Annotated in this window: 34 protein-coding genes, 1 tRNA gene and 1 pseudogene (1 of these 36 cut by a window edge); 23 read left to right on the forward strand and 13 right to left on the reverse strand. The window is 64.9% G+C overall.

The window, feature by feature from the left end; genetic code table 11:
* From ccoP to HGR_RS01445, 4 genes and pseudogenes are all read left to right on the forward strand, one after another.
* Positions 1-635: the 3' portion of a cytochrome-c oxidase, cbb3-type subunit III gene (gene ccoP, locus HGR_RS01430; RefSeq protein WP_006296264.1), read on the forward strand. The gene continues 289 nt to the left of window position 1, outside the view; 635 of the gene's 924 nt are visible here — the last part of the coding sequence; its start codon lies off the left edge, out of view; the stop codon is at positions 633-635.
* A complete protein-coding gene (gene ccoG / locus HGR_RS01435) occupies positions 613-2,106 on the forward strand; it encodes a cytochrome c oxidase accessory protein CcoG (protein ID WP_006296265.1) in 1,494 nt (497 codons plus the stop codon). Before ccoP ends, ccoG begins: the two co-directional genes overlap by 23 nt.
* A gap of 31 nt (positions 2,107-2,137) precedes the next feature.
* Positions 2,138-2,398, forward strand: coding sequence for a nitrogen fixation protein FixH (locus HGR_RS01440; RefSeq protein ID WP_319946209.1), 261 nt, complete (start codon positions 2,138-2,140; stop codon positions 2,396-2,398).
* A 65-nt stretch (positions 2,399-2,463) separates the two neighbouring features.
* Positions 2,464-2,673: pseudogene (locus HGR_RS01445) on the forward strand (hypothetical protein); the annotation flags it as partial.
* Between the two features lie 184 nt (positions 2,674-2,857).
* Here HGR_RS01445 and fnr read toward each other — a convergent pair.
* Positions 2,858-3,583 carry a fumarate/nitrate reduction transcriptional regulator Fnr gene (gene fnr, locus HGR_RS01450; RefSeq protein ID WP_039851983.1) on the reverse strand — a complete coding sequence of 242 codons (726 nt, stop codon included), beginning with the start codon at positions 3,581-3,583 and terminating at the stop codon, positions 2,858-2,860.
* Between the two features lie 186 nt (positions 3,584-3,769).
* Here fnr and hemN point away from each other — a divergent pair, with 186 nt between their 5' ends.
* Entirely contained in the window at positions 3,770-5,218 is a 1,449-nt protein-coding gene (hemN, locus tag HGR_RS01455) for an oxygen-independent coproporphyrinogen III oxidase (RefSeq protein WP_006296270.1), read from the forward strand.
* Between the two features lie 14 nt (positions 5,219-5,232).
* Positions 5,233-6,066 (forward strand): sulfite exporter TauE/SafE family protein, encoded by an 834-nt coding sequence (locus HGR_RS01460; RefSeq protein ID WP_006296271.1) that lies wholly within the window; start codon positions 5,233-5,235, stop codon positions 6,064-6,066.
* 28 nt (positions 6,067-6,094) lie between these two features.
* Here HGR_RS01460 and HGR_RS16675 read toward each other — a convergent pair whose 3' ends face one another.
* On the reverse strand, positions 6,095-6,778 hold the full coding sequence (locus HGR_RS16675) for a DUF3261 domain-containing protein (RefSeq protein WP_237701348.1): 684 nt from the start codon (positions 6,776-6,778) through the stop codon (positions 6,095-6,097).
* 172 nt (positions 6,779-6,950) lie between these two features.
* Between HGR_RS16675 and dusA the strand changes: the two genes are divergently transcribed.
* On the forward strand, positions 6,951-7,985 hold the full coding sequence (dusA, locus tag HGR_RS01470; protein WP_237701349.1) for a tRNA dihydrouridine(20/20a) synthase DusA: 1,035 nt from the start codon (positions 6,951-6,953) through the stop codon (positions 7,983-7,985).
* A 72-nt stretch (positions 7,986-8,057) separates the two neighbouring features.
* Here dusA and dnaE read toward each other — a convergent pair whose 3' ends face one another.
* The 4 genes from dnaE to HGR_RS01490 form a co-directional block, all read right to left on the reverse strand.
* The gene (gene dnaE, locus HGR_RS01475; protein ID WP_006296274.1) at positions 8,058-11,594 is read right to left on the reverse strand and encodes a DNA polymerase III subunit alpha; all 3,537 of its coding nucleotides are present in this window, start codon (positions 11,592-11,594) and stop codon (positions 8,058-8,060) included.
* A 487-nt stretch (positions 11,595-12,081) separates the two neighbouring features.
* Positions 12,082-14,436 (reverse strand): RNA polymerase sigma factor RpoD, encoded by a 2,355-nt coding sequence (gene rpoD, locus HGR_RS01480; protein ID WP_006296275.1) that lies wholly within the window; start codon positions 14,434-14,436, stop codon positions 12,082-12,084.
* A 405-nt stretch (positions 14,437-14,841) separates the two neighbouring features.
* On the reverse strand, positions 14,842-16,821 hold the full coding sequence (gene dnaG, locus HGR_RS01485) for a DNA primase (RefSeq protein WP_006296276.1): 1,980 nt from the start codon (positions 16,819-16,821) through the stop codon (positions 14,842-14,844).
* 46 nt (positions 16,822-16,867) lie between these two features.
* A complete protein-coding gene (locus HGR_RS01490; RefSeq protein ID WP_006296277.1) occupies positions 16,868-18,823 on the reverse strand; it encodes a gamma-glutamyltransferase family protein in 1,956 nt (651 codons plus the stop codon).
* 254 nt (positions 18,824-19,077) lie between these two features.
* Here HGR_RS01490 and HGR_RS01495 point away from each other — a divergent pair.
* From HGR_RS01495 to rimO, 5 genes are all read left to right on the forward strand, one after another.
* Positions 19,078-19,154 (forward strand) — tRNA-Val (locus HGR_RS01495).
* A 410-nt stretch (positions 19,155-19,564) separates the two neighbouring features.
* On the forward strand, positions 19,565-20,143 hold the full coding sequence (gene phaR / locus HGR_RS01500; protein ID WP_006296279.1) for a polyhydroxyalkanoate synthesis repressor PhaR: 579 nt from the start codon (positions 19,565-19,567) through the stop codon (positions 20,141-20,143).
* 86 nt (positions 20,144-20,229) lie between these two features.
* A complete protein-coding gene (locus HGR_RS01505; RefSeq protein WP_006296280.1) occupies positions 20,230-21,876 on the forward strand; it encodes a methyl-accepting chemotaxis protein in 1,647 nt (548 codons plus the stop codon).
* Between the two features lie 281 nt (positions 21,877-22,157).
* Positions 22,158-23,381 (forward strand): cation:proton antiporter domain-containing protein, encoded by a 1,224-nt coding sequence (locus HGR_RS01510; protein ID WP_006296281.1) that lies wholly within the window; start codon positions 22,158-22,160, stop codon positions 23,379-23,381.
* The gene (rimO, locus tag HGR_RS01515) at positions 23,378-24,838 is read left to right on the forward strand and encodes a 30S ribosomal protein S12 methylthiotransferase RimO (protein ID WP_006296282.1); all 1,461 of its coding nucleotides are present in this window, start codon (positions 23,378-23,380) and stop codon (positions 24,836-24,838) included. The genes HGR_RS01510 and rimO overlap by 4 nt, the downstream gene beginning before the upstream one ends.
* A 146-nt stretch (positions 24,839-24,984) precedes the next feature.
* Here rimO and HGR_RS01520 read toward each other — a convergent pair whose 3' ends face one another.
* A complete protein-coding gene (locus tag HGR_RS01520; RefSeq protein ID WP_006296283.1) occupies positions 24,985-26,040 on the reverse strand; it encodes a Fe(3+) ABC transporter substrate-binding protein in 1,056 nt (351 codons plus the stop codon).
* 333 nt (positions 26,041-26,373) lie between these two features.
* Positions 26,374-26,934, reverse strand: coding sequence for a phasin family protein (locus tag HGR_RS01525; RefSeq protein WP_006296284.1), 561 nt, complete (start codon positions 26,932-26,934; stop codon positions 26,374-26,376).
* 191 nt (positions 26,935-27,125) lie between these two features.
* On the opposite strand from HGR_RS01525, the gene HGR_RS01530 reads away from it, so the two are divergent.
* From HGR_RS01530 to HGR_RS01540, 3 genes are all read left to right on the forward strand, one after another.
* The gene (locus HGR_RS01530; protein ID WP_050797354.1) at positions 27,126-27,623 is read left to right on the forward strand and encodes an acyl-CoA thioesterase; all 498 of its coding nucleotides are present in this window, start codon (positions 27,126-27,128) and stop codon (positions 27,621-27,623) included.
* Positions 27,624-27,697: 74 nt separating this feature from the next.
* Positions 27,698-29,098: a sodium:proton antiporter gene (locus tag HGR_RS01535; RefSeq protein WP_006296286.1), complete on the forward strand. Its 1,401-nt coding sequence runs from the start codon at positions 27,698-27,700 to the stop codon at positions 29,096-29,098.
* 13 nt (positions 29,099-29,111) lie between these two features.
* A complete protein-coding gene (locus HGR_RS01540) occupies positions 29,112-30,089 on the forward strand; it encodes a 2-hydroxyacid dehydrogenase (RefSeq protein ID WP_006296287.1) in 978 nt (325 codons plus the stop codon).
* Positions 30,090-30,138: 49 nt separating this feature from the next.
* Here HGR_RS01540 and pal read toward each other — a convergent pair whose 3' ends face one another.
* The 3 genes from pal to HGR_RS01555 form a co-directional block, all read right to left on the reverse strand.
* Complete coding sequence (gene pal / locus HGR_RS01545) at positions 30,139-30,708, reverse strand: peptidoglycan-associated lipoprotein Pal (RefSeq protein ID WP_006296288.1); 570 nt, start codon at positions 30,706-30,708, stop codon at positions 30,139-30,141.
* Positions 30,709-30,925: 217 nt separating this feature from the next.
* On the reverse strand, positions 30,926-32,071 hold the full coding sequence (locus HGR_RS01550) for a YbdK family carboxylate-amine ligase (RefSeq protein ID WP_006296289.1): 1,146 nt from the start codon (positions 32,069-32,071) through the stop codon (positions 30,926-30,928).
* Complete coding sequence (locus HGR_RS01555; protein WP_006296290.1) at positions 32,061-33,416, reverse strand: cation:proton antiporter domain-containing protein; 1,356 nt, start codon at positions 33,414-33,416, stop codon at positions 32,061-32,063. Before HGR_RS01555 ends, HGR_RS01550 begins: the two co-directional genes overlap by 11 nt.
* Positions 33,417-33,879: 463 nt before the next feature.
* Between HGR_RS01555 and HGR_RS01560 the strand changes: the two genes are divergently transcribed.
* A complete protein-coding gene (locus HGR_RS01560) occupies positions 33,880-36,879 on the forward strand; it encodes an adenylate/guanylate cyclase domain-containing protein (RefSeq protein ID WP_006296291.1) in 3,000 nt (999 codons plus the stop codon).
* 90 nt (positions 36,880-36,969) lie between these two features.
* On the opposite strand, the gene HGR_RS01565 is transcribed toward HGR_RS01560, so the two are convergent.
* Together HGR_RS01565 and HGR_RS01570 are read right to left on the reverse strand one after the other, a co-directional pair.
* Positions 36,970-38,886, reverse strand: a complete 1,917-nt coding sequence (locus tag HGR_RS01565) for an AMP-dependent synthetase/ligase (protein WP_006296292.1) — start codon at positions 38,884-38,886, stop codon at positions 36,970-36,972.
* 220 nt (positions 38,887-39,106) lie between these two features.
* Positions 39,107-40,930 carry a putative bifunctional diguanylate cyclase/phosphodiesterase gene (locus HGR_RS01570; protein WP_006296293.1) on the reverse strand — a complete coding sequence of 608 codons (1,824 nt, stop codon included), beginning with the start codon at positions 40,928-40,930 and terminating at the stop codon, positions 39,107-39,109.
* 248 nt (positions 40,931-41,178) lie between these two features.
* Between HGR_RS01570 and scpA the strand changes: the two genes are divergently transcribed.
* The 7 genes from scpA to HGR_RS01605 all read left to right on the forward strand — a co-directional run.
* Positions 41,179-43,368 carry a methylmalonyl-CoA mutase gene (scpA, locus tag HGR_RS01575; protein WP_006296295.1) on the forward strand — a complete coding sequence of 730 codons (2,190 nt, stop codon included), beginning with the start codon at positions 41,179-41,181 and terminating at the stop codon, positions 43,366-43,368.
* 57 nt (positions 43,369-43,425) lie between these two features.
* On the forward strand, positions 43,426-44,580 hold the full coding sequence (gene meaB / locus HGR_RS17705) for a methylmalonyl Co-A mutase-associated GTPase MeaB (protein WP_006296296.1): 1,155 nt from the start codon (positions 43,426-43,428) through the stop codon (positions 44,578-44,580).
* Positions 44,581-44,651: 71 nt separating this feature from the next.
* Positions 44,652-46,184, forward strand: coding sequence for an acyl-CoA carboxylase subunit beta (locus tag HGR_RS01585; RefSeq protein ID WP_006296297.1), 1,533 nt, complete (start codon positions 44,652-44,654; stop codon positions 46,182-46,184).
* Between the two features lie 22 nt (positions 46,185-46,206).
* Positions 46,207-46,497, forward strand: a complete 291-nt coding sequence (locus HGR_RS01590) for a helix-hairpin-helix domain-containing protein (protein WP_006296298.1) — start codon at positions 46,207-46,209, stop codon at positions 46,495-46,497.
* 135 nt (positions 46,498-46,632) lie between these two features.
* Complete coding sequence (locus tag HGR_RS01595; protein ID WP_006296299.1) at positions 46,633-48,681, forward strand: acetyl-CoA carboxylase biotin carboxylase subunit; 2,049 nt, start codon at positions 46,633-46,635, stop codon at positions 48,679-48,681.
* Positions 48,682-48,742: 61 nt separating this feature from the next.
* A complete protein-coding gene (locus HGR_RS01600) occupies positions 48,743-49,207 on the forward strand; it encodes a VOC family protein (protein WP_006296300.1) in 465 nt (154 codons plus the stop codon).
* A 247-nt stretch (positions 49,208-49,454) separates the two neighbouring features.
* The coding region (locus HGR_RS01605; protein ID WP_237701350.1) for a methyl-accepting chemotaxis protein at positions 49,455-50,121 on the forward strand (667 nt) is incomplete at its 3' end.

Below are 50,121 nucleotides of genomic sequence, written 5' to 3' on the forward strand. Positions count from 1 at the left end.
AGGGTGAATACGAGGCGGAGATGGCCAAGGGCGCGCAGCAGGTGGCGCCGCTGTACGCCAAGTTCTCCGGCATGAGCGTGCCCGATGCCGCCAAGGAGCCGCAGGCGATCACCGTGGGCGAAAAGCTCTTCTTGAACAACTGCGCCCAATGCCATGGCAGCGACGCGCGGGGCAGCAAGGGGTTCCCCAACCTGACGGACAGCGACTGGCTCTGGGGCGGCACGCCTGACGCCATCAAGACCACCATCACCCAGGGCCGCACGGGCGCGATGCCTCCCATGGCCGCGGCCCTCGGTGGCGCGGACGATGTGAAGAACGTGGCGCAGTACGTGCTCAGCCTCTCCGGCAGCCCGCACGACAGTCTGCGCGCTCAACTGGGCAAGGCCAAGTTCGGTGTCTGCGCGGCTTGCCACGGGCAGGACGGCAAAGGCAACCCGCTGCTGGGCGCGCCCAATCTGACCGACGATGTCTGGCTGCATGGCTGGGGTGAGAACGCCATCATGGCCATGATCAACAATGGCAAGACCAACCAGATGCCCGCGCAAGGCGCGGGACACGGCGGCAAGCTCACGGCCGAGCAGATTCACTTGCTGACGGCCTACGTCTGGAGTCGTGGCGGTGGCCAAGGCCAGTAGCACGGCCGACCAGGTCGGCAAGGTCATCCCGATCGCCGCCGTTGAAGCCGATGGCGGCGAGACCGTGGTCTCGCTCTACGAGGCCAGCAAGAAGATCTATCCTCGCAGCGTCAGCGGCTACTACGCGCGCTGGCGCTGGGTGCTGGTCTGGTTCACGCAGATCATTTTTTATGGTCTGCCCTGGCTGCAATGGGGCGAGCGTCAGGCCGTGCTCTTCGATCTGGGGGCACGGCGTTTTTATCTTTTCGGGTTGGTGCTCTACCCGCAGGACTTCATCTACCTGACCGGCCTGCTCGTCATCTCGGCGCTGTCGCTCTTTCTGTTCACCGCCGTGGCTGGGCGGCAGTGGTGCGGTTATGCGTGTCCGCAAACCGTCTACACCGAGATCTTTCTCTGGATCGAACGCAAGATCGAGGGCGATCGCAGCGCGCGTTTGCGTCTCGACGCGGGCGCCTGGAACTTGAACAAGGTGCTGCGCAAGGGCGGCAAGCACCTGGTCTGGCTGGCCTTGGCGTTGTGGACGGGGTTCACCTTCGTCGGCTACTTCACCCCCGTGCGTGAGCTCTGGGCGGAGTCCTTCACCTTCGGCTTCGGGCCCTGGGAATGGTTCTGGGTGAATTTCTACGCGCTGGCGACCTATGGCAACGCGGGTTTCATGCGCGAGCAGGTCTGCAAGTACATGTGCCCTTACGCCCGTTTCCAGAGCGCCATGTTCGACAAGGACACGCTGATCGTCAGCTACGACGAGAAGCGCGGCGAATCGCGTGGCGCGCGTTCACGTCAGGCCGATGCGCGGGCGCTCAAGGCGCAGGGTCTGGGGGACTGCATCGATTGCACGATGTGCGTGCAGGTCTGCCCGACCGGCATCGACATCCGCAAGGGCTTGCAGTACGAATGCATCAGCTGCGGAGCCTGCGTGGACGTGTGCGACAACGTGATGGACAAGATGGGCTACGCACGCGGCTTGATCCGCTACACCACGCAGAATGCCCTGCAAGGCGGCTGGAGCCGTCTGCAGACCTGGAAGCGCGTGTTCCGCCCGCGCGTGCTGGTCTACACCGCCATCCTCTGGGCCATCATCTTCGGCTTGCTCGCGAGCCTGGCCCTGCGGTCCTCCTTCAAGGTGGACGTGGTGCGCGACCGTGGCGTGCTCGCGCGCATCGTTGTCGGTCCCGATGGACGCGGTTTGATCGAGAATGTCTACCGCCTGCAGATCATGAACGCCTCCGAAAACACGCAGCGCTTCCGGATCGCTGTCACCGGCTTGCAAGGCTTGGCGGTCGTCAGCGACGGCGCGGAGGGAGGCGAGGTGACCGTGGGGCCAGCGCAAGCCCGCTGGTTGGCGGTGCGCGCGCAGCTGCCTTACGAAGAAGGCGAGCGCATGGGCACGGGCAGCCACCCCATGCGCTTTGAGATCAGCGCGGATGGCCAGGTGGTGAGGGAGAAATCCGTCTTCCTGGTTCCCCGCTGAGCAGACGGTTCGAAAGATCATGGAGCAAGACATGCGAGACGCTAAACCTTGGTGGACTTTTGGCTATGTGTGGTTCGTGCTGGCGGGGCCCATCATCGTGGTGGTCGCCAGCCTGCACACCTTCTGGTTGGCCGCGAGCACGCCGGACCCGGTGCTGGACACCAGCGTGGTGAGCCAGAGCCAGGCGCCCGCGCAGCAGGCGCGCAACCATGCGCAGACCGGCGCGCCCGTCGCGGGGCAGATGGACCTGCCAGCCCAAGGGCAGGCCGCGCGAGCCCCGTCGGCGCCCTAGCGCCCCACGACCCAGGTTCCGAGCGTCCGATCAAGAAGAAAACAGCCGCCTAGAGGAGTACAACCATGAAGTGGCGCAAACTCATGTGGATCGCGTGGCCGGCATTTTTGGTCGCCGGACTGATCGAAATGGTGGTCTTCGCCTTCGTGGATCCGCACGACCTGTATTGGTTTGGCCAGCCGCTGGAGCTGGCACGCGCCGGCGTCTACACGCTGGCCTTCTTCGTGTTCTGGGCCATGGCGGGCTTGGCCAGCGCGTTGACTCTGCTGCTGGCCAGCGAGCAAGACTGAACGGTGTGCTCAGACGCCATGGTCAGCGGGCCAATTGGTTTGGCTTGGACTGGCCTGGCACTGGCAACATGCGCTCTCACCCAGGCACAGAGCCAGGGTGCCTTCGTGGGTTGGAGGTCTGGCGCAGGCTTGGAGCCAGCGTGGGAGCCGGGAACCCCTGGGCCCGCCTTCAATGGCAGGCGGGTTGGACGGCGTTGACGAGGCGGGTCAGTGCGTCGGTGTCGAGGATGCGCACGTAGCGCTGCTTGACCTCGACGATGCCGTCTTCCGCGAAGCGCGAGAAAGTACGGCTCACGGTCTCGAGCTTGAGACCCAGGTAGCTGCCGATTTCCTCGCGGGTCATGCGCAGGATCAGCTCGGATTGGGAGAAGCCGCGCGCGTGCAGGCGCTGCACCAGGTTCAGCAGGAAGGCGGCCAGCCGTTCCTCGGCCCGCATGCTGCCCAGCAGCAGCATCACACCCTGGTCGCGCACGATTTCGCGGCTCATGATGCGGTGCACGTGGCGCTGCAGGCCGTTGATCTCACGCGAAAGGTCTTCGATGCGGTCGTAGGGCATGACGCAGACTTCCGCGTCTTCCAGCGCGACGGCGTCGCAGCTGTGCAGGTCGTTGACGATGCCGTCCAGCCCGATGATCTCGCCCGCCATTTGGAAACCGGTGACCTGATCACGTCCATCCTCGGTGGTGACGCAGGTCTTGAAGAAGCCGGTGCGGATGGCGTAAAGCGATTCGAATTTCTCGCCCGCGTGGAACAGCGCTTCGCCGCGCTTGACCTTGCGCCGCGTGGCGACCACGTCGTCCAGGCGCTCCATCTCCTCGCCGCTCAGGCCCACGGGCATGCAGAGCTCGCGCAGGTTGCAGTTGGAGCAGGCAACCTTGATCGTGTGCAGATCCATCGAGCGCACGTTGATGGCGGGGCGGTTCGACATGGCGGCTATTGTGACATGGTTGCGCGCGCTGACGGAAGCCCATCGGCCGTGGCTCAAGGGCGAGGGCGGCGATTCCGTCACCTTTTGATGCAAATCAACATGGGCTCAGCGCCCTCGGTGCACAGTCGGGTACCAACCCGCCGGCATAAGTCCATGCGCAAAGAAACTGACTCCGCCCTTGCCCCCGACGCGCCGTTCGCGCTCACGCCCGAGCTGCTGCGTCGCCACGACGTGAGCGGTCCGCGCTACACCTCCTACCCGACGGCGGACCGTTTCGTCGAGGCTTTCGGGCCGACGGACTACGCCCAGGCCCTGGGGCAGCGGGGCGGAGCGGGGGCCGGTGCCTTGCCGCTGTCGCTCTACGTGCACGTGCCGTTCTGCGAGTCGCTGTGCTACTACTGCGCCTGCAACAAGATCATCACCAAGCACCATGAGCGTGCGACGGAATACCTGCGCTACCTGGCCCGGGAGGTGGACTTGCATCTGGAGGCCTTGGGGGCGACGGCCGCGTCGGGCCACGCCCCCGCGATCAGCCAGTTGCATCTTGGCGGCGGCACGCCGACCTTCCTGAATGACGAAGAATTGCGCTCGCTCATGCGCATGCTGCAGCGTGCCTTTCACTTCACGCCCGGCGGCGAATACTCCATCGAGGTCGATCCGCGCACCATCGATCCCGCGCGTCTGGACGTTCTGGCCGAACTGGGCTTCAACCGCCTGAGCTTTGGCGTGCAAGATTTCGACCCCGCCGTGCAGAAGGCCGTGCACCGTGTTCAGCCCGCGCGCCAGGTCTTTGATTTGGTGGCGGCGGCGCGCGAACGCGGCTTTGAATCCATCAACATCGATCTCATCTACGGCCTGCCGCTGCAGACGCCGGAGTCCTTCGCGCGCACCCTGGACCAGGTGGGCGAATTGCGGCCGGACCGCATCGCGCTCTACGCCTACGCCCATTTGCCCGAGCGTTTCAAGCCGCAGCGGCGCATCGATGGCGCCCAATTGCCCGGCGCTGCGGCCAAGCTTGCCATGCTGTCGGACGCCTTGGCGCGCCTGCAAGGCTTGGGCTATGTCTACGTCGGCATGGATCACTTTGCCTTGCCGGGCGACGCCCTCGCAGTTGCGCAGCGCCAGGGCCGCCTGCACCGCAACTTCCAGGGTTACAGCACGCAGCCCGATTGCGACCTGATCGGGTTGGGCGTGTCCGCCATCGGGCGCATCGGCGCGACTTACAGCCAGAACGCCAAGACGCTGGAGGAGTATTACGACGCGCTGGACCGCGGCAGCTTCCCCGTGCAGCGGGGCTTGGCGCTCTCGCGCGATGACCTGGTACGGCGTTCCGTGATCATGGCCTTGATGTGCCAGGGTGAGCTGATGTTCGAGTCCATCAACCTGGCCTGGCTGATCGACTTCAAAACGTACTTCGCCGCCGAGTTGGCCATCCTGCGCGGCCTGGCCGAACAAGGGCTGGTCACGCTGGACCTCGACGAACGGCGCGGCGGCATTCAGGTCACGCCCTTGGGCTGGTACTTCGTGCGCGCCATCGCCATGGTGTTTGACCGCTACCTGCAAGCCGACCGCAACCGCGCGCGTTTCTCGAAGATCCTTTGAGCCAGAATGCCGGCATGTCATCCACCCTGGCCTTGACGGCACTGTTGATGGGGCTGGCCGGTGGGCCGCATTGCGTGGCCATGTGCGGCGCCGCCTGCGCGGGATTGGCGCGTGCGGCGCGTGGTGCTGGTGCTGGTGCTGGTGCTGTTCAGACGGCGCAACAGCCGGTCCATTTCCAAGGCCGCACTTCGGGATCGCTGTCCGTCGTGGGTTCGTCAAGCACCGTCTTCTCCGATCTGCCCCTTGTGCTGTGGTTCCAACTGGGCCGGGTGCTGGGGTATGCGGCTCTGGGCGGACTCGCCGCAGCGTCGATGCAGGGCTTGGGCTGGTTGACGGTGCACTCCGCGGCCCTGCGCCCCGTGTGGTCGCTGCTGCATGTGGCGGCCATCGCCCTGGGGGTGGTCTTGTTCTGGCGCGCTGCTCAGCCGGTCTGGCTGGAGCAGGGCGCGCAGGCCTTGTGGCGGCGCGTTCAACGCCTGGTGCACCGCCGTTCATCCGACCCCGCTGCTCGGGGCGGTGGGGGAGCGGGTGTTGGTCTCCTCCTGATCGGCAGCCTGTGGGCCTTGCTGCCCTGTGGCCTGCTGTACTCCGCTTTGCTGGTGGCCACCCTCACGGGCCAAGCTTGGCAGGGCGCGGCCGTGATGGCCTTGTTTGCGCTGGGGACGGCGGTGTCGATGAGCTTGGGGCCGTGGTTGTGGCTGCGCCTGGGGCAGGGCGCCGATGGGCGCAGCCCGTTCTGGCAGAACCTGGGCGTGCGCCTTGCCGGGCTGACCCTGGCCCTCAGCTCGGCCTGGGCGCTCTGGATGGGGCTGGCGCACGACACGGCGCCTTGGTGTTTGACTGTCTAGGGCCTTGCCTTAATGCGCAGCGCCGTCTTCAAGGGTCCAGCGCGCGCGATCGGATCGTCAGCCGATAGCCATCGCGCAGGTTCAGCAGCTCGGTGTAGGCCGGCACCGCCGGAGCGCCGGAGCCCGAGCTGCCCGGTGAGTCGCTTTGGTACTGGATCCGCACCACGGTCTCTTGCGCGTTCCCCCAAGTCGCTTGCAGGAGCCGGACTTGGGCCTCCTCCTTGAGCGTCCAGCCGGCGGGCAAGGCCGCGCGGATGGACTCCGCGGGCCACAGAGCCAGCTGCAGCTCGGAGAGCACACGTTCGCTGCTCAGGCCGGAGGGCCACCAGATGGAGCGTTTCTCGCGTAACTGCGTGCCATCCCAATCCAGCACCGCCGCGGTCTGGCCCATGTAGAGCACGACCACGTGCAATGTGCTCGCATCGGCTTCGAGCACGACTTCGATCTGCCGCTTCACCAGCTTCTGATTCTCGTCTCGGGCCTCGATGACGATGCGTTGTTCCAGCGCCAGGGTGCGTTGAAGTTCCGAAGGGGGCAAGCGCAGCAAGGGCATGACCGCCGACGCGTCTGCCCCCTGGAAGGCGGGGGGCAAGGAAGCCGCGGCTGTTGGGGCGTTGCCGGGCTCCGGTCGCGCGTCGGCCGGCACCGTCACCGGTTGCAGCGTGCCGCAGCCGCCGAGTACAACCACAAGGAGCAGGAGTAGGGGCAGCACCGGGAGGCGCCATGCGGAATGACGTGGGTGAATCGCGAGCATGTTATGGCGCATGATTCTAAAGACCCGGGTTCCAGTCCCGGGATCGATTGCTCGGGATAATCCGCACATGTCGCAGACCTTATTGAGTGAAACCGAGCCTCTATTTCAGGGGGGCGCATCCCCTTGGCGCATGTCCGTCGCCCCCATGATCGACTGGACCGACCGGCATTGCCGCTATTTCCACCGCCTGCTGAGCCGGCGCGCGCGCCTGTACACGGAGATGATCACCACCGGCGCCTTGCTGCATGGCGATGTGGCGCGCCATCTGCGTTTCGATGACGCTGAGCACCCGGTGGCCCTTCAGCTGGGTGGCAGTGAGCCGGCGGACCTCGCCGCCTGCGCTCGGCTGGGCGAGCAATGGGGCTATGACGAAATCAACCTCAACTGCGGCTGCCCCAGCGAGCGCGTGCAGCGCGGTGCGTTTGGTGCCTGTCTGATGGCCGAACCCCAGCTCGTGGCCGATTGCGTCAAGGCCATGCGAGATGCCCTTCAGAATCCAGAGCGCGTGCCCGTCACCGTGAAGCACCGCGTCGGCATCGACCGCGTCGAGCGTTACGACTTCGTGCGCGACTTCGTGGGCACCGTCGCCGAGGCGGGCTGCACCACCTTCATCGTCCACGCCCGCAACGCCTGGCTCCAAGGCCTGAGTCCGAAGGAAAACCGTGAGATTCCGCCGCTGCGCTACGAATTCGTGCACCGGCTCAAGCGCGACTTTCCTTCGCTCAAAGTCGTGATCAACGGGGGCCTCACGAGCGACGCGCAGGTGCTGGAACAGTTGCAGGGTGCCGACTCGCCGCAGGCTGCGGCAGACCAGGCGGGTGGTGGGCCTGTTCCTTTGGACGGCGCGATGATCGGTCGCGAGGCGTACCACAACCCCTGGTGGCTGGCGTCCTGGGATCGCCTCTATTTCGGCGAGCCTGGATCTGCCGCCACGCGCGAGGACATCGAGGAGCGCATGGTGGATTACATGCTGCGCATGCAGGCCGAGGAAGGCCTGGGCTGGTACGGCATCGCGCGGCACATGTTGGGTCTGCGCCATGGTTTGCCCGGCGCGCGACGCTGGCGGCAGGTGTGGAGCGACCATCGCCTCAAGGGCGAGGACCCGCGCCAAGTCATGGCCTTGGCGCACCAGGGCGTGGAGAGGGCCGAGCACGCAGGGGCGTGACGGCGACGGCGACGGCGACAGCGAAGGCAGCTGGCAGGGCAGGGCAGGGGTCCGCCCTGCATCTCAGGCGGACTACTCGTAGACCACCACCGCCTTGCCCTGATCGGCCTGCGCCATCCAGCCCGCGAGCGCCGCGTCGCTGGGGTAGAACTTGGTCTTCTCGTCTTCCGTCTTCAGCGCGGTCTGAAAGGTGCCGATGTTCGCGCTGCCCACTTTCAGCGTGAAACGCACGGGCAGGCCGCGCAGCAGCTCGCCTTGCTCGGTCATCTCGCGTTGCGGCGGGTGATCGGCCAGCAGTCGGCGCACATCGGGGTAGCGCCCCGAATTCAGGTTCACGGCCACGCTCAGGTACTTGCCGAACCGGCAGCGTGCCGCTTCCAGGCTCCAGAGTTGGGTGACGTTGAGCTGCAGACCACCGGAGAAGCGGTCGGGCATGACCTTGGCCGTGACGACGATGAGTTCATCGTCCTTCAGTAGGTTCTTGTTCGCGTTCAGCAGGGCCTCGTCCACCCGGGCGTCCAGCACCGCGCTTTTGTCATCCAGCTTGAACAGGGCCAAGCGTCCGCGCTGCCCATTGATCACGCGCAAGTCGCTGACGATGCCGGCCAGCAGCTGGGGTTCGCGCGTGTCGATCAGTTCGGCGAGTTCGCGCTTGGCGAAGCGCCGCACCTCGTGCGCGACTTCGTCGAACAGATGGCCCGAGAAATAGAAGCCCACGGCGGTCTTCTCGTGGCTCAGACGTTCCTTGACGCCCCAGGGCAGGGCCTCCACGAGTTCGGGCTCCTGCGTGCTCGATCCATGCGAGTCGCCGCCGTCGTCGGCCATGAGGTCGAACAGTCCGCCCTGGTTGGCGTTGGCGGCGGTGGCCGCGGCGAAGTCAAAGGCCCGGTCGGTGGAGGCCAGCAGCTCGGCGCGGTTGAGGTGCAGGCTGTCGAAGGCACCCGCTTTGATCAGGGCTTCGACCGTGCGCTTGTTGATGCGGGCGCGGTCGACACGCTTGCAGAAGTCGTACAGGCTCTTGAAGGGGCCGCACTCGGAACCTGCGGGACCTTCCCCACGTCCCTCGCGCGCCGCGACGATGGCCTCGATGGCCTGCTGGCCGGTGCCCTTGACGGCGCCCAGGCCGTAGCGGATCACCGTGTCGGACACTGGCTCGAAGCGGTAGTGGCCGCGGTTCACGTCGGGCGGCTCGAAGTGCATGCCCATCTTCTGCGCGTCCTCGAACAACACCTTGAGCTTGTCGGTGTCGTCCATTTCCACGGTCATGTTGGCGCAGAAGAACTCGGCCGTGTAGTGCACCTTGAGCCAGGCCGTGTGGTAGGCCAGCAGCGAGTAGGCGGCGGCGTGCGACTTGTTGAAGCCGTAGCCCGCGAACTTCTCCATCAGGTCGAAGATCTCGTCGGCCTTGTCCTGGGCGATGCCGTTCTGCGCAGCGCCCTTGCGAAAGATTTCGCGATGCTGCGCCATCTCCTCGGCCTTCTTCTTGCCCATGGCACGGCGCAGCAAGTCGGCGCCACCCAGCGAGTAGCCGCCCAGGATCTGCGCGGTCTGCATCACCTGTTCCTGGTAGACCATGATGCCGTAGGTCTCGGACAGCATGTCGGCCACCAGCGGGTGGGGGTACTCGATCTCCTCGCGCCCGTGCTTGCGGGCCACGAAGCTGGGGATCAGGTCCATGGGGCCGGGCCGGTAGAGCGCGTTCAGGGCGATCAGGTCTTCCAGCCGCGTGGGTTTGGCGTCGCGCAGCATGCCCTGCATGCCGCGGCTTTCAAACTGGAACACGGCCTCGGTCTTGCCGTCCTGGAACAGCTGGTAGGTGGCCTTGTCGTCCAGCGGGATGGCCTCGAAGCTGAAGTGTTCCTGGCCCGGGTGCCGCTTCATGATGAACTCGCGCGCGATTTCCAGGATGGTCAGCGTGGCCAGACCCAGAAAGTCGAACTTCACCAGGCCCACGGCCTCCACGTCGTCCTTGTCGTACTGGCTCACGGCGGCGTCGCTGCCGGGCTGCTGGTAGAGCGGACAGAAGTCGGTCAGCTTGCCGGGCGCGATCAGCACGCCGCCCGCGTGCATGCCCACGTTGCGCGTCATGCCCTCGAGCTTTTGCGCCAGTTCGAGCAGGTTCTTGACCTCGTCTTCCTTGGCCTGGCGCTCGGCCAGCTCCGGCACCTCCTTGATCGCGCCGTCGATGGTGATGTGCTGGCCCGGTTTGTTGGGGATGAGCTTGCTGATGCCGTCGCAGAAGGTGTAGCTCATGTCCATCACGCGGCCCACGTCGCGGATGGCGGCGCGCGCGGCCATCGTGCCGAAGGTGGCGATCTGGCTCACGGCCTCGCGGCCGTAGCGTTCCTTCACGTACTCGATCACGCGGTCGCGGTTGGCCTGGCAGAAGTCGATGTCGAAGTCGGGCATCGAGACGCGCTCAGGGTTCAGGAAACGCTCGAACAGCAACTTGTACGCCAGTGGGTCGAGGTCGGTGATCTTGAGCGCGTAGGCCACGAGAGAACCGGCACCCGAGCCGCGGCCCGGCCCGACGGGGCAACCGTTGGCCTTGGCCCACTGGATGAAGTCCCCCACGATCAGGAAGTAGCCCGGGAAACCCATCTTGAGGATGGTGTTGATCTCGAACTCCAGCCGTTCGAGGTAGCGTGGACGTTCGGCGTCGCGCTTGGCCGGCTCGGGGTAGAGGTGGCTCAGGCGCTCTTCCAGGCCCTCGAGCGAGACCTTGCGGAAGTAGTCTTCCATCGACAGGCCGCCGGGGATGGGGAAGTTCGGCAGTTGCGGCTTGCCCAGCACCAGGGTGAGGTTGCAGCGTTTGCCGATTTCCAGCGTGTTGGCCAGGGCCGAGGGCAGGTCGGCGAACAGGGCCTGCATTTGCGCGGCGCTCTTGAAGTACTGTTCCTTGGTGAACTTGCGCACGCGGCGTGGGTTGCCCAGGATCTCGCCCTCGGCGATGCAGACCCGGGCCTCGTGCGCCTCGTAGTCCTCCTCGGTCAGGAATTGCACGGGATGCGTGGCGACCACGGGCAGCTTCAGCCGGGCGGCCAACTGCACGGCGGCGTTCACGTGCACCTCGTCATCCGCGCGGCCCGCGCGTTGCAGTTCCAGGTAGAAGCGGTGTGGGAAGAGCGTGGCGAACTGCAGCGCCAGGTCATGCGCGCGGGCCGTGTCGCCTTGCACCAGCGCCTGGCCCACGGCGCCTGTCTGCGCGCCGGACAGCACGATCAAGCCTTCGTGCAATTCCTTCAGCCAGGCCAGCTTGACGATGGCCTGGGCCTTGTGGACGTTGCCGGTCCAGGCGCGGGCCAAGAGTTCGCTGAGGTTGAGGTAACCCTGCTTGTTCTGCACCAGCAGCAGCAGGCGGCTGGTCGCCAGGGGATCGGTGCCCAAGCCTTCGAGCACGATGTCGGCCCCGATCACGGGCTTGACGCCCTTGCCGCGCGCGGCCTTGTAGAACTTGATGGCCCCGAACAGGTTGTTCAGGTCGGTGATGGCCAGCGCGGGTTGCCCGTCCTTGGCCGCGGTGGCCACCACATCGTCCACGCGGGTGGCGCCATCGACGACGGAGAACTCGGTGTGGAGGCGGAGGTGGGCGAAGCTGGGCGTGGACATACGGTTGATTTTAGTCAAGCCACCTGGTCGGGATCGCGTTTCGTCAGGCCCCTGGGTTGGCGAAGCGCGAGCCGCGCGCTGCGGCCAGAGCGCTCCTGCGGGGGTGGTCTGCTTCGCAGACTCCGCATCGCCAGGACCCTGCACGCCTTGTCCGGCATAACTCACTGCGCGCTTTCAGCGCTCCGTTCAAACACGATGCCGGAAATCAGATGCACGATGCGCCGCACTTGCGGCGCACAAGGTGTGCAGGGTCCTGACGATGCCACCCCCGAAATCGCGCCCTGACCGCAGCGCGCGGCTCGCGCAGGACAGGCGGGTACCGTTCTGATGGCGCGAAGTCGGCGCAGCTGACCGGCCCCGCATGAGCGCCCTGGCGCGGGGCATGGCTCGCGCAACCGCCAAGCAAGCGGCCAAGAAAAAGCCCGCATCAACGATGCGGGCCTTCGGCGCAGAGCGCTGAGACAGGCTCAGCGCTGGCGGCGTTTGATCACAGGTTGTCCGTGAAACTGCGCAGCTTGTCCGAGCGGCTGGGGTGCTTGAGCTTGCGCAGGGCCTTGGCTTCGATCTGGCGGATGCGTTCGCGGGTCACGTCGAACTGCTTGCCGACTTCTTCCAGGGTGTGGTCGCTGGTCATCTCGATGCCGAAGCGCATGCGCAGCACCTTGGCTTCGCGCGGCGTCAGGCCGTCGAGGATTTCCTTGACCACCTCGCGCAGACCGGCTTGCATGGCCGCTTCCACCGGGGCGGTGTTGGCCGTGTCCTCGATGAAATCACCCAAGTGGCTGTCGTCGTCGTCGCCGATGGGGGTTTCCATCGAGATCGGCTCCTTGGCGATCTTCATGATCTTGCGGATCTTGTCCTCGGGGATCTCCATCTTCTGCGCCAGCAGGCTGGCGTCCGGCTCGAAGCCGAACTCCTGCAAGTGTTGGCGGCTGATGCGGTTCATCTTGTTGATCGTCTCGATCATGTGCACCGGGATGCGGATGGTGCGGGCCTGGTCGGCGATGGAGCGCGTGATGGCCTGGCGGATCCACCAGGTCGCGTAGGTCGAGAACTTGTAGCCGCGACGGTACTCGAACTTGTCCACGGCCTTCATCAGGCCGATGTTGCCTTCCTGGATCAGGTCGAGGAACTGCAGGCCGCGGTTGGTGTACTTCTTGGCGATGGAGATCACCAGGCGCAGGTTGGCCTCGATCATCTCCTTCTTGGCCGCGCGCGAGGCTGCTTCGCCCTGGTTCATGCGCTTGTTGATGTCCTTCAGCTGCTCCAGCGGCACCACGACACGGGCTTGCAGGTCGATCAACTTTTGCTGGATGTCCTGAATCGGCGGAACGTTGCGGCTGATGATGCCGCTCCAGGGTTTGCCGGCGTTGGCCTGCTTTTCCACCCACTTCAGATCCAGCAGGTGCGATTTCGACGGGTTGCCGTTTTTGTCGCGGCCGCCGAATTCCAGCACGAATTGATCTTGCGGGTAGCCGCAGCGGTCCACGATGATGCGGCGCAGCTCGCGTTCCTTGTGGCGCACGTCGGCCACCTGCCCGCGCACCAGGTCGCACAGCTTCTCGATGGTCTTGGCGGTGAAGCGGATGGTCATCAGCTCGTCGGACAGTGCCTTCTGCGCCTTGACGTAGGCGGGCGTGCCGTAGCCCTCCTTGTCGTAGGCCTTGTGCACCTTCTCGAACATCGAGCGGATGCGGTCGAAGCGCTCCAACGCCTGGTTCTTCAACTCTTCCAGCTTCTTGGTCAGGGCCTTGGAGCCACCCTTGCCGTCGTCATCGTCGGCCTCGTCGTACTCGTCGAAGTCTTCCTCGGCCACGTAGTCGTCGCTCTCCTCGGCATTGACGAAGCCGTCCACCACGGTGGAGATCACGACCTTGCCTTCGCGGATTTCCTCGGCCATGGCCAGCAGCGCGGCGATGGTGGTGGGCGAGGCGGAGATCGCCTCCATCATGTCCATCAGGCCGCCTTCGATGCGCTTGGCGATCTCGATTTCACCCTCGCGCGTCAGCAGTTCCACCGTGCCCATCTCGCGCATGTACATGCGCACCGGGTCGGTGGTGCGACCGAATTCGCTGTCCACGGTGGACACCGCGGCTTCGGCTTCTTCCTCGGCTTCTTCCTCCGAGGCCGCGGTGGGCGCGGTGTTGTTGATCAGCAGGGTCTCGGCGTCGGGCGTCTGCTCGAACACGGTCACGCCCATGTCGCTCAGCATGGCGACCACGACTTCCAGCGTTTCGGCATCGGCCAGCTTGTCGGGCAAGTGGTCCGAGATTTCGCCGTGCGTCAGGTAGCCGCGCGTCTTGCCCAGCTTGATCAGCAGCTTCAGGCGTTCGCGGCGCTTGGCCAAGTCTTCCTCGGACAGGACGGTTTCGTCCAGGCCGAATTCCTTCATCAGGGCGCGTTCCTTGGCCTTGCTGACCTTGATGCGCAGCGGCTTGGCCTTCTCGGTCGTGCCGCTGTCCTCGGCCGCGGGTTCCTCGGCGAACTCGGCCTCGATGTCGGACAGGTCGTCCTCCTCGGACGCCTCGCCCGCCTTGGGCTTGCGGCCAGGCTTGCCGGCGGTTTTCTTGGGGGGCGTGCTGACTTCCGCGGCGGCGGCCTTGGCCGGGCGACCGGCTTTTTTCGTCAGGTCGGCGTCTTTGTCAGCTTTGGCTTTGGCGGATTTGGCGGGCGTTTTGGCGGCGGACACGGTGGGTGCTTTCGAGGAGGCTTTGACGGCAGTTTTGGCCGGAGCCTTGGTGACAGGCTGGGCGGCGGCTTTGGTGGAGGGTTTCACGACTGCTGCGGCAGCGGTCTTGGTGGCAGGCTTCTTGGCCTTTTGTGCGGAATTTTGAGCGGGCATGGGTCTACCTCTGGACAACAACCTGGGGACACAAACTTCAAAAACACGGACAAACGAGAAAGAAAACGCAAAAACACGACCGAAGACAGCAGCGCTGATCGCGCAACCGGTGCGGCAAGGGACAAAGGAAGTTATCGGCAGCCCGCCTGGGCGCGTTAAGTGCCAGGCGCGGACTTGAATACCTTCCTCAGGCGGCAAGATGGGAGGGCGAACATTTGGTGTGCAGTCCTTGCGGTGAGCCCCGTTGACGGGGATGGCCCACTTGCTGTGTTGACTGTGCGCGTGTTGGCTACAGTCGGCCTGGACCGGAGGTGCTGCTGTCGCTCTTGCCGGAGAGTCTGTGCCGTGGATTATACCCGCGTCGACCCGAAAACCCAGCATTGATGCGGATTTGCGGGGGATAGCTCAAGCCGGGGCGGCATTGCTGGACAGGTTTTTGATGCGTTCCTGGATCTCGCGGTAGCGTTCCGGGTGGTGCGCGGCCAGGTCGGGCGTCTGTTCGGCCTTGAGCTGCTCAATCAGCATGGGTTTGAGCAGGCTGCGCAATTCCTGCCCCGCCTCGGCGGCGTCGTCGGTGGGCATGAGGTCGGAGTTCATCAGCCGCTGCGCCACGGTCGACAAGGGCAAGTCCGTTTCGGGTTCGAAGCTGTCCGCAGTCGCTTCGGCGTGCGCTTGCAGGGCCTGCCGCAGCACGGCCCAGGGTTGGGGACCCTGTTCGTGCAGCCAGGCCTCGAGCCAGCTCAGCAGCGCGCCATGCTGGCCGGGCAGGCCGCAGAGCAGGGCATGCTCTTCGCTGGAGAGGTGCTCCCAGAGACCGCTGTGCGCCAGCAAAAGCCGAACGGCATGGTCGGCGCGCTGAGGCAGCTGACGCGCGCCGCGTCGTGCGTTGCCGGTACCGGGCTGGGATCGATACCCGCGTCCCGCCGCCGCATAGCCCTCGGATGATCGCGGCGATCGAGGGGATCGGGACGCTGATGCCGTCCCGCCGTCGCGCGCGGCCGAATCTCCGGCGTCCCTCGGGCCGGGGCCAGCGCCATGGCGTTGTGATCTCGCACGCGCATCCGCCCAGAGGCTGCCCAGTTCCTGCGCGTCGAGTTGGACCAGGGAGGCGATCTCCCCCAGCAACTGGCGCTTGAGCGCGCCATCGGGCAAGGCTTCCCACAAGGGCTGCGCATGCACGCCCAGGCGTGCACGGCCTTCTGCGCTGCTCAGGTCGCAGCCTTCGCGGGCTGAATCAATCAGGAAGCGCGACAGCGGCGTGGCCTCGCTCACGCAATGAGCGAAGGCTTCACGGCCGTGTTCCCGGATGTAGCTGTCCGGGTCATGCTTCTTGGGCTGGGTCGGCAGGAACAGGAACCGCACCGTGCGCGTGTCGCTCGCGTAGGGAAGGGCGGCCTCCAGCGCGCGGCGCGAGGCACGGCGCCCCGCCTCGTCGCCATCGAAGCTGAAGACCACGCTGTCGGTGAATCTGAACAGCTTTTGCAAGTGATCCGGCGTGCAGGCCGTGCCCAGCGTCGCGACGGCGTTCGGAAAGCCCAGCTGCGCCAAGGCCACCACGTCCATGTAGCCTTCGGTGACCAGCACGTAGCCCGCATCGCGGATCGCGTTGCGGGCCTCGTAAAGACCGTAGAGTTCCAGTCCCTTGCTGAAGACGGGCGTTTCGGGCGAGTTCAGGTACTTGGGTTTTTCGTCGCCCAGCACGCGCCCCCCGAACCCGATGCATTCGCCCTTGACGTTGCGGATGGGGAACATGATGCGGTCGCGGAAGCGGTCGTAGCGCTTGGCTTCGCCTTTCGCCGTCGCGCCGCCTTCTCCCTCGCTGCTGATGACCAGCCCACTTTCGACCAGCAGGGGGTCGTCATAGCTGGGGAACACGCTGGCCAAGGAGCGCCAGCCCTCGGGCGCGTAACCCAGGCCGAAGCGCAGGGCGATCTCACCCGACAGGCCACGGCCCTTCAGGTAACCGATCGCGCGGGGCGAGCCCTTCAGGTGCTTGCGGTAGGCCGCACCGGCTTTTTCCAAGGTCTCCGACAGCGTGGCCTGCTTTTGGCGTTGGGCGGCGGCCCGCTCGCGCTGTTGCGGCGTGCTGTCGTCCTCGGGGACTTGCAGGCCGTACTGCTGGGCCAGGTCTTGCACGGCTTCAACGAAGCTCGCGCCGGTGTGCTCCATCAGGAAACCGATGGCGTCGCCATGCTTGCCACAGCCGAAACAGTGAAAGAACTGTTTGGTCGGGCTGACCGTGAAGGACGGGGATTTTTCGGCGTGGAAGGGACACAGGCCCATGAAATTCGCGCCGCCCTTCTTGAGCTGCACGTAGCGCCCCACGATGTCCACCACATCGGCGCGTGCAAGCAGCTCCTGGATGAAGGTGGAAGGGATGGCCATCCCCGCATTCTAGGAAAACGGGCTGTCACGACCTCCAAGCGCCGAATTACTCCCCACGCACCGTGCCCTCGCGCCGGGGATCGGCGCCACCTTGCAATCCCTGGCCCAGCAATTCAATCGCTTGAAGCCCGCTGTTCAAGGCTTGTTCCCGCACCGGGTGACCACGCTGCCGCAGCGCCTGGACCGTGGACGGCGGAAAGCGCCCTTGTTCCAGCAGCACGGGCCCATCTTCATTGGCGGACAGCACCGCGAAGTTGGGCAGGTTGATGGCCTGTTGCACGTCCAGGCCCCAGTGCAGGACGCCATACAGCATCTTGCCGGTGTAGTGAATGATGGACGCGCCGCCCGGGCTGCCGCCCGAGAACAGCAGTTCCCCGCGCGGGCGGCTGAAGATCAGCAGGGGCGTCATGGACGAACGGGGGCGTTTGCGCGGCTCCACGCGGTTGGCGATCACCACGTCCGTGCCGGCGCTGCCGCGGGGGACAAAGCTGAAGTCCGTGAGCTGGTTGTTCAGCAGGAATCCGCCGACGAGGCCCTGGCCCCGGTTGACCATGACTTGCGCGCCCCAGACCGCCTCGACGCTGCTGGTCATCGCCAAGGCGTGGCCCTGCCCGTCGACGATGCTGATGTGGCTGGTGCCGTACTCTGGCTGCGTCGGCATGGGGGCCAGCGTCATGGGAGGGCGGCTGTGGTGGCCCAAGCCGGCGTAGGGCGCGTCACCCTGGTCCCCGCTGTTGCGCTCAACGCTCATGGGAATGCCTGCGGGGACTTCCTTCATGCGCGGCGTGCCAGGGCTGACGTTCACCAGCTTGGCGCGTTCCGCGAGGTAGTCCGGCTCCAGCAGCGCCATCCAGCTGGGGCCGGGCGGTGGCACGTAGTCGGGGTCCGCCACGTACAGGGCCCGATCGGCCATCGCCAGGCGGGCCGCCTCGGCATACAGATGAAGCCATTGCGCCGAAGGCAGCGGCCCCGCAAGGGGGCGGGGAGGCTTGCGCTGCATCGGCATCGAAGCCGCTGGCGTGCGCGCCAGGATGCCGAAGATCTGGCCCAGGGCCAGGGTGCCTGAGCTCGGGGGCGGCATGCCGCAGATCTGCACGTCGCGCGTGGCGCTGATGCCCTTGCGTGGCTTGCTGTCTGGGCTGGAGCGTGCCTGGTACACGAAACACAGCGGCGCGCGCACCAGCGCTTCGTAGTCGGCCAGATCGGCCAGGGAAAGGTGGCCGGGGTTGCGTGCATGCTCCCGCACTTTGCGCACGATCGCCGGCGCGATGTCGTCCGCTTTTTCGCCGAGATAAAAGGCATTGGCACCGGCGTTGGCGACGCGGCGCAGCACGGCGGCCAGTTCCGGATTGCGCAGCTTGTGGCCGACGGGCCAGGGCTGGCCGGCGCTGTCGAAGAAATAAGCCGCGGCCACCGGGTCCTGCCGCAGTGAATTGGGCTCAGCCAACTGCATGTGCAGGCGTGGGCTCACCGGAAAACCTTGCTCGGCCAGCGTGATGGCGGGCTCGAACAATTGTTTCCAGGGCAGCCGGCCATGCTGACCATGGGCCAATTCGAGCATGCGCAGCAGTCCGGGCGTGCCCACGGCTCGTCCGCCAACTGACGCCTCGGCGAAGCCCATTGGCTTGCGCTGCGCATCCAGAAAAAGGTCTTCGTCCACGTCCGAGGGCGCGGTTTCCCGCCCGTCGTAGCTCTCCGTGATCTTTCCGTCGTGATGCAGCAGAAACGCACCGCCGCCGATGCCACTGGCTTGGGGCTCGACCAAGGTCAGCACCATCTGTGCCGCGATCGCCGCGTCCATCGCGCTACCGCCCGCGCGCAACATGGCGTAGGCGGCGTCGGTGGCCAGCGGGTGCGCCGTGGCCACCGCGTAGTACTTGCCGCTCCAGGGCTTGTCGTCCCCCTGGGGCTGCCCCCAAGCCGCCGGATGCAAGGTCAGCGCAATCAGCAAGGGGTACAGGAACGGGCCGCTGACGCGGAGAGGGCGGCGAAATGGACGCATGGAGCTGTTGTGGGCGGAAGTGGGCTGATGTAGGGTGAAGGCGAAGTGAGCGTATCTTGCGTTTTCAAAACCGGAGCGGCCCTGTGAAGCCCCAACCCATTCCAACGGTCCAGGCGGGTCGAGCGAAGTGATTATGGAGAGGTGCCCTCCGCGACATTTGCCCGGGTGGCGCAGTGCGCCGCAGGGGGAATGGTGAAAGTGGGGTGCTGGATTCCTGCTATACTCGCGGTCTCTCTGCAAAACAGGGAGAAAACAGGCGCGTAGCTCAGCTGGTTAGAGCACCACCTTGACATGGTGGGGGTCGTTGGTTCGAGTCCAATCGCGCCTACCAGATCAAAAAGGCCCCGGTTCATCACCGGGGCCTTTGTTTTTTGCTGCCTTTGCCCCGTGTCGCGGGTTCGGGCGCCTTGTTGCACGGGGCGTGCGCTCTTGACCTGTTTGACTTGTGATCGGCTTGGGCCGGCTCAGCTGGTGCATGCGCATGTCAGCCTTTTTGAGCCTAGAAGCACGGGACGGGCTGGTGGGGTAGAGCGTCAGGTGCCGGCGCTGCTGACCATGATGTCGCCTCTGCGCACGGCTTCGTTCAGCCCTCAACGCCAATCGTGTGGACACCTCTGCCGCGGACCTGGCTCAGCGAGGCTGGCATCGGCTCCATGGACGTCGATCTGGTGAGCGTGGTGCAGTCCTGGGGCACGGGCCGTGCCTGGGAATATGCCGCCCTGCCCAGGGTAAACTTTGACGATGAAAAAAGGCTCCGCCAGCGCTGACGCCCAGCCCGATCCCGGCCCCAGGACGGGCGCTGCCGCTGATTCCGCCGATGCTTCAGCGGCTGGACCTGAGCGTGTCATCAAGAAGTACCCCAACCGGCGCCTCTACGACACGCAGACCTCCAGCTACATCACCCTGGTGGAAGTCAAGCAGCTGGTGATGTCTCAGCAGCCTTTCGTGGTGCGCGACGCCAAGAGCGGGGATGACCTGACGCGCAGCATCCTGCTGCAGATCATCCTGGAGGAGGAGGCGGGTGGGGCGCCGTTGTTCTCCACACAGGTGCTGGGCCAGATCATTCGCTTCTATGGCCACGCCATGCAGGGCTGGATGGGCGGCTACCTCGAGAAGAACATCCAGGCCTTGCATGAAATACAGACCCGCATGACGGCCTTGGGGCTGTCCCAGAACATGGCCAAGAGCGTCGAAGACTCGACCCAGCGCTACCTGCAGGCCCAGGAACAGATGCAGCGCCAGGTTCAGGACCAATTGCAGAAGCAGACCGAGCAGATGCTGGGCCTGTTCGCGGCCATGCGCCGCAACTCCGGGCGCTGATCACGCCAACGTAACGCTTCTGTCAAATGGCGCGGGCACACTGCCGCCGGCCATGCATTCCGCATGGCGGCCCGAGAGCGTTGTCCATGCGCATGTTTTTCAAGGTAAGCACGGCCCTGACGGCGACGCTGACCCTGTTCGTCCTCTGTTTCGCGCTGTCCGCCGGCGCGGCCATGTGGATCTTCCAGCGCGATCGCCAAGCCATTGAACAACTGGGGCGCGACAACATCGAACGCGCCAGCGAGATCAGCGATCTGAGCAGCCGCCTGTTCCAGGCGCGCTCCGATCTGGGGCAAGCCAAGATCCAAATGGAAAGCGGCATGGAGGAAGGCCGCGACGACATGCTGCGCCGCGCTGGCGCCTTGTTGGCGGGCGCGCGTGCGAGCCTAGAGCGCTTGGAAGCCAAGCAGGATGCTTCCGAGATCGGCCGCCCCTTGTTCGAGGCTCTGCTGAGCGCGGCCCGGCAGCTCGAGGCAGGTTCCCTCACACCGCTGCACAAAGCCGTCCAGGGGTGGAACGGCATTGAGGCCAACAAGCTGGCGGGACCGGCGCTGACGCAATCGGCCCAGCGTTACGTGGAAGCCGTGGGTGCGTTTCAGGCCTATGCCCTGGCCCAGGGCCGCGAGGCAGTGGCCGAGGCCGCGCGCATGCAAGCGCGCGCCATGGTGGGCGCCGTGGTGGTGCTGGTGGCCGTGGTGGTACTCGCATTGATGTTGCGCCTGATGTTCGGCCGCATCATCCTCGCGCCGCTGCGCGAGGCTGGCCTGCACTTCGATCGCATGGCCGATGGTGACCTCACCGGCGTCATCCGCGACCGCGGGCACAACGAGATTGGTGGTCTCTATCGCGCCATGGCCCGCATGCAGTCGGGCCTGGGCGGTGCAGTGACCCAGGTGCTGCAGGGGGTGGAGCAGATCACGATCGGCACCAGCCGCATCGCGCAGGCCAGCCAGGGCATGTCCGCGCGCAGCACCCAACAGGCGGACGCCCTGCACCAGGTGTCCGTCAACCTGGCGAGCTTGTCCGAGACGGTCACCCGCAATGCCCGCCATGCAGGCGCCGCCAGCGAGCAGGCCCGCGAAGTGGCCCGCTTGGCCAGCGCCGGCGGCGCCGAAGTGAACACGGTGGTGACCAGCATGCAGGGCATTGCCGCGGTCTCGCAGCGCATCGGCGAGATCGTTGGCGTGGTCGACGGCATTGCTTTTCAGACCAATCTGCTGGCGTTGAACGCGGCGGTGGAAGCCGCGCGAGCCGGAGAACTCGGCAAGGGCTTTGCCGTGGTGGCTTCCGAGGTGCGCCAGCTTGCCCAGCGCAGCGCGGAGGCGGCGCGGGAAATCAAGGTCCTGATCGACACGGCCAATGAGCGCGTGACTCAGAGTGTGCAGCAGGTCGGGCAAGCGGGTACCACGATCGCGCGGGTGGTGCGCTCGGTGGACCAAGTGACTGAAATCGTGGCCGACATCTCCTCGGACAGTGCCCGTCAGGCGGACGGCGTGACCGCACTGAGCGGCACCTTGAGCGAGCTGGAGGCGCAGAGTCGCGATACCGCAGCCGGGGTGTCGCAAGCCGCCGATGCCGCCCATGCGTTGGCGGAGCAGGCGCGAGGCCTGCGGACCGCCGTCGCGGTGTTTCGACTGGGTGCGGCGTCCTCGCCCAGCCTGCAGGCCGCCGTGCCACCAACGGGACTGCCGCAGCCCGAACCCATGGCGCGCCAGTCGCTGTCCACCGTGTAAGTCGAGAAGACGCCGCATGTCCTGCGGGGCATGGGGCGCAAAGCCTTGAAGCTCAGCGTTAAAACGGCTGCGCAGACCGTGATTCACGGGAGGCCCCGGGCACAGTGGGTCTGGATGTGCGGTCGTGCGTGAGGGGCGTGCGTAAAGGGCGTGCGTGGAGCGATTGAGCCTCCCTAGGCTCGGGGCCGGCGGAACCTCGCCCGATACAATGATCGCCCTCCCGCGGACTGCGATGCTTCTTCCCGTCGCTGGCTGCGGGTCCCGAGTCGCCCCAAGTTTTGATGGCCTATTCAGCGATCCTGATCGTCTCCGTTTTTCTGCTGCTGGCCTTCGCGGTCGAGCGCGTCAGCGCCCGCTTGCGCCTGCCCTCGGTGATCGTGCTGGTGGGCTTGGGATTCATCGCCAAACCTTTGCTCGGTCTGCTCGGACGCCAACTGGACGGCGTGGACGTGCTGGTGCCGGTGCTGGGCGCCGTGGGCCTGATCCTGATCGTGCTCGAGGGCGCCTTCGATATCGAGCTGCGGCGAGATCGCTTGCCTCTGGCGACGCGTGCCCTTGGCACGGCCGGGATCGGCCTGCTGTTCTACATGGCCGTGTTCGCGGCCTTGGCGATGCTGGTGCTGGACTGGGCATTCTTTCCCGCCTTGTTGCTGTCGGTCCCTTTCGCCATCATCAGCAGCGCGGTGGCCATTCCAAGCAGTCAGTCACAGCCGGCTCCGGTGCGTGAGTTCGTGGTCTACGAGAGTTCGATCTCCGACATCCTGGGCGTGCTGGTGTTCTTCGCTCTGATGCACTCCGGTGGCACGGTCGCAGGGCTGCTCAGCGGCTTGATCGGTGGCGGCGTGTTGTCCCTGTTGCTGTCGCTCGTGTGCTCGGTTGGCCTGGTGCTGGTGTTGATGCGCGTGGACGGCCATATCCGCTTCGTGCCCCTGCTGGCGGGCTTGTTCGGTCTGTATGCCGTGGGGGAATTGCTGCATCTCTCACCCCTCATCATGGTGCTGCTGTTCGGCCTGGCCCTCAACAACCCGGCACTGATCACCCGCATTCCCGGTTTGCGTGGCTGGATGGACGACCGTTACGACGCCACGCTCGACCAATTCAAAGTGCTGGTGCAGGAATTGACTTTCGCGGTCCGGGGCGTCTTTTTCATCCTGCTCGGTTACTGGACGGAGCTGGCCGATCTGGTCGCCTGGCAGGCCTGGGCGACCGCGTTGCTCGCGCTGGCCGTCATCTACGGAGGGCGGCGTCTGCTGCTGGCCTTTGCACGGCAAGCGGCGGCCGACGCGCTGCTGTGGTTCGCGCCGCGCGGACTGATCACGGTGCTGCTGTTCCTGAACGTGCAGGCGCTCAGCCAATCCGAATCCCATCCCCCGGGCGCGATGAGCGTGCCACCTCTGCCGGCCTATTTCACGGGCGCCGTGCTCATCGTCGTGCTGGTGTCCACCGCCTTGGTGGCCTTGGCACGGCGTAAGCCCCAAACTTCAAACATCGATTCTTCTCCATGAACACCCCCATTTCCACGAATGCTCGCGCGCTGGCGCCGAACGTCTCTGCGACGCCTGCCGTGGCCTCGTCTTCCGCACCCAAGGTCGGTTTTGTGAGCCTGGGCTGCCCCAAGGCCCTGACTGACTCCGAGCTGATCCTCACGCAACTCAGTGCTGAGGGCTACCAGACTTCCAAGACCTTCGCCGGCGCGGACTTGGTCATCGTGAACACCTGCGGTTTCATTGACGATGCCGTCAAGGAAAGCCTGGACACGATCGGCGAGGCGTTGGCCGAGAACGGCAAGGTCATCGTCACGGGTTGCTTGGGCGCGCGCACCGTGGGCGATGGCGACGACGGGCAGGTTGGCGCCAATCTCGTGCGGCAGATGCACCCCAGCGTGCTGGCCGTGACAGGGCCGCACGCGACCCAGGAGGTGATGGACGCCGTGCACCTGCACTTGCCCAAGCCGCACGATCCCTTCCTGGACTTGGTGCCGGGCGGTTTCGGCGAGGCGGGTCTGAAGCTCACGCCGCGCCACTACGCTTACCTGAAGATCAGCGAAGGCTGCAACCACCGTTGCACCTTTTGCATCATCCCGTCCATGCGCGGTGACTTGGTCAGCCGTCCGGTCGGTGACGTGCTGAAGGAGGCCAAGGCGCTATTCGAAGGCGGCGTGAAGGAGTTGCTGGTGGTGAGCCAAGACACCTCTGCCTATGGCGTCGATGTGAAGTACCGCACTGGTTTCTGGGATGGCAAGCCGGTGAAGACGCGCATGCTGGATTTGGTTCAAGCGCTGGGTGAACTGGCGGCTGAGCATGGCGCTTGGGTGCGCCTGCACTACGTTTATCCCTATCCGCACGTGGACGACATCCTCCCTCTCATGGCCCAAGGCCTGGTGCTACCTTACTTGGACGTGCCTTTCCAGCACAGCCACCCGGAAGTGTTGCGGCGCATGAAGCGCCCGGCCAGCGGCGAGAAGAACCTGGAGCGCATTCAGCGCTGGCGCGAGATCTGCCCCGAACTGGTGGTGCGCAGCACCTTCATCGCGGGTTTCCCGGGCGAGACCGAGGAAGAGTTTGCGCACCTGCTGGATTTCGTGCGCGAGGCCCAGATCGACCGAGCGGGCTGTTTTGCCTACAGTCCCGTGCGCGGCGCGGCCGCCAATGAGTTGCCGGGCGCCTTGCCGGACGCACTGCGGGAGGAGCGGCGCCAGCGTTTCATGGCCGTGGCGGAGGAGGTTTCCACCACGCGTTTGCAACGCCGTGTCGGCGCGACCATGCAGGTGCTGGTCGACTCCGCGCCAGGCCTGGGCAAGAAGGGCGGCGTGGGCCGCAGCTACGCCGACGCGCCGGAGATCGACGGCACCGTGCGTCTGCTGCCCCCCGAGAAGATCAGCAAGACCCTGAAAGCAGGGGAGTTCACCAAGGCGCGCATCGTCGCGACCGATGGGCACGACCTCGTGGCCTTGCCGATCTGATCGGCGGACCGCTTCCGTGCCGGGCTAGCCCCCGAGGCACCGCGATCGAGTGACTCTCGTGCGCTGACCCGTCAGCCCACAAAAAACGGCCATGGCGATGAAACCATGGCCGTTGGCCTTGCGGCCTTCAGGGTGCGCGAGTTCGCTTACTTGAATCCGACGCGGTCCAGCATCTGCTGAACTTTGATCGTGTTGCGGCCCACCGCGCTGATCGGGATGGTTTCGCTCTTGAACCCCTGGCCGACCATGCGTTGCAGCGCCGGGTTGTTCGGCTTCATTCCGCGCGCGGCGGGCCATTCGTTGTTGGCGTTGGAGAAGACATCCTGGGCCTCGGGGCTCGCCAGGTATTCCAGGAAAAGAATCGCGTTGGCGCGATTGGGTGCGTGCCGGGCCACCGCGGCGCCCGCGATGTTGATGTGCGTGCCCCAGCTGTTCTGATTGGGGAACACCACTTCCACCTTGTCCGCCACTGCGCGATCTTCAGGCGCGCTGGCGTTCATCAGGCGTGCCAGGTAGTAGGTGTTGGTCACGGCGATCGCGCATTCGCCCGAGGCCACGGCGCGGATCTGGTCCGTATCACCACCCTTGGGTTCCCGCGCCATGTTCGCGACCATGCCCTTGAGCCAAGCTTCTGTCTTGGCCTCGCCCGTGTGCTCAAGCACCGCGCCGAACAGAGAGAGGTTGTAGGGGTGCGAGCCAGAGCGGATGCACAGCTTGCCCTTGTTCTTCGGGTCGCCCAGCTCCTCGTAGGTGTCGACATCTTCCCGCTTCACCTTGCGCGGGTCGAACACCACCACACGTGCGCGCGTGGAGAAACCGTACCAGTTGGCCGCGCCGTCGGCATTGACCGTTCCATGCAGGTTCAGGGGAATGGCGGCCTCCAGCACGGCGGACTTCACGGGCTGGTACAGGCCCATGATTTCTCCACGGTAGAGACGCGCGGCGTCGACCATCAGGATCACGTCCGCCGGGGATGCCGTGCCTTCCGCGCGCAGGCGGGCGATGATGCCCGCATCATCCGAGTCCACCCGCTGAATTTGGATACCGGTTTTCTTGGTGAAGCCAGCGTAGAGGATGTCATCGCTCGGGTAGTGGCGGGCGGAATAGACATTCAACACCTGTTGCGCATGCGTGGCACCGCCCGCCAGCAACAACAACGCGCCCAGCAGGCGACCCAAGGAAAGATCGGCGAAAAGCTTCATGGATATCATTCTCAGAAACGTTGGTGGTCGCATCTTAAATGCGATGAGAATTGTTCTCAGAAAACATCGATGAAGCAAAGGGATTAAGGCGCGTCGCTCCAAGCGGGCAAAAAAAAGCCCCATCCGAAGATGGGGCCTTGAAGGGATCCCTGAAGCCTGAGCTTACGAAAGGACCCGAGGAGACAAAAGGTGGAAACTGATCAAAAAGACTTTATGACATTTAATTCATAAAGCGAAATCAATTTCCGATGAGTGAATTATGTCAGGGTTTCCACCGGTCTGTAAAGTCGGCGACTGTAAATCCTTGTAAAAAGCAGGGGCGGTGTAGCCCGCTCAAGCACGCTTCTTGGCCTTGCCCGTTTCGGCCGCGCCGGTCGCGGCATCCATGGCGCTGGTGGTCGCCGCCTTGATGTTCGACTCCGCCAGCGCTGCGGCTTGCTTGGCCGACTTTTGCGCCGTTTCGAGAACGTTGTTGGCGGCGGCCACGGCGCTTTTGAACAGGGCCACGGCAGTTTCCGAGCCGGCCGGAGCATTCTGAGCGGTGCTGTCCACGAGATCCTGGAACTTGCGCTGCACCTCGGCGAACTGGGCTTCAAACGCCTTGGTGAATTCGGCGCTGGTGGCGGTGGAGATTTCGTACACCTCGCGGCCATAGCTCGCGGCTTTTTCGCCGAGCGGCTGCAAGAGGCTGGAGGGCAAGGTCATCAGTTCCTGGGGGTCCTTCACGCTCAGCACGGTCTGCGTTTGGCTGGCTGTATCGGCCAACAGGGCCTTGCTGGCGGCGAGATGCAACTCCACCAGTTTTTCGATGCCTTCAAACGCCTTGCTGGTCAGGCCGAAGAGAGATTCGATGTTGGCCTTGTTGGTGGCCAGGACTTGTTCAGCGGTCAGCATACGGTACTCCTTGAGGAAATGGTTTCAGAACGATTTCGACACCACGGGGCTCACGCGATATGTTGCACTGCAACATGACGCCCATTGTAGGGAGACGCTGCGCGCTGGCAAGGCTTTCAGATTTTGTTTCGATGCTTTAGGGGCCAAGCCCTAATTGGGACGATCCGATCAGGCTGGCAGAATGCCGCCCCATGACGGAAAAGGCGGGCAAGGTCCCCGAACAGACAACTTCACAAGCCGGGAGACACCGTCCCGGGCCTGAGCGGCGCGAGGCGTACCGGGTGTTCCGCAGGCTCGGAACGCGGTGGATGGACAACGATGCCTATGGACATGCCAACAACGCGGCCTATTTCAGCTGGTTCGACACGGCGGTCAATGCCTGGCTGATCGAACAGGGTCTGCTGGATGTTGAAGCGGGCCAAACCATCGGTCTGGTGGTCGAAAACCATTGCAACTACTTCGCTTCCGTGGGCTTTCCCCAGGACATCGACGTTGGTCTGCGGGTGGGCCATGTGGGCAGCAGCAGCGTGCACTATGAAATCGGCATCTTCGCTCTGCTGGCGCAAACGGCCGCGGCCCAAGGTCACCTGGTCCATGTGTACGTGGACCGCGATACCCGCCGCCCAGTCTCCCTGCCACCAGCACTGCGAGCCGCCACGCTGGCACTGCACGCCCCGGCATCGGCCTGAAACACGGCCTCATTGAGTGACAAGGAACAGAGTCGATGGACGCGAAAGGAATGAATGTGAAGCAATGGCGAGGGATGTGGGTGGCCGTGGTGCTTGCGGGGTTGCTCTGGCCTGGGGTGGCCTCGGCAGCTGAACTGGACGGCAGCCAGCTCTCTGCCTGGTGGGGCGTGCCCTTCGCCGGAATCCTGTTGTCGATCGCGCTGCTGCCCTTGCTCACACCGCACTTCTGGCACCACCATTTCGGCAAGATCACCGCGGCCTGGGCCTTGGCCTTTTTGCTGCCATTCGCGGCGGTTTTCGGTCCCGGGCTCGCGGCACACAGCTTCGTCCATGCCTTGCTGGCTGAGTACATCCCCTTCATCCTCCTGCTGACGGCCCTGTTCACCGTCTCGGGCGGGATCTACATCAAGGGCAACCTGCATGGCAGTCCGGGTTTGAACACCGCCATCCTTGCCATCGGTGCGGTGCTGGCCAGCTTCATGGGGACCACGGGTGCATCGATGTTGCTGATCCGCCCGCTGATCCGCGCCAATGACAACCGGCGGCACAAGGCGCACGTCATCGTTTTCTTCATCTTCATCGTCTCGAATGCCGGTGGTTCCTTGACGCCCTTGGGTGACCCGCCGCTGTTCCTTGGTTTTCTCAAAGGTGTGGATTTCTTCTGGACCTTGCAGCACATCTGGCCCGATACGCTGTTCCTGGTGGGCAGTCTGCTCGCGCTGTTCTATGCCTTGGACAGCTGGTACTACCGCCGTCGCGAGGAGATCAAGCCCGTGGACCCGACGCCTGACACGACGCGGCTGGGCTTCGACGGCGGCGTGAACTTCGTGCTGCTGGCCGTGGTGGTGATCCTGGTGTTGATGAGCGGCATTTGGGAACCCGGCGTGGTGTTCAATGTGTTCGGCACGGAAGTCGGATTGGCCGGATTGGCCAGGGACGCTGGCCTGATCGCCGTGACGCTGATGTCCCTGAAGCTCACCCCGGGCGATGTGCACGACAACAATCAGTTCTCGTGGGGCCCGATGCAGGAGGTGGCCAAGCTGTTCGCTGGCATCTTCCTGACCATCGTTCCGGTGATCGCCATGCTGAAGGCGGGCGTGAACGGGCCTTTTGGCGGCGTCGTTGCGGCCGTCACCAACGCCGATGGCACGCCGAACCCCGCCATGTATTTCTGGGCCACGGGCGCCCTGAGTTCCTTCCTCGACAACGCACCGACCTACCTTGTGTTCTTCAACACGGCGGGGGGGGATCCCACCGTGCTCATGACCTCGATGGCCACCACGTTGGCGGCCATCTCGGCTGGCGCGGTCTTCATGGGCGCCAACACCTACATCGGCAACGCGCCCAACCTCATGGTCAAGGCCATCGCGGAAGAGCGTGGCGTGAAGATGCCCAGCTTTTTCGGCTACATGCTTTGGTCGGTGGGCATTCTCGTGCCGCTGTTCGTCGTGATGACTTTCCTTTTCTTCCGTTGACCTGGAGCCCTTGATGAGCAAACCCCGTGTGCTGGTGGCGCGCGCGATCTTTCCCGAGATCATCGCCAAGCTGGAACAGCATTTCGATTTGGAAACCAACCAGCCCGACGAGGACATGAGCGGCACGCGGCTGATCGACAAGCTGCGTGACAAGGACGGCGCCTTCACCACCGGCAGCGTGCGCATCGACAAGACGGTGCTGCAGGCCTGTCCGCGGCTGAAGATCTGCGCCAACATGGCCGTGGGCTACAACAATTTCGATCTGGACGCGATGACGGCGCATGGCGTCCTCGGCACCAACACGCCCGACGTGCTGACCGACACCACGGCGGATTTCGGCTTTGCCTTGCTGATGGCCACGGCCCGCCGAATTGCCGAGAGCGAGCATTACCTGCGCGCGGGCAAGTGGCACAAATGGGCCTACGACATGTTCGCTGGCGCGGACATTCACGGCTCCACCCTCGGCATTCTGGGCATGGGGCGCATAGGGCAAGGCATCGCCAAGCGCGGCGCGCATGGGTTCGGTATGAAGGTCATCTACCACAACCGAAGCCGCCTCGACGCCGCGATGGAAAGCGAGTGCAAGGCGCGCTACGTCGGCAAGGAGGAGTTGCTGAAGACCGCCGATCACCTCGTGCTGGTGTTGCCCTACTCGAAGGAGTCACACCACATCATTGGCGCGGCGGAATTGGCCTTGATGAAGCCAACCGCCACGCTGGTCAACATCGCACGCGGCGGTATCGTCGATGAAAACGCCCTGGTCCAGGCCTTGCGCAAGGGCAGTCAGGGAGGTGGCATCGCCGCGGCTGGACTGGATGTGTTCGAAGGCGAGCCCAAGGTGAACCCGGAACTGTTGACGGTGCCGAACGTGGTGCTCACACCGCACATCGCCAGTGCCAGCGTCCCGACGCGGCGCGCCATGGCGGAACTCGCGGCGGACAATCTGATCGCCTACTTCCAAACTGGCAAGGCGATCACACCTCTGAACTGAGCGCGAAAAAAAGCGGTCCGAAGACCGCTTTGTTGACTGGCTTGCTCCCTCACTTGTAGGTGATTTCAGCTCGCCGGTTCTTGGCCCAGGCAGCTTCGTTGCTGCCGCGAACCGCGGGCTTTTCCTTGCCGAAGCTGATCGTCTCGATTTGCGAGCTGTTCACGCCCAGCAGCACCAGCATCTGGCGCACGGCGTCCGCCCGGCGCTGACCCAGCGCGAGGTTGTACTCGGTGCCTCCGCGCTCATCGGCATGGCCCGCGATCGTGACCGAGCGCGCGGGATTGGATTGCATGAAGCGGGCATGGGCCTCGATCACGGCACGAAACTCGGGTTTGATGGCCGAGCTGTCGTAGTCGAAGTAAACCAGCTTGGCCACGTCAGCGATCGAGTCCGCTGGCTTGGCCACCGGCACCGCGGCAGCGGGCGTCGGCGCGCTGGCCTGGGCAGGTTTGGCTTCTGGCGCGGCCGTCGTCACGCTCGGCGCCGGGGTTGCTGGGGCTGCCGCGGCTGCGGTGCTGCTCGGGGTGTCCGGGGCTGTCGTGGCCACCGAGGAGCAACCCACCATGAACACGCAGAGGATGGGGGCCGCGCCAAGCACAATCCATTTTTTCAATGACATCAATTTCTCCTTTGGGTGAGTCGGAGGCGGGAAGACACCATGCCGCCGTCGGGTCGGAGGCGTCTTGCGCCCAAGAGCCCATGAAGGTCGGTCTCGGACGAGGCGAGCCATCATGGGACGGAACACCGACCATAAAGAACTATCTCAAGTAAATCAAGGGTTTACCCAGCAAGTCGGTGCGGATTTGGGGCTAAGGTAAAAAAGCGTAAAGACATCTTCACGCAGCGGCGGAGGCCTCGGGCTGTGAGTCGATCCTGAATCGCAAGCTCGCTTGCCTCGAGACTTCAGCGAGAAACTGTTCCCGGCCCTGAACCTCGCGCAGCCAGCGCGCATCGTTCTGCCCTTGAAGGACGCTCTCGCGCAGAAGCTTGAGGGCGCTTTCTGCGCCGGGTGACTGAGCGTGACGGCCCACCTGCTCCAAGGTCTTGAGCAGGTGTTCTCGGAGCGCGAGGTGCTCGCCGCTGGACGGGTCGACGTAGATGGCGTCCAGGCCGAATCGACAGGCTTGAAAGCGGTTGTAGTTGTAGACGAGGTAATCATCTTCCGCCGGCATGAACGGCGCGTCGGCCAGAAACCATGCGGCCAGCGCTTGCACATAGGCAGCCAGCGCCGCCGCCCGTTCAATGGTCAGTGGCGTGTCGAAGACGCGGATTTCGATGGTGCCGAATTCGGGCTTCGGTCGAATGTCCCAATAGAAGTCCTTCATGCTGTTGACGACGCCGGTGCGTGTCATCTTTTCGAAGAATTGCCCAAACTCGTTCCATCGCAACACAAAGGGTGCGCGACCCGAGAGCGGAAATGCATAGACGGAGTTGAGCCGCGCGGAATCGAACGCCGTGTCATGGCCTTGCACGAAGGGGCTCGAGGCTGACAAGGCGATGAAGTGGGGGATATAACGGCTCATGCGGTGCAGCATCAGCAGGGCACTGTCCGCATCGGGACACCCGACGTGCACGTGCTGGCCAAAGATCGTGAACTGCTTGGACAGGTAGCCGTAGAGGGCTGATATTTCCTTGAAGCGCGGCTTGTCGTAAATGCGCCGCTCGTGCCACTGCTGAAACGGGTGCGTGCCGCCGCCCACCACGGCAATGTTGAGCTTGTCCGCGCTGCGCACGAGGGCGTCACGGATTTGTCCCAGTTCCTCCTTCACTTGACGCGGCGAGCGGCAAACGCCCGTGGAAATCTCGATCATGCTGGAGGTGATTTCGGGCACGACGCTGCCGGGCAGCTCATGCTTGCCCATCAAGCGCAGCATGTCGTCCGCGTAGGGCGCGAGGTCGTAGTCGTGCGTATTGACCAACTGCAGTTCAAGTTCAACACCCAGCGTCAGGGGCTCGGAGGGGTGAAAAGCTTCAAGTGCCATGGCGGTTGTCTTCCGGTTCTTGCGTGGAGGGTGTCGCGCGGTCTTCGGCCGTTCTCGCGGGGGTGCCGAGGCGGCCAGAGGCCGATCGCTCGTTGCCGGTTTCACTGGCCTCCTGGGTCTGCTTCAGGCTCCACGTCATCAGCAGGGCGCCAAACAGTTCAAGCAGCAGCAACAAGGGCAGCGCAATCGAGGCAATCGCCGCGCCCAGGGTCGGGGTGAATTCGGCGAACTGCGATATCAGCAGCAAGGCCACGGCCGACATGGGCCACAGCGTGTTGGCGGTCCAGAGGGTCTGTCGCAGACTGGCGCCGCTGCCCATGCCCAGCAGCGTGGTCGCGCTCAGTGCGCCGATGCGTGCCACGCCCCGCGTCAACGCCAGGGCCAGGACCAGCACCCAGATCTGCCATTGCCACTGCCAGGGCGCCTGGGCCGCCGTCATGGTCACCAGCACGAAGGTGAGGATGCTCAGCGCGCTGGCGGCCGTGCCAAACTGGCGCGGCCAAATCCAGGGGCGGGGATTCCAGGCCTTGAGCAGCACACCCGCCAGCAAGGCGGCCAGCGGCGCGGAGCCTCCAAAGTGCGCGGCCAGGGCCGTGCCCGCGGCGATCAGCGCCAATTGCAGCACGGCCGTGTTCTCGCTGCTTGGGCTCATCCACGCGAGGGCCTTGCGCAACGCCAGCGCAAGCACGGCGCCGACCAGCACCGAGGTGAAGACCAAGAGCAGCACGGCCGGTATGGCCCCCCACCAGCTGCCCATGCCGGGGCCATCCAGTCGTCCTTCCATCGGGCCCACCAGTCGCGCCATCACCCCGCCCACGGCAAGGACGTAGAAGGTGTTGAGCGTGGCCAGCGTGATGGCCCGATCGGTCACGGGGCCGCTGGCGCGCAAGTCGTGGGTCACCCGCATCAACAAGGCCGGCGACGTGGTCGTGATCAGCAGCGCCAAGGGATGGTGCAGCGCCGCTTCAATTTGGAACAAGCGCAGCATCCAGAGCGCCGCCACATAGGTGACCAGCGACTCCACGATGCTTTGAACCAGCAGCATCGGATTCATGCGCAGCCAGCGCAGCGACAGGCGTCCACCGGCCTCGAACAAAACGATGGACAGCCCCAGTTCGATCAGGAACTGGGCCATGCCATCCAGAGGCCAAGTGGCCGTGGTGTAGCCGGAGTAACCCGCCAAGGCCCCGATCAGCGAATAGCCCAGCACCTGAGGCAGTCCCCAGCGTCGTTGCAGGCCATGGCCTGTTGCCGCGGCGACCGCCAGCAGCAGAGCCCATTGCACGACGGGAAGGCCGGCGGAAGGCTTGATCCATTCAGACCAGTGGAACATGAGATCGAACAAGCGAGACTCCTTCGTGTTGTGGGGGCGGGTCGCCCCGATTGCGGGCAGTGCCTGCACCACAGGGTTGGTTACGGCTTGATACGTCCAGTTTCGACGGCCGCGCGGCCGGGTGACATGCTGTGGCCTTGTGGGGCTGTCACCACGACGCGTGTCGCACGCTGACAGAGTCAGGCGCTCGACACCGGGAATTGTTCACATCCCAGACTTGTCACTGGGGATGATCTACAGAAGAATGCTCGGTTTTGAATCCGAGAACCCTTACGAGTTTCTCAAAAAAAATAAGCCCGCACACGCCATGGCGCCAAAAACATCATTCAAGTCCTGGCTGAGGGCATACATCGACGTCATCGCACGGTCCGCTGAGCGCGGCCTTAGCCGCAGCGCGCGCGCGGACAGGCCTACCGACTCAGCGGTGCCCGTGTTGGCCACTGCGGGGCCACGCGGCGCATGCACCGACCCGTCGATGGGCAAGGTCATCGCGGGGCACGACACGCCGAGCGCGTGGCGCGTGGTCGCCCGTGGGCCGCGGGCGTTGGGCAGTGGCGTGCTGGGCGTGCTGCGCTGGACCTGGCGGGTCCTCAACGGCATTCAGTTTCGGCTGGCGGTGTTCACCGGGAGTCTGATTGCGGGAACGATCGTCATCCTGTCGACCAGTTATGTCTACCAGCAGACCGAAATCCTGCGCGAGAGCTACGAGCGCGAGGCGGCCATTTCGCGCAACTACATCTCGTCGCTGGTCCTGGAGCTCGACAACATTTCACAGAGTCTGATCCGGGTGGAAGAGTTCCGGCTGCGCGTGGGTGAGCAGACCCAGGCGCTCAAGAAGTACCAGACCGTCACCACCACCGTGACGGTGACGGAAAAAAAGAAAGAGGCGTCTTTCCTCGGCATCAAGAGCAACTGGTTCGGACTGGCGGGCACCGAGAAGGTCGAGGAGAAGCAGACCAAGACCAGCGACAACTATTTCTCCACTTACCTGTCCAGCAACGACACACAGGTGCTGGAGAAAAACGTCTTGTTGCTGTTGCAGCAAAGTGGCGGCGCGATCTCAGACCGGGCCTTTGCCGCGCTGCAGGCCCAAGCCAAGAAACTCGTGCTGGCGAACCGCGAGCTCGATGCGCTGAAAGATCGCCTCGTGGAGCGGCAGCAGCGCGAATCCGCGCTTGCCGAGCAGAAGCCCGAGGGCGACCCGACGCGCGCGAGGGCCGCCTCAGAAACCCAAGCCGCCGAGGAGCGCATGCGCAAGCAGTCGATCCAGGCTCGCAAGTTGCGCAGCGAGCTCGATGCCGGCGTCATCGCTCACCTGCTGGAAGCGCGCAAACGCAAGATTCAGGAATTCGGGCTCGACACCGGACGCTTTCGCATCCAGACCTTCTCCGCCCTGGGTCTGCAGCCTGGCCTCACGCCCGAGGCCGCCGTCGACACCCGCATCTTCGACCCGTCTTCAGCCCTCAATCAACTGGACGTCGATGCGTCGATGGAGGACAGCCTGCTGCGTGCTTTTGTCTCCATCCAGCAAAACGGGGTGTTGCGCGACCTCGCGCCCCTGGCGGTTCAGATGAATGGCTTGGAACTGCAGGCGCTGTACTCGCCTTATTTCGAACACCCTGCATCCACCGAGAGGGCGCGTCTGCTCGAGGAGAAGCGCCGCGCGCTCAAGGTGCGCGTGAACCCGCAGGGCGAGGAGATCCAGCCTTGGGCTTGGGCGGCGTACGCGGAAGAGGAAAAGCCCATCTTGGCCCAACTCGCCAAGATCGCGCCCGTGCTGCGCGCGCGTCTGAAGACCTTGCGCGAGACCCATCCGCCCACGCCGCCGCACGAGGACGCGGCCTTCCGGGCGCAGTACGAGCGTTACGCCAAGCTGGTGCAACAGCGCGATGCCTTGTATGAAAGCTATTTGAAGCAGTACCCGCCGTCCGAGGAAGAGCGCTTGTCCGTGGAGGCGCTGGGCCACCTGCGTGATTCGGCGCTGGAAGATCAGCTGCTGGTTCGCTTCCGCACCGATGGCGCGGACTACCAGCGCTCCGTGCGCTCACCCGAGGATCGCGCGACGTCGATGCGGCGCTGGAAGGCCTTGCGCGACTGGATCTACTCCGGTCAAAGCGAAACCCCCACGCAGCCGCTGAAGACGCTGTTCTCCGATGGCCTGATCGGCAACAGCCGGACCGAGGCCGAGGAGGTGCTATGGAAGTTGGACACCACGCCCTTGTTCTCCGACTCAGGGCGCGGTGATTTGCCGCAGTTCGTGCTGGCGCAGAACTTCGCCGGCATGACCCGCACCATCGTCGACCGCACCGACGGCCTGCGTGCCATCCAGAGCAACCGCGACAAGGCGGTCGAAATGGCTTTGCTGATCTTCGGTGCCGCCGTGTTGCTTGCCGTGGCCATCTCCTACATCGCGGTACGCAAGATCAAGCGTCTGATCCGCAACGCCGAGAAGGTCGGGCAGGGTCATCTGGACGTCGCGTTCCCGACCAAGGGCGCCGATGAATTCGGCAGCCTGTCCCGCGCCCTGAACCGAATGGTGGGTGGCTTGCGCGAGCGCGAGAAGATCAAAGGCATCCTGGGCAACATGATCGATCCGGTGGTGGTGGGCGAGGCCATGAAGGACATGGCGGCGCTCAAGCGGGGTTCGGAGTTGCGGGTCACGGCATTCTTCTCGGACGTGGCGGGCTTTTCGGGCATCAGCGAAAAGCTCAGCTCGGTGGAGCTGGCCAACCTGCTGAACGAATACCTCTCGGCCATGACGCTCATCCTCAAGGAACATGAGGGTGTGCTGGACAAGTACATCGGCGACGCCATCGTGGGCATCTTCAACGCGCCCGTCCCCGTCGAGGATCACAGCCTCAAGGCCGTGCGCGCGTCCCTCAAGATGTTGCGCAAGCTGGAGGAACTGCGCCAGCTCTGGAAGCGCGAGAACCGCTACATGCCCGAGGTGCACGACATGCGCATCCGCATTGGCCTCAACGTGGGTTTGGCCAAGGTGGGCTTCATGGGCACGGATGCGCTGGCGTCCTACACCATGATGGGGGACACCGTGAACCTGGCGGCGCGGCTCGAGGCCGCGGGCAAGGACTATGGCGTCTCGCTGTTGATTTCCGACGCGGTGTACGCCGAGGTCAAGGACCACGTCTTCTCGCGCAAGCTCGATCTGGTGCGCGTCAAGGGCAAGAGCGAGCCCGTGGTGCTGTACGAGGCCATCGCCGAGTGGTCCGAACTGGAGCATGCGGAGTTGGGCAGCGAGGTCCGCAAGCGCCAGGCCGCGGCTCGCTTGTATGGCGAAGGCCTGGACCTGTACCTCGCCCGGCAATGGGATGCGGCCATCGCCAAGTTCAAGGAGTCAGAACAAGTGCGGGGTGCGCCGGATTTGGCCGTGGAGCAACTGGTCGCGCGTTGCCTGGACTATCGGCGAGAGCCCCCGCCGGCCGACTGGGATGGGGTCTATACCCGCGAGCACAAATAGGCTGCAGGGAATGAGGGGCATGTAAGGTGCCTCGATGGCACCTTGCGGGGGCACTGCCTCTACCCCACACCCCCACGCAACAACACACCCTCAACGCTTGCGGTACATCGCCTCGATGGCCGATTCGTAGCGGACCATCAGGTTGTTGCGCTTGAGTTTGAGCGTGGGCGTCATCAGCCCATTCTCGATGTTCCAGGGCTCCCGCGTGAGCGTGACGGCGCGGGGCACGGCATAACGCGCAAAGCTGCCTGTCACGCGTTCCATTTGCTTGAGCGCGGCGGCGATCACATCCGGGTGGGCCAAGCTGCCGTCGTCCCTGGGGTCCACCCCCAGGCGTTTGGCGAGCTTGATCCATTCGTCGGCTTGGACGACGGCCACGGCGGCGATGAAGGGCCGCTGCTCGCCGACCACGAACACTTGCTCGAACAGGGGAGCGTCCAGGATGGCTTGCTCCAAGTCGCCGGGCGGCACTTTTTCGCCGGTGGAAGTGACGATGATTTCCTTGATGCGGCCCAGGATGCGGATGCGGCCTTGCGCGTCGATCTCGGCTTGGTCCCCGGTGGACAGCCAGCCCTCGGCGTCCAGCACGCGCGCGGTGTCCTCGGGACGATTCCAATAGCCCCGCATCACCGACGCACCGCGCACCTGCAACTCACGATTCGCGCCGATGCGCACTTGCACGCCCGGCAGGGCGCGGCCGACGGTGGCCGGATCGTTGTCATCGGGGCGGTTGGCCGCGACGACGGGTGAGGTTTCCGTCATGCCATAGCCCTGCAGCAAGGGCAAACCCAGGCCGAGGAAGCAGCGCGCCTGAGCTTGCGCCAAGGGGGCCCCGCCGCTGACCGCGATGCGGATGCGCCCGCCAAACTGCGCCATCAGCGGTTGAGCGACCAGCCTGCGCAACAAGGCCCAGGGCAAGACGCGCAGCCACCCCGCTTTCGCGGCCTGAGCGGCATCTTCCCCGGGGGCGGCCTTCAGGCCGTGCGCCGCGCGGAACCGTTGCCAGCCCTTGGCTTGCGCCGCCTCGAACAGGCGCTGCTTGAAAGCCGACTTGGCCAGCACCTCTTGCAGCCGGGCGTGCACGCGCTCATAGATGCGCGGCACCGAGATCAGCACTGTGGGCCGCACCCGTTTCATGTCTTCGGCCAATTGCTGCACCGAGCGGGCGTACACGACCGCCGAGCCCGACGCGATCGGCAGGTAGTAACCCGTGGTGCGCTCGAAGGTGTGCGACAGCGGCAAAAAAGAGAGGAAGACATCGTCGGGCAAGGGCGTCACGAAGGGGTAAAGCGCCTTCACGTTCGCCAGCACGTTGCGGTGCGTGAGCATCACGCCCTTGGGTTTGCCCGTGGTCCCCGAGGTGTAAACGATCGCGGCCAGGTCGTCCGATCCCGGTGCGGTCCTGCTCATCGACTCGGTTCCGTGGCTCGCGTCCTTCTTGCCAGCGTTCAACCAATCGCGCAGGGTCAACAGGCGGGGTTGGGCAGGGGACGTCACCATCGTCGCGGCCTGGGCGCCCAGTTCCTGGGCCGAGGCCTCGCTGAAGACGACCGTGCGCAGTGAGGTCAGTGGGATGCCGGCCTGCACGGCCGCGGCCTGAATTTGCTCCCATTGCGCCGCCTGGCCCAGCATCAAGAGGCTGGCCTCGCAATCGGAGAGGATGTAGGCGATGCTGCCGGGGTTGTCGATGGCGTGCAGCGGCACCGGCACCGCGCCCTGCGCCAGCGTCGCCTGGTCGATGCGCATGGCATGGAAGCCATTGGCCAGCAGGATCGCGACACGTTGGCCCGACTGAATGCCGCAGCTGGCCAACGCGCCTTGCCAGCTGCGTACTTCCGTCAGGGTTTGGGCCCAGCTCAGACTGCGCCATTGCTGGGTGCCCGCGTCGAATTCCCGGTAGGCCTCGCGCTTGGGGCTCTGCGCGGCGCGCCATGCCAGCAGTTCGGGCAGGGTGTGAATCAAGTCGATGGGGGTGGCCGCCGAAGCGGCGTCAATGAGTTGCGTCATGAACGAGAACGAGAGCGAGAGCGAGCGAGAGACGGGGTGGATTCGACGTGTGGTCTGTCTTTTCCCAGGCATGAACAAGGCATGAGGTCCACGGGCGCCGCGCAACACCCGGGAATGGGAAACTCACCATGATAGCGCGCCACTTTGGGGCACGTTCCAAGGTGGTTAGGGGGTGGGTGGTCCCGGCGGGCGGGCGGCAGAGCGTCTGCCTTGCCGCGGCTCAGGCAGGCTGGGCCGCTCTGGCGCTGTTGTGGAAATGGGCGTGCAGGTAACGCGAGAAGTCTTGTGCGGGCATGGGGCGGGCGTGCAGGTAGCCCTGGGCTTCGTCGCACCCGATGTCGCGCAGCCGGTCCAGCAATTCTGGCGACTCCACTCCTTCCGCGATCGTGCGCAGACCGAGCTTGTGCGCCATCTCGACGATGGCCTCGACGATGGCGGCGGCGTCCGCCGTCTGGTCCAGGTCGTGCACGAAACTGCGATCGATCTTGAGCTTGTCGATGTCCAAGCGCTTGAGGTACGCGAGGCTGGAGTAGCCGGTGCCGAAGTCGTCGATGGAGAAGTGCATGCCGCGCTGGCGCAGCCGCTGCACCAGGGCCAGCACCTGCTCCACATCCTGCAGCAAGATGGATTCGGTCAGTTCCAGTTCCAGGCAGTGGGGCGGCAGGCCGCTGCGCTCCAGCGCCTGGTCCACGGTGGCTTCCACGTCGTCACGGCGGAATTGCACCGCCGAGAGGTTGACCGCCACGGTCAGTGCTGGCAAGCCGTCGTCCTGCCAGGCGCGGGCTTGGCGGCAGGCCTGCTCCAAGACCCAGGCCCCGATCGGAACGATCAGGCCGCTGTCCTCGGCCACGGGGATGAAGCGACCAGGCTCGACCAGTCCAAACGTCGGCGACTGCCAGCGCAGCAAGGCTTCCACGCCGACCATGCGGCCGCTGCGGATGTCCATCTGCGGCTGGTAGTGCAGCACCAGTTCGCCGCGTTCGATCGCGAGCCGAAGTCCGTTGCGCAGCAGCAGGTGCTCCTCCGCGTCGTTGTTCATCGCCTCGTCGTAAAAGTAGTAGGCGTTGCGGCCCGTGTCCTTGCTGCGGTACATGGCCAGATCGGCCTTCTTGCGCAGCTCGTCGAAGGTGGTGCCGTCTTGCGGGTAGAAGGCCACGCCGATGGAGGCGGACGCGCTGATCTCCTTGCCCTCGAAATGCATGGGCTCCTGCAGCGTGCGCATGATCTTGTCCAGGGTGGGGATGCAGCGTTGCACGCCATCCACGCCGCTGAGCACGACGATGAATTCATCCCCGCTTTGGCGGCTGACGGTGTCACTCTCGCGCACGCAGCCCTTCAGGCGCGTGGCGATCTCGCGCAGCAAGGCATCACCCGCGGCGTGCCCCAGGGAATCGTTGATGCGCTTGAAGTTGTCCAGGTCGATGAAGGCCAGCGCCAAGCCGTCCTGGGCGCGCTCTGCCTGCGCGATCGCCTGCTGCATCCGGTCCTGCAACAAGGCTCGGTTGGGCAAGCCCGTCAGCGCGTCGTGGTAGGCGAGGAATTCGACCCGCATCTCCACCCGCTTGCGCTCGGTGATGTCGACCCCCATCCCGTGGTAGCCCTTGAACTTGCCGTTCTCGAAGATGGGCTTGCCGCTGATGGAGCACCAGTGCAGCTGACCCGTCAGCGGGGAGTGGATCTGGTAGACAAAATCCTTAAAGGGCTGGCGAGTTTCGAGCATCTGCCGATGCTCGGTCCATTTTTCAGGCGCCACGTTGGTGATCGGTAGCTCCCAGCGCCGCTTGCCCAGCGGGCTCTCCACGTCCGTGGAAGATGACGAAACCAGCAGCCCGCCACCATAGACCTTGGAGAAGCGCAGCTCCTCGTCCATTTCCCAGAACCATTCCGAGCTCATTTCGGCCAGCTCGCGCAGGCGAACCTGTTCGGCGCGCAGTTGCGCCATCTGCGCCTGATAACGTGCCTCCACGGCGTGCCGTTCGGCGATCTCGCGCTGTAGCTGAGCGCGGGCCTGTGCCAGCGCTTGGGTGTCGGGGTGTTCGTTCAATGCAATACGTTCCCTGGCGTTTTTGGCTCCCTGGGCCATGACTTAACCCACCAGAATAAGGCAAAAATCCCGCATCTCTTGAGTAGACAGGTCTATTCCGAGGGAAAGTCCGGGCGCTTGGAGTGGTTTGAAGGCAACAGACGGCCCCTCAAGAGGGGTGGACGCCAGGGTTAAACTCGTTCGCACCTTTGAGGAGACACAAGCGACCGCGCTCGGGCAGTTTTTGGGGCGCGCGCGTTCCATCAGCCATGAGCCGCAGTCCCGAATCTCGTCCCGCCTCGCCTCCCGACGCCTCCGCCGCCGCGCTTTCTGCCTGGGAGCAGGCGGCCGTGAAATCACTCAAGGGTGCGACGCTGGACAGCCTGAACTGGGTCACGCCCGACGGCATCGCGGTCAAGCCCCTGTACACCGCCCGGGATTTGCAGGGCCTGCCCCACACGGACACCCTGCCCGGATTCGAGCCCTTCCTGCGCGGGCCACAGGCCACCATGTACACGGTCCGGCCCTGGACGATCCGTCAGTACGCGGGCTTCTCGACCGCCGAGGAAAGCAACGCCTTCTACCGCAAGGCCTTGGCCGCGGGCGGGCAGGGCGTGAGCGTGGCTTTCGACCTGGCGACCCACCGCGGCTACGACAGCGACCATCCGCGCGTCTTTGGCGACGTAGGCAAGGCTGGCGTCGCCATCGATTCGGTGGAGGACATGAAAGTCCTGTTCGACGGCATCCCGCTGGACCAGGTCAGCGTGTCCATGACCATGAATGGCGCGGTGCTGCCCGTGCTGGCGGGCTACGTCGTGGCGGCGGAGGAGCAGGGCGTGCGCCAGGATCAACTGGCCGGGACCATCCAGAACGACATCCTCAAGGAGTTCATGGTCCGCAACACCTACATCTACCCGCCCGCGCCGAGCATGCGCATCATCGGCGACATCATCGAGTACACGGCCAAGCACATGCCGAAGTTCAACTCGATCTCGATCTCGGGCTACCACATGCAGGAGGCGGGCGCCAACCAGGCATTGGAGCTGGCCTTCACCCTGGCCGACGGCAAGGAGTACGTCAAGACCGCGCTGGCCAAGGGTCTGGACGTGGACGACTTCGCGGGGCGCCTGAGCTTCTTCTGGGCGGTCGGCATGAACTTCTACCTGGAGATCGCCAAGATGCGCGCCGCGCGCGCCTTGTGGTGCCGCATCATGAAAGGGTTTGGCGCGAAGAACCCCAAGAGCCTGATGCTGCGCACGCACAGCCAAACCAGCGGCTGGAGCCTGACCGAACAGGACCCCTACAACAACGTTGTGCGCACCACCATCGAGGCCATGGCGGCCGTTTTCGGTGGCACGCAAAGCCTGCACACCAACAGCTTCGATGAGGCCATCGCGCTGCCCACGGAGTTTTCCGCCCGCATCGCGCGCAACACCCAGCTCATCCTCCAGGAAGAGACCCACATCACCAGCGTGGTCGATCCTTGGGCGGGCAGCTACATGATGGAGAAGCTGACGCAAGACATGGCCGATGCGGCTTGGGCGATCATCGAGGAGGTCGATGCCATGGGTGGCATGACCCAGGCGGTGGATTCGGGGTGGGCCAAGCTCAAGATCGAGGCCGCCGCCGCCGAGAAGCAGGCTCGCATCGACTCGGGTCAGGACGTCATCGTCGGCGTCAACAAGTACAAGTTGCCCAAGGGCTCGGAAGAAGCCATCGACATCCTGGAAGTGGACAACCACAAGGTGCGTGAGCAGCAGATCGCGCGCCTGAATCAAATCCGCGCCACGCGCGATGCCGCGGCCGTGCAGGCCGCGCTGGATGCGCTGACCGCCGCCGCCCAGAGCGGGCAGGGCAACCTGCTGGATCTCAGCATCCGCGCCATCCGGCTGCGCGCCACGGTGGGCGAGGTCAGCGACGCGCTGGAGAAAGTTTTTGGGCGCCATCGCGCCGACACGCAAAAGGTGACCGGTGTGTACGCTGCCGCTTACGACGACGCCGAGGGTTGGGATCGCCTCAAGCACGACATCGCGCAATTCGCCGAGGAGCAAGGCCGCCGGCCGCGCGTGCTGATCGCCAAGCTGGGCCAGGACGGCCACGACCGTGGCGCGAAAGTGGTGGCCACCGCCTTTGCCGACCTGGGCTTCGACGTGGACCTCGGCCCCCTGTTCCAGACCCCGGAGGAATGCGCGCGCCAGGCCATCGAGAACGATGTGCACGCCGTGGGGGTGTCCACATTGGCGGCCGGTCACAAGACCTTGGTGCCTGCCATCATCGAGGCCCTGAAGCGCCAAGGCGGCGAGGACATCATCGTTTTCGTCGGCGGTGTTATCCCACAGCAGGATTACGACTTTCTCTACCAGGCCGGCGTCAAAGGCATCTACGGACCTGGCACGGCGATTCCGGCCAGCGCCCAAGACGTGCTGGCGCAGATCAAGAAGGCGCAAGGCGCTCAATGAGGCTGGGCTTGCGGGTGGCGCGAGACGGTCTGGGCGGATTGCGCGAGGACACCAGCGGTGGGTGAAGTGACTTTGTTGAGCGCCTTGCTGAACCAAGCGGCGCCGGTCGCGCAACGGCGTGCCATCGCCAAGGCCATCACCTTGCTCGAATCCACGCGAGCTGACCATCGATCTCAGGGGGATGAACTGCTGACCGCTGTGCTGCCCCACACCGGCAAGGCCTTTCGGCTCGGCATCAGCGGCGTGCCCGGCGTGGGCAAATCCACCTTCATCGAGGCCTTGGGGCTGTACCTCATCGAGCACGGGCACCGCGTCGCGGTGCTGGCGGTCGATCCTTCTTCTTCTCTGTCTGGCGGCTCCATCCTCGGCGACAAAACCCGGATGGAAAAACTCTCCGTGCACGATCGGGCCTACATCCGGCCCAGCCCGAGCAGCGGTACCCTGGGCGGCGTGGCGGAGAAGACCCGCGAAGCCATGCTGGTCTGCGAGGCGGCAGGCTATGACATCGTCATCGTCGAGACGGTGGGCGTGGGGCAGAGCGAAACCGCGGTCCAGGGCATGACCGACATGTTCTGCCTGCTGCAATTGCCCAATGCTGGCGACGACCTGCAAGCCATCAAGCGCGGCGTGATGGAACTGGCCGATCTGGTGGTCATCAACAAAAGCGATCTGGACGCGGCCGCGGCCACGCGCGCCCAGGCCCAAATCACGTCGGCGTTGCGCCTGTTGACTCAGCATGGCAACCCGGCCCGATCAACGGGGGGCCAGGGGCACGCTGGCGCCGGGGGGCCACTGGAGGATGAACCGGCCGTGGCGGACGGTACGGATGGGCCGAATAGGTCGGGTGGGCCGGACGGGGCGAATGGGCCGGTGCATCCTCCGATGGGCACGGCCCAGAAAATCTGGCAGCCTCAGGTCATGCAATTGAGCGCGTTGACCGGCGCGGGCGTGGACCGGTTCTGGGCCGCCGTCACGCAGTTCCGCGCCTTGCAGACGGGCAACGGGGCCTTGAGCGCGCGGCGCGAACAGCAGTCCGCCGCTTGGCTGCGTGAGCGCATCGACAGCGGCCTGCGTCTGGCCTTCCGTGCGGATCCGCGCATCAAGCAGTTGCTGCCGGTTCTGTCGCAAGAGGTGCGCGCTGGGCGTGTGGCAGCATCGACGGCCGCGCGGCAACTGCTGCAGGTTTGGGCGGACCGGACTGAGGGCACCTGAGCGGGACGAGTAACGACGACAATCAAAGGTTGAGCAAACCAAGAGCGCCTAGAAAGCAGACTGAGGACACCATGCACGACATCCTGGAACAACTGGAAAAGAAGCGCGCCGCCGCGCGCCTGGGCGGGGGGCAAAAGCGCATCGACGCGCAACACGCCAAGGGCAAGCTGACCGCGCGCGAGCGCCTCGAGGTGCTGCTGGACGAGGGCACGTTCGAAGAGTGGGACATGTTCGTCGAGCACCGTTCGGTTGACTTCGGCATGGACGAGCAGAAGGTCCCGGGCGACGGCGTGGTGACCGGCTACGGCATGATCAACGGCCGCCTGGTCTTCGTCTACAGCCAGGACTTCACCGTTTTCGGCGGTTCGCTCTCGGAAACGCATGCCGAGAAGATCTGCAAGATCCTGGACCAAGCCATGAAGGTCGGCGCGCCCGTGATCGGGCTCAACGATTCGGGCGGCGCGCGCATCCAGGAAGGCGTGGCTTCCCTGGGCGGTTATGCCGAGGTCTTCCAGCGCAATGTGCTGGCCTCCGGCGTGATTCCGCAGATCAGCCTCATCATGGGCCCCTCCGCGGGCGGCGCGGTGTATTCCCCCGCCATCACCGACTTCATCTTCATGGTCAAGGACAGTAGCTACATGTTCGTGACCGGTCCGGACGTGGTCAAGACCGTGACGCACGAGGAGGTCACGGCCGAGGAGCTGGGCGGCGCGCTGACCCACACCACCAAGAGCGGCGTGGCCGACCTGGCGTTCGAGAACGACGTCGAAGCGTTGTTGATGCTGCGCCGGCTTTTCAACTACCTGCCGCTGAACAACCGCGAGAAGACACCGGTGCGCAAGAGCGGCGACCCGATCGACCGCATGGAGTTGGGCCTGGATACCCTGGTGCCGGACAACCCGAACAAGCCCTATGACATGAAGGAACTGATCGTCAAGACGGTCGACGACGGGGACTTCTTCGAGATCCAGCCCGAGTACGCCAAGAACGTCCTGATCGGCTTCGCCCGCATGGACGGTCAGACCGTGGGCATCGTGGCCAACCAGCCGCTGGTCCTGGCGGGCTGCCTGGACATCAAGAGCAGCGTCAAGGCCGCGCGTTTCGTGCGCTTTTGCGACGCCTTCAACATCCCGGTCATCACCTTCGTCGATGTGCCGGGTTTCATGCCAGGCACCAGCCAGGAGTACGGCGGCATCATCAAGCACGGTGCCAAGCTGCTCTACGCCTATGCCGAGTGCACGGTGCCCAAGATCACCGTCATCACGCGCAAGGCCTATGGCGGCGCCTACGACGTTATGGCCTCCAAGCACCTGCGCGGCGACGTGAACTTCGCCTGGCCCAACGCCGAGATCGCCGTGATGGGCGCCAAGGGCGCGGTGGAAATCATCTTCCGCGAGGAGAAGAGCGACCCGGCCAAGCTCGCGGCACGTGAAGCCGAATACAAGGAAAAATTCGCCAACCCCTTCGTGGCCGGCGCGCGCGGCTACATCGACGACGTGATCCAGCCGCACGAGACGCGCAAGCGCATCTGCCGCTCGCTGGTCATGCTCAAGGACAAGAAGCTGGACAACCCGTGGCGCAAGCATGGGAACATCCCGCTTTGATGGGGGCAGCCGGAGTTCATCCATGCCCAAGGCGTTGAACGCTGCACAGGCCCGCGTGCTGACCGACATCCCGAACATTGGCCGCTCGATGGCGCAAGACTTGATCAGTCTGGGTATCCGCACGCCCGCCGAGGTGCGAACGATGGACCCTTGGGCCACCTACGAGCAACTGCGCGGCCCGATGGGGCAGCGCCACGACCCTTGCGTGCTGGACACCTTCCTCGCGGCGCATGACTTCATGAATGGCGGGCCCGCCCGCCCGTGGTGGGATTTCACGGCCCAGCGCAAGGCGCTGCTGGCCCGACAACACTGAGACAGGACAAGAACATGTTCAAGAAAATTTTGATCGCCAATCGAGGTGACCAGCCGCTTAGCGGCGCAGTGGCGCGGCCAAATTGCGTGGCACGCGCAGCGTGCTTGGGCGATTTCTGCCCGATGGAGAAAGCCCATGTTTAAGAAGATCCTCATAGCGAATCGGGGTGAAATCGCCTGCCGCGTGATCGCGACGGCGAAGAAGATGGGCATCGCCACCGTGGCCGTCTACTCCGAGGCCGACCGCGACGCGCGGCACGTGATGCTGGCCGACGAGGCCGTGCTGCTCGGTCCCGCGCCCAGCCGCGAGAGCTACCTGGTCGCGGACAAGATCATCGCCGCCGCCAAGCAGACCGGCGCGCAGGCCATCCACCCCGGCTACGGCTTCCTGTCCGAAAACGAGGACTTCGCCAAGCGCGTGGAGGAAGAGGGCATCACTTTCATCGGCCCTAAGCACTACAGCATCGCGGCCATGGGCGACAAGATCGCGTCCAAGAAGTTGGCGGGCGAGGCCAAGGTCAACACCATTCCGGGCCATAACGCGCCCATCGAGTCGCCCGACGAGGCGGTGAAGATCGCGCAGAAGATCGGCTACCCGGTGATGATCAAGGCCAGCGCCGGTGGCGGGGGCAAGGGCCTGCGCGTGGCCCACAACGACAAGGAATGCTTCGAGGGTTTCACGAGCTGCCGCAACGAGGCGCGCAACAGCTTCGGTGATGACCGCGTGTTCATGGAGAAGTTCGTCGAGGAGCCGCGCCACATCGAGATCCAGGTGCTCGGAGATGGACACGGCAATGTCATCTACCTGAACGAGCGCGAGTGCTCGATTCAGCGCCGCCACCAGAAGGTCATCGAAGAGGCCCCGTCGCCCTTCATCAGCGACGCCACGCGCAAGGCCATGGGCGAGCAGGCCGTGGCCCTGGCCAAGGCGGTCAAGTACCAGAGCGCGGGCACGGTGGAGTTCGTGGTCGGCAAGGACCAGAGCTTCTACTTCCTGGAGATGAACACGCGCCTGCAGGTCGAGCACCCGGTGACGGAATGCATCACCGGCCTGGACTTGGTCGAGCTGATGATCCGCGTCGCGGCCGGCGAGAAGCTGCCGCTGACGCAGGCGGACGTCAAGCGCAATGGCTGGGCGATCGAATGCCGCATCAACGCCGAAGACCCGTACCGCAACTTCCTGCCCAGCACGGGACGCCTGGTGCGCTTCACGCCGCCGCCCCAGACCATGTGGCAGGCCAACACCCAGCAGCTGCACGGCGTGCGCGTGGACACGGGCGTGCAGGAGGGCGGCGAGATCCCCATGCACTATGACTCGATGATCGCCAAGCTCATCGTGCACGGCAAGGACCGCAAGGAAGCGATCGCCAAGATGCGCGCGGCGCTCAATGGCTTCGTGGTGCGGGGCATCAGCAGCAACATCCCTTTCCAGGCGGCGCTGCTGGCGCACCCGGATTTCGTGGCCGGGGCCTTCAACACGGGCTTCATCGCCCTGCATTACGGCAAGGGCTTCAGCGCCGACAGCGTGGCCCACGAAGACCCCGACTTCCTGGTCGCGCTGGCGGCTTTCGTGCGGCGCAAGTCCCGTGAGCGCACCGCCACGCTGACGGGCCAACTGCCAGGCTACACGGTCAACGCGGGCAGTGACTACGTGGTGATCACCCTCGCCACCGACGGCCGCCATGTGCACACCCCCGTGCATGTGGATGAATTCGTGGGCGAGACCGGCATGGCCCGTGTTCGCGTGGGCGCGCGCAACTACGAGATCCGCAGCAATTCCCGCCTCAACGACATCATCATCGCGGGCACGGTGGACGGGCACCCCTTCACCACCCAGGTGGAGCGCGGCACCACGAAGAATCCGCTGGCGCTGCGCCTGCGGCACAACGGCGCGCAGATCGAGGCCTTGGTGATCTCTCCCCGCATGGCGGAACTGCACAAGCTGATGCCGCACAAGGCGCCGCCGGACATGAGCAAATATGTCCTGTCGCCGATGCCAGGGTTGCTGGTGGACGTGGCCGTGCAGCCAGGACAGAAGGTGCAGGCCGGTGAGCGCGTGGCCGTCATCGAGGCGATGAAGATGGAGAACGTGCTCTTCGCTGCCGCCGACGGCGTGGTGGGCAAGGTGCTGGCGGCCAAGGGGGAATCGCTGACGGTGGACCAGCCCATCATCGAATTTGCTTGACGAAGTTGCCAGCACGCCCGGACGTCACCACGTCTTGATCCGACTTGATGGAGCAATCACCATGAACCAGCGTCCCTTCAAGATCCTGGGTGTGCAGCAGATCGCCATCGGCGGCCTGGACAAGGCGCGCTTGCGCACGCTTTGGGTCGAGATGCTGGGCGTGCCGGTGACGGGCAACTTCCGCAGCGCGGGCGAGAACGTCGACGAGGACATCTGCACCATCGGCCGCGGCCCGCACGCCGTCGAAGTCGATCTGATGCAGCCGCTCGATCCCGACAAGAAACCCGCTGTTCATGCCACGCCGCTCAACCACGTGGGCCTGTGGGTGGATGACTTGCCCAAGGCTTACGCATGGCTGACGGAGCAGGGTGTGCGCTTCGCGCCCGGGGGCATCCGCAAGGGCGCGGCGGGCCATGACATCTGCTTCCTCCATCCCAAGGCCAATGACGCGTTCCCGATCGCGGGTGAGGGCGTGTTGATCGAGCTGGTGCAGGCGCCGCCGGACGTGATCGCCGCGCTCGCCTGAGCGCGCGCCGCGCTGTGGTCGCGGTGTCGTCGCGGCGTCCACTGCGTCACCGCTTAGGGGCAAACCCGTTGCGGTCGCGCGGGGCTGCAACCTATACTGCTTTTCGCGGTATTTCTGATATTTGCGATCGTTCTAGCCGTTGGCGCATGGAGGCTGTGCCGAGGTGCACGCCATCGCGCACGGGCGTCTTCTCATCCCTCTCAGGACAAGATCGGTGCGATTCTTTTTTTCTCCCGGTGTGCGCTTGATGCGACGACTGCCCTTGCTGGGCAAGTTCCTGCTGCTGCTGCTGTTCATGCTGCTCGCCGTGTTGGCGCCCTGGCTGGGCGCGGGCACGCCCTGGGCCTGGGAAGGCAGCCTGCTCGCGGGCGCGATGGTGATCTACCTGATGGCGACTTTCCATCTCAGCCTGAGCGCCGACATGCGGCGCGTCGTCCGGCTGATGGAGCAGGCCGCCCACGGCGATCTGCGTGGCGTGACCCGCTCCCAAGCCGCAGTCCAAGGACACGACGAAGTGGCGGCCCTGGACCGGGCCGTGCGGGGCATGGTCAACAGCCTTTCGGCCATGGTCGCGCGCATCCGCAGCAATTCCGCCTTGGTGGCCCAGGCCGGTCAAAGCCTGGCCTACAGCAGCCGGGAATTGTCCGAGCGGACCGAGCAGCAGGCCGCCAACCTGGAGCAGACCGCGAGCAGCGTGCAGGATGTGGCCACTTCCGTGCAGGGCAATGCCGTGGCCACGCAGCAGGCCACGGCCCAGGCGGCCGAGGTGCGCGGCGTGGCCGAGGGCGGCGCGCAGGCGATGACGGGCGTGGTCCACACGGTGGAGGCCAGCCAGGGCAGCGCGCAGCGCATGAACGAAATCATCGGCGTGATCGACGGCATCGCCTTCCAGACCAACATCCTGGCCTTGAACG

Origin of the sequence: Hylemonella gracilis ATCC 19624 (assembly GCF_000211835.1) — a bacterium.
Taxonomy (GTDB): Bacteria; Pseudomonadota; Gammaproteobacteria; order Burkholderiales; family Burkholderiaceae_C; genus Hylemonella; species Hylemonella gracilis.

Excerpts from the sequence above, each read along its gene's own strand:
- HGR_RS01525 (WP_006296284.1), bottom strand. The coding sequence starts at position 26,934 with ATGCTGACCGCTGAACAAGTCCTGGCCACCAACAAGGCCAACATCGAA.
- HGR_RS01535 (WP_006296286.1), top strand. The coding sequence starts at position 27,698 with ATGTGGGTGGCCGTGGTGCTTGCGGGGTTGCTCTGGCCTGGGGTGGCC.
- fnr (WP_039851983.1), bottom strand. The coding sequence starts at position 3,583 with ATGGATCTGCACACGATCAAGGTTGCCTGCTCCAACTGCAACCTGCGC.
- HGR_RS01585 (WP_006296297.1), top strand. The coding sequence starts at position 44,652 with ATGCACGACATCCTGGAACAACTGGAAAAGAAGCGCGCCGCCGCGCGC.
- HGR_RS01590 (WP_006296298.1), top strand. The coding sequence starts at position 46,207 with ATGCCCAAGGCGTTGAACGCTGCACAGGCCCGCGTGCTGACCGACATC.
- phaR (WP_006296279.1), top strand. The coding sequence starts at position 19,565 with ATGAAAAAAGGCTCCGCCAGCGCTGACGCCCAGCCCGATCCCGGCCCC.
- dnaG (WP_006296276.1), bottom strand. The coding sequence starts at position 16,821 with ATGGCCATCCCTTCCACCTTCATCCAGGAGCTGCTTGCACGCGCCGAT.
- HGR_RS01595 (WP_006296299.1), top strand. The coding sequence starts at position 46,633 with ATGTTTAAGAAGATCCTCATAGCGAATCGGGGTGAAATCGCCTGCCGC.
- dnaE (WP_006296274.1), bottom strand. The coding sequence starts at position 11,594 with ATGTCCACGCCCAGCTTCGCCCACCTCCGCCTCCACACCGAGTTCTCC.
- rpoD (WP_006296275.1), bottom strand. The coding sequence starts at position 14,436 with ATGCCCGCTCAAAATTCCGCACAAAAGGCCAAGAAGCCTGCCACCAAG.
- HGR_RS01505 (WP_006296280.1), top strand. The coding sequence starts at position 20,230 with ATGCGCATGTTTTTCAAGGTAAGCACGGCCCTGACGGCGACGCTGACC.
- HGR_RS01530 (WP_050797354.1), top strand. The coding sequence starts at position 27,126 with ATGACGGAAAAGGCGGGCAAGGTCCCCGAACAGACAACTTCACAAGCC.
- scpA (WP_006296295.1), top strand. The coding sequence starts at position 41,179 with ATGAGCCGCAGTCCCGAATCTCGTCCCGCCTCGCCTCCCGACGCCTCC.
- HGR_RS01600 (WP_006296300.1), top strand. The coding sequence starts at position 48,743 with ATGAACCAGCGTCCCTTCAAGATCCTGGGTGTGCAGCAGATCGCCATC.
- HGR_RS01540 (WP_006296287.1), top strand. The coding sequence starts at position 29,112 with ATGAGCAAACCCCGTGTGCTGGTGGCGCGCGCGATCTTTCCCGAGATC.
- HGR_RS01490 (WP_006296277.1), bottom strand. The coding sequence starts at position 18,823 with ATGCGTCCATTTCGCCGCCCTCTCCGCGTCAGCGGCCCGTTCCTGTAC.
- rimO (WP_006296282.1), top strand. The coding sequence starts at position 23,378 with ATGAACACCCCCATTTCCACGAATGCTCGCGCGCTGGCGCCGAACGTC.
- HGR_RS01440 (WP_319946209.1), top strand. The coding sequence starts at position 2,138 with ATGCGAGACGCTAAACCTTGGTGGACTTTTGGCTATGTGTGGTTCGTG.
- HGR_RS01460 (WP_006296271.1), top strand. The coding sequence starts at position 5,233 with ATGTCATCCACCCTGGCCTTGACGGCACTGTTGATGGGGCTGGCCGGT.
- HGR_RS01520 (WP_006296283.1), bottom strand. The coding sequence starts at position 26,040 with ATGAAGCTTTTCGCCGATCTTTCCTTGGGTCGCCTGCTGGGCGCGTTG.
- HGR_RS01560 (WP_006296291.1), top strand. The coding sequence starts at position 33,880 with ATGGGCAAGGTCATCGCGGGGCACGACACGCCGAGCGCGTGGCGCGTG.
- pal (WP_006296288.1), bottom strand. The coding sequence starts at position 30,708 with ATGTCATTGAAAAAATGGATTGTGCTTGGCGCGGCCCCCATCCTCTGC.
- HGR_RS01565 (WP_006296292.1), bottom strand. The coding sequence starts at position 38,886 with ATGACGCAACTCATTGACGCCGCTTCGGCGGCCACCCCCATCGACTTG.
- hemN (WP_006296270.1), top strand. The coding sequence starts at position 3,770 with ATGCGCAAAGAAACTGACTCCGCCCTTGCCCCCGACGCGCCGTTCGCG.
- HGR_RS01510 (WP_006296281.1), top strand. The coding sequence starts at position 22,158 with ATGGCCTATTCAGCGATCCTGATCGTCTCCGTTTTTCTGCTGCTGGCC.
- dusA (WP_237701349.1), top strand. The coding sequence starts at position 6,951 with ATGTCCGTCGCCCCCATGATCGACTGGACCGACCGGCATTGCCGCTAT.
- HGR_RS01550 (WP_006296289.1), bottom strand. The coding sequence starts at position 32,071 with ATGGCACTTGAAGCTTTTCACCCCTCCGAGCCCCTGACGCTGGGTGTT.